Below are 53196 nucleotides of genomic sequence, written 5' to 3' on the forward strand. Positions count from 1 at the left end.
ATAGGTTAGTAGCTGTGCTTTCCGTAGAAGGATTGTAGATTTTTTCAACCCAAACATGATCATTAGTACTGCTTACCCAAGTTACTTGAGGTTGATTTTTACAAGCTGAAAAAGCGACTAAAAGGGTTAAAGCTGAATATTTAAAAACGTTCATAATGTTCTATTTTACTGTTAAAATTTTTCTTAAACGGATATCTTTTGATGAAGCACCAACCATGATTCTAAAATCGCCTGCTTCAACTAATCTTTTCATGTCTTTGTCTAACATAGATAAGGCTTCCGGATCTAATTTAAAGGTTACATTTTGAGATTCTCCAGGGTTTAAAGTGATGCGTTTAAAACCTTTTAATTCTTTAATAGGGCGAGATACTGAAGCTAATTCATCACGGATATAAAGTTGAACCACTTCGTCTCCAGCAACTGTTCCTGCATTTTTAATGGTGCATGAAACTTCTACGCTTTCGTTAGCTGAAATATTATTTTTACTGAATTCAATATCTGAATATTCAAAGGCAGTATAACTTAATCCGTAACCAAAAGGGAATAAAGGTTGCCCAGTTAAGTTGTGGTAATTATCGCCACGACCGGTTGGTTTATTGTTGTAATACAATGGACATTGCGCTTCATCTACCGGAAAAGTAATTGGTAAACGTCCAGCAGGATTTTCGTCACCAAAAAGGATATCGGCAAAACCGTTTCCCCCATTTTCACCAGAATACCATGCCATTAAAACACTATCGACATCGTTAATCCAGTTAGACATAGTAATGGCACTACCACCAACTAAAACAACAACTGTTGGTTTTCCTGTTTTAGCAACGGCTTTAATTAATGCTTCTTGATGACCTGGTAAAGCTAATAACGCACGATCTTGAAATTCACCTTCGTGAATACCAGCAACCACTACCGCAACATCACTTTGTTCTGCAGCTGCAACAGCATCGGCAATTTGTTGTTCCCATTCGTTTTGAATTTCGGCATCCCAAATTAATTTGAATTTTGCATTTCCTGCAGCTTCAAAAAATTCAATTTTAATGTCGTATGTTTTTCCTTCATCAAAAGAAAAAGGTTTTAAAATATTGTTGTATGATTGTTTTTGCCAGTTGTCAATAATTAATTTGCCATCTAAATACATGCGGTACCCATCATTACCTTCAATACCAATATTGAAAACACCTGTTTTTGGCGCTTTTAGTTTTCCTGTCCATCGTACCGAAAACCAATCGTAAGCTAAATCTTCATGTGGTGAAAATAAGGTCCATCCAAACTTAATTTGCTTATCAATACGTTCTACTTTAGGTTGGCCGCTTAATTTAATATTATCAAAATAATCACCTTTTAAACCTGCAACTTGTTTACCTTCTTTGGTAGTGGATAAGTACGAAGAGGCTATTACGTTATAATTTTCTTCAGTTAAAGCTACACCAGGCGCATAGATAATATTGTCTTGTCCTATTTTATCTGATACCCCTTGATACATAGAAATAAGATTATTTCCTGGGCCACTATAACCACCTAATCGCACGGTTTTCACATCGTGACCAATAAGTGCTATTTTTTTAACAGTTTTATCAATTGGTAAAGTTTCATTTTCATTTTTTAATAAAACCATCGCTTTAGAGGCTGCTTTTCTGGCCAACTCACGGTGTGTTTTATGTCCGTTCCAAATTGCTGCTTCTTTAGCATCTACGTATGGGTTTTCAAATAAACCTAATTCGAATTTAGCTTTTAAAATACGGCTAACTGCTTCGTCAATCGCTTTAATATCGACCATTCCATTTTTGTAAGCTTCCCAAAATAAAGGGTAGTGGTTGTAGTTGGTTTGAAACATAACATCTAAACCAGCTTCTACAGCATCTTCTGTAGCTTCGGCATAATCTTTAGCTGTAAAGTGTAATACATTAGCACCACCTGTAGCTCCAGCATCGGAAATTACAAAGCCATCAAAACCCCATTCTTCTTTCAGTTTAGTACGCAATAACCACTCGTTAGACGTACATGGCGTACCGTTTAATGAGTTGTAAGACGTCATTACTGAACGCGCACCTACTTTTTGAAAAACAGCTTTAAAAGCAGGAAAGTAAATTTCCTCTAAAATACGTTCGTTATAACTAATTGGGTAACTATCACGACCACCTGCGCCTACATTAGCAACAAAGTGTTTTGGTGTGGTTATTACACCTTCTTTCTCGAATTCTCCAAGATAAGAAAGCGCCATTTGCGTTGTTAAATATGGATCTTCACCATAAGTTTCTTCGGTACGTCCCCAACGTACATCGCGTGCTATGTTTAATACTGGCGATAATATTTGACGAATTCCTCTTGTTTTTGTCTCCTTTGTTATGGCACCGGCTACTTCGCCAACTAAGTCTGTATCCCAAGTTGCTGCTAATGCAATGGCTTGCGGATACATGGTAGCTCCATCTCGAGCTAAACCGTGAAGCGCTTCGTTAAAAGGAATAATAGGAATTCCTAAACGGGTTTCTTCTAAGAAAAACTTTTGAAGTTCGTTAATTTCTTTAGCCATATTAGCTGCGGTTCCCGTAGAACCATAGTCCATAATTTGCTCGGCGGCATTATCATTTAATCCTTTTGAAGAAATTTGAAAACCAAAAATACCGTGTTTCAATTTGTCTTTTCCAATCTTTAAATCGCCTGGAATCATAAACATTTGCCAGAATTTTTCTTCTAACGTCATTCTGCCTAATAAATCGCTTACACGTTCTTCAACGGGTAACTTCGGGTTTTTATAAGGTGGGTCTTTCTTATTAGAAAAAGCGAAAGCACTTATGATTAGTGCAAAAACACTGACTATTTTTAGGGTATGGAGAATCTTTTTCAAACTGCTATTGTTTTTAATTATATTGATGTTGGTTTGCTTTTAAATCGGCATCGAATTCGGTCATCATTTTCTGTAACTTCTTTACGATTTTAGGGTTTGCCGCTGCTACGTTATTATTTTCAGAAATGTCTTCTTTAAGGTTATAAAGGGCAACACAATCTTTGGTAATACGTAATTTCCAATCGCCTTTTCTAACGGCTTCTAGTGTTGATTCTTTGTAGTAATAGAAACCGTCTTTTTCGTAAGGTGATTTTGCTTTTTCATTTCCGGAAAGTAAAGGCCAAATATTTTTACCATCCATAGGTTTTTCTGATACTTCAGTATCTGTTAAGTATGCTATAGTTGGTAATAAATCTATAGTTGAAGCGACTTTATCGGTAACACTTCCTGCTTTTATTTTACCTTTCCATTGTGCAATCATTGGTACACGCATGCCTCCTTCTAAGGTTTCAAATTTATGACCTCTTAATGGTAAAGCGCTCCCGCCTTCTTTTCCTTTAGTTGTCCAAGGACCATTATCTGAAGTGAAAACCACCAAAGTGTTTTCATCTAAATTTAAAGATTCTAATGTTTTTAAAATTTCGCCCATACTCCAGTCTAATTCCTCAATAACATCGCCATATAAACCTCTTGCACTTTTTCCTTTAAAATTAGGAGAAGCGTAAAGCGGCACGTGTGGCATGCTTTGAGCCACATATAAAAAGAAAGGTTCGTCCTTATTTTCTTTAATAAAACTTACGGCTTCTTCGGTATATCGTTTTGTTAATGTTGATTGATCTACAGGATATTCTATCACTTCGTCTTGTCTCATTAAAGGCACACGTCTTCCTCTCCATTTTTCTTCACGCAAACTATCAATGGTCATACCTTCTCTAAAAAGAATATGTTTTGAAACCTTTGATTTTGGGTTAACTGACATATCATTACTGAAAGGAATACCGTAATACCTATCAAAACCTTGGTTGGTTGGTAAATATTGAGCCTCGTCGCCAAGGTGCCATTTACCAATACATGCTGTATTGTAGCCTTTTGTTTTCAGCATATCAGCAATAGTCAATTCTTGATTGTTTAAACCACCAGGTAAATTTGGCCAAAGTACTTTAGGTACGCCAACCCGTGGAGGATAAGAACCCGTTAACAAAGCTGCTCGTGATGGTGAACATATAGATGAAGCTGCATAAAAATCGGTAAATTTTATACCGTTTGCAGCCATATTATCTAAATTGGGTGTTTTTATTAATGGCGAACCAAAAACGCCAACATCTTGATACCCTTGATCGTCTGTAAAAAAGATAATGACGTTAGGTTTCTCAGTTGTTTTTTGTGCTGAAAGCGCTCCTGTACAACTTAAAAAAACGGTGAGTATGCTGATTACGAATTTCATATTCTAAATTATTTTTTATTTAATGAACCGTCGAACTTATAAGTTTTTCCAGCTTTTGTGTCAAATTCTATCGTGTTTCCGTTGTATCCTAAAACACAAGGTTCCCCTTTTTTAGATGTAATTTCAACGTATTGTAATTTCGAATTTTTCCAAGAGAAAGCCAATTCAAAACCACCTCTAGCAACAATACCTTTTACTTCACCATCGGCTAAAGCATCTGGTAAAGCTGGTAATAATTCAATTTTATCTAAATGACTTTGTATTAACATTTCTAAAATACCTGAAGCACCACCAAAGTTTCCATCAATTTGAAATGGCGGATGCGCATCAAAAAGATTGGGGTAGGAGCCACCTCCAATTTTTCGCTCTTCATGTTCCGCAGGACTTAATAAATTATGCAGTAACTTATAAGATCTGTTGCCATCCTTAAAACGTGACCAAAAATTGATTTTCCATGCTAAACTCCAACCTGTTCCGTTATCACCACGAAATTCTAAAGATTGTTTTGCTGCCTTCATAAATTCGGGAGTATTTTCGTAATTAATTTCACTTCCAGGATATACCGACCATAAGTGTGATACATGTCTGTGATGGTTTTCTGGGTTATCTTTATCTTCTAGCCATTCTTGCAATTGCCCGTGTTTACCTATTTGGTTTGGGGCAATTTTAGGAATCATAGTTGTTAGTTTTTCAGCGAAAGCTTCATCTGTTTTTAAGATTGAAGATGCTTCAACAACACTTTTGAAAAGGGCTCTTATGATTTGATGATCCATCGTTGGCCCAGCCACTAAACCACCAATTTCTGGCGATGTAGATGGTGTACTTATTAGGTTACCTGTTTTTGGGTCTTCAACTAAAAAATCGGTGTAGAAAAGCGCCGCCTCTTTCATGGAAGCATAGTTGTTCTTTAAAAACGTTTCATCTTTTGTAAATAAGTAATGTTCCCAAATATGTGAGCAAAGCCATGCACTACCAGATAACCAAAGCCCGTGATTAGAATGGTTTACTGGTGCGGCACCTCTCCAAATATCAACGTTGTGGTGTACATTCCAACCCTTTGCGCCGTAATGTTCTTTGGCTACGTTTTTTCCGGTTTCAGAAACATCTTTTATAAAATCGAAAAGCGGTTCGTGACATTCACTAAGGTTAGCAATTTCAACGGGCCAATAATTCATTTCTAAATTAATATTGGTGGTGTAACTACTAAACCATGGCGGTGTCAATTTATGGTTCCAAATACCTTGTAATGTTGGTGGTTTCGTTCCTGGACGGCTACTCGCTATCATTAAATAACGGGCATATTGTACGTAAAGTGCAATTAATTGCGGGTCACTTGGGTGTTTCCAGAAATCGAAAATTCGCTTATCGGTGGTGTTTGCCGATTTTCCATTATCACCAAAATCAATATCAAAACGGTTGTATAGTGATTGGTAATCTTTGAGGTGTAGTTTTTTTACTTTTTTATAATTTTCTGAAACAACCTGCGCTAAAGTGTTTTGCGTGATGTTTTCAGGATTTCCCGAAACATCATTGTATTTAACATAGTTTGTTGCTGCTGTTAAATATATGGTTGCTTTTGATGCATTGGAAATTTGAAGTTTCCCGTTTACAGTTTCAATAGTACCATTCGTTTGAATGTTTAAAGTGGCAACGCCTCTTAGTGCACCTTCTTTAACTTGAACCTTTAAGGTTTGTGTGTTTCCAACGGTTTCTACCGTTTTATCTTCGTGAAGCGCATCTAACCATAAATCGAAATTAAGAGCTTTAGATTTACTTGATGTTAAATTAATTGCAATAATTTGCGATGGGTAACTAGAGAATACTTCTCTTTTGAAATCCACACCATCTACAGAATAAGAGACTTTACTAATTGCCTCTTCTATGTTTAGTTCTCTTGTGTAATTTGTATAGTTTTCATGACCTTTAAAAGCGATGTAAATATCACCAAAAGGTTGGTAAGGCTGTTGCTTTAAAGGCGTACTCATAAACTCTTGCATCGCTAAGTTTTGAGCATCTACTTGTTTGCCGTTTGTTAATAACTGGCGAATGGTGTCTAAATACTTGTAAGCGCCTTTATGTGCATAATCATGTGGTTTTCCTGCCCAAAGTGTTTCTTCGTTAAACTGAATATGTTCTTCGGAAACACCACCAAAAATCATAGCGCCCAAACTGCCATTTCCGATAGGTAAAGCTTCTGTCCACTCAACAGCAGGAGACTCATAAGTTAATTTATGAGTCTCCTGTGCTGAAATTGTTGCCATACCTAATAGAATAGACACACAGGAAATAATTGTTTTTTTGTTCAATTTCATAATTGTTTTATTTAGTCTATCTACAGTGTTTACTTTATAAATTAAGCGTTCCAATGACTCTCTATAATCTCATGGATTTCCGGATTATCTGGATCCGTATCTTTTAAAAGGTCTCTTTGTTTTAAGATTTCTGTTTTCATTTCTTTAATAATCTTTTGGTATTCCGGATCATTATAAGCATTATGAGATTCGTTAGGGTCTTTTTCTAAATCGTAAAAGTCCCAGAATTTCTTAGGCTGATTTTCTTTGGTATACCCATTTTCCTTTAATGCATTTCCGTAATAGAAGGCTAGTTTGTAACGTTCTCCTCTAATTCCAAAATGTCCAGGACGGTCTATAGAATGATCCCAATATCTATAATAACCGTATTTTCTCCAATCTTTAGAAGTATTCCCTTTTAAGTTTTCACGGAACGAGTGGCCTTGCATCGTTTCAGGATAATCAACACCTGCATAATCTGCAAATAATGCCGAGAAATCTACATTTTCAACAAGATCAGAATTACGTGTTCCTGCAGGAATTTCTTTTGGATAACGAATTACAAAAGGCATATGAATAGATTCTTCATAGATCAATCGTTTATCGAACCAACCGTGTTCTCCTAAAAAGTAACCTTGGTCTGCAGTATAAATAACGATGGTATTTTCTGCTAATCCAGATTTGTCTAAATAATCTAATAATTTACCAATGTTATCATCAATAGCGGCGCCGCAACGCATGAAGTCTTTTACATATTTTTGATAAGTTTTATACCTTGCTTCATCATTTGTTAAACCATCTACATTTAGTGGTAATTCAGGATACTTCATGTAGCCCGGTACATTTTCAGGGTCTTTGGATGCTAATAAATACCGTTCTTTTAAATTATCTACAGACTGGCCTTTAAAAGATCGACCCGTAGTTTCTGCGCCTTGATCATAAAGTGAACTCGGAACAGGAATATCTTGATCTCTATACAAATGACTAAAACGTTCTGGATAATCAAATGGTTCGTGTGTGGCTTTAAAATGACACATCATCATGAAAGGTTTGTCTTTATCTCTATTGTCGATCCAGTCAATGGTTTTATCTGCAATAACATCTGTACTAAAACCTTCATAAGCTTTACCACCTTCCATATAATCTTTCCAATTTTCTTTGGTTTTTAATATAGGATTCCAATATCTACCTTGTCCTGGTAAAACACTGTAATAATCAAACTCATCAGTAGGTTCTTGTTTTAAATGCCATTTACCTATAATGGATGTTTGGTAACCACCACGTTTTAAAACACCTGCAATGGTAGGATGTGTTGGAGGTAAACCTCCCGCTAGAATTTTAACACCATTTACGTGACTGTATTGCCCCGTAAGAATGGTTGCTCTACTTGGGGAACAGATAGAGTTAGATACCAAACAGTTATCTAACACAAGTCCTTCTGCAGCTAAACGTTCAATATTTGGAGTGTGAACATAATCTTTTAAAATCCCGTCATATATGCTCATTGCTTGAGAAGTATGATCATCTGCCATGATGAATAATATGTTGGGCCTTGTTTGTTCTTTTACTTCTGCTTTGGTTTTGGCATCTGCTTTCCCTTTACAGCTAACAATGCTTAGTGAAATTATTGAAATAAGTATGGTAATAAAATTTTGGATTTTCATCTTGTTCATATTTATTAAAACTGAATATTTTTAAATGTTGCTTTTAGAACTACAGGATCACTTTTCCCATTTACTGCTGGCATAGTTATGGATAAGATCTCGTTAGATTGTTTAAAAGCTATTTTTTGATTGTTGTACAGTTGAACTAGGCTTTTTAATTTGCCAGGGTTTGCACTACGCTCTGTTCCAAAAGATGGAATTGTAAATTCACCTTCTGAAGGATTCATAACAATAATATAGAAATCATCACCTTTAGTTGTGAATCTAACTTCATCGGAAGCTAAGGCAGGTGAAGCCGTCGTTCTTTGATTGAAGTGTTCATTTTTCTTTGTTTTCTCATCAATATCATTTCCAGCATTTCTTATCTCGCTATTATGAGTTGTACCACTTTCGCCTCGAACACTTTTACCATCACCATACACTTTCCATGGTCTAGTTCCGTAAATAGCTTCTCCGTTAATTTTTAGCCAATCTCCTACAGTAATTACAGTCTTTTTTATTTCGCCAGGAATAGTGCCATCTGGTTTTAATTCCATACTTAATAATAAGTTGCCATTTTTACTTACGGCATCAATCAACATTTCTAAAATAGTAGTTGCATTGTGAGTTAAATGACGATCTGTTTTGTAAAACCAATCGGTAAAAGTAATTTCAGATTGCCAAGGATATTCACGAAGGGTGTTACTTCCTCCAGACTCTACTTCGTTTACAGTGCCTTTTTCTTGCCTTTTTAAAAGCATGACAGCTTCTATAGAACCGTTTTCTTTAAGACTATTGTTATATAACTTACGCGTAACTTCTTTGCCATATTCACCATAGGAGAAGTTAAAACCATCGTTATACAGTAAGTCTGGCTTGTATTTTGTAACTAGTTCAATGTGGCGTTTTTGCCAGTTTTTCTTAATGTTTTCAAGAACTTCAGGCGTACGGTTTTCTGGTATGGGGCCATATAAATCTGCTGGATCTAAACCTTCCCACCATTTTCCTTTGCCATCAGCTTTTGTTAAACGGCCGTCATAAGGAACTCCTGCATATTCACCCATTTTATCTGCGCCAAATGCAGGCAACCACCAGTTTAAAAAACGATCGTCATGGCTGGTTACTCCAAATTTTAAACCGGCTTTACGTGTAGCTGATTCAAAAGTACCTATAATGTCTTTTTTTGGGCCTACATTTACGGAATTCCATGGATGATAAGAAGAATCGAATAAATCGAAATGATCATGATGGTTTGCTAATGCCACGATGTATTTTGCACCATTTTCTTTTGAGAAATTTATAAGGGCTTCGGCATCGAAGTTTTCAGCTTTCCAAGTATTGATAACATCTTTAAATCCAAATTCTGAAGGATGACCATAGGTTTGTATATGATACGGATTGGCCATTTTACCGAATTTTTGACGACCAACATCTTTCATATACATATGGCGTGCATACCAACCACCACCTTGTTCTGGCACACTTTGAGGACCCCAATGAAACCAAATCCCGAATTTAGCATCACGAAACCATTCTGGACATTCATATTGATTAGCAAGTTCATCCCAAGAGAGTTCCTTTTCTTGTGCCTGTGCGTATTTAGGCGAACACAGAGAAAGTGAAACCACAAAAAGCGCATTTAAAAAAACACACTTTTTAAAAGGGAATACTAATTTATTTGAATGGTTTAATGTCATTTATTTCTTGTTCTTAAAATCAAAAGCTTCAATGTTATCAAAGAGTCCAAATTCATTTTTATCTAATTGAGCGGGATCACCAGTTTCATCAATCAGAATTTGTAATTCAGCCATTAAATCATCTTTAATAGTTGAGAATCTTTCATCGTGTATTAAATTATTAAGCTCCCAAGAATCTTCTTTTACATTGAATAGTTGATAAGTAAACACCTCATGTTTTGCACTTATAATTAGTTTATAATCGCCTTTACGAACAGCACGGTGTCCGCCAGCAGGATTATGTTTTCTGTTTTTACTTAGTAAATCACCAGGCCAAGAATTATAAGCATAAAGCATACTGTTTCTCACTTCTTTCTTGTCACCTTTTATAACGGGTGTTAAATCTTTTGTTTCAATAGACTCAGGAATGTCTAAACCTGTTAAGCCACATAACGTAGGAAACACATCATGCAAATAGGCTAGGGCGTCGTTTTTTTGATTTTTAGGAATGTTTGGTCCGCAAAAAATTAGCGGTACACCAACACTATGTTCATACACATTTTGTTTCCCTAATAAACCATGTTGGCCTAAAGCTAAACCGTTATCTCCTGCAAATACAATAATGGTGTTTTCGGCTTGTCCAGAAGCTTCTAACGCTTTTAAAATACGTCCAATTTGTGCATCGGTAGCGGTTATCATGGCGTAGTAATCTGATATTTCTTTTTGAATAATAGCTTCTGTTCTTGGGAAAGGCGCTAAAACTTCATCTCTAATTCTATCATCAGCAATTTCAAAAGGATGCTCGGGCATAAAATTTTCTGGTAACTTTATAGTTTCGGGCGGGTACATATCATGAAATTCCTGTGGTGCAGTACGTGGGTCATGGGGTGCGGTAAAAGCAACGTACATTAAAAATGGGTCGTTTTCTTTGTAATTATCTAAAAAACCAACAGCGGCATCTGCAAAAACTTCACTGCTAAATTTTTCTTTGTCTTGGTAAGGCGCAGACCAGCCTGTTTCTGGTGTGTAATCTTTTACTTTTGTTCCAAAATGGGTGGTCATACCACCTAAAAAAGCCGATTTAATATGGTTGAAACCACGTTCTAACCAATCGGTGCCGTTATGTTGTTTTCCTGTGGCAAAGGTGGTATAGCCATGGGATTTAAAATATTCGGGAAAAGTTAACAAATCGCTTTTACCTCTTTCTTCCAGAGGAAAAGCAAATTGCGCATATACATTAGGCTCTATATTGAAATAGTGACGCCCCGTCATCAGCATTGCTCTACTTGGTGAACAAACCGCTGCAGTGGTTGCACCTAAAATGTAGGAGTTTGTGAATGATGTTCCGTTTTGAACCAATTGGTCCATACTTGGTGTTTTTACATCATATTTATGCATGGCTTCGATGGTTCCTGCACGTTGGTCATCAGTAAATAAAAAAAGGATGTTTGGCTTTTTAGCAGCCTTTGCTGCAGGTTTAGTTTCCTTGCATCCAGCAGTAAATAAGGCAATAATTGCACAACTGTAAAGTATGTTTTTAATAGTCATCTTTATTATTCTTTAGCTAGCATTTTACCTACTTTCTTTAAAATCTTGGCAGATTCTTTCGGGACAATACCTTGACCATCTGGACCCACATTTAATAAAAAGTTCCCACCTTTACCATTAATATCTTTTAGTTTTTCATAAACTTCTTCAGCATCTTTCCAATCGGTATCTTTTATTTTATAACCCCAAGAATCGTTCATGGTGTAGCAGGCTTCCCAATAGTGTTGTAGTTTCGATTCTGGATGGAATTGCTCTGGTGTACCAAAGTCCTTTTTAAATTTATCTCTTTTTGAAACACGGTTATTGATAATGATACTAGGTTTTAATTCTCTAATATACTGGTACAAATCGTTACCATCTTCCAAAGTCCACCAATCAACCCAGTCACCATCAAACCAAATAATATTGGTATCGTAATTTTCTATTAACTCTTTAATTTGGTTTTTTAGGTATTGAACATATTCTTCTTTTCTTCCTTCATGCATTTTCATCATTCCCCAACCTTTACCTTCTTCTACGTATTGAGAACCTTGGTGCCAATCGGTTATGCTATAATAAGTTCCAAAAATAATTCCTTCTTTTTTACAAGCATCTGCCAATTCTTGAACAAAATCACGTCCTTTCATGGGCGTACTTGCAATATCAAAATCGGTATATTTAGAATCGTACAAGCAAAAACCTTCATGATGTTTGGTGGTAATTACCAAATACTTCATGCCTGCTTTTTTGGCCAATTTCACAATTTTAGTGGCATTAAAATCTTTAGGGTTCCAAGTGTTAAGTAGTTTTGCATATTCTTCTGAAGGAATATCTTGATTCCCTTGAATCCACTCGGCATAACGGCCTTTATCGTTTCCTTTATAAATTCCACCTAACTGGCTGTACAAACCAAAGTGGATAAACATCCCATATTTAGCATCATTAAACCATTGCATTCTTTTGCTGAAATCGGCCTCAGATTCTTCTAAATAATTTATTTTATCCTGAGCAATTGAAGGTGCTGTTATAAATAATACTATTAAAATTGCTAAAAATTCCTTTTTCATATATAATTTCATTTTAATGGTTGTTCCCTTTTGCTTTTAGGTAGTTTTCTAAATTGGTGGCATTGAGTTCGTCACTATCACCATATTTAGTACGCATGTTTTCTAATTGCTGATGCATATTTTCTTTTACAGAAGTATATGAGGGGTCGTTATAAATATTTTTCATTTCTGAAGGGTCTTTTTCTAGATCATACAATTCCCATTGTTCAATATCATAATAGAAATGAATTAATTTATAGCGATCCGTTCTTACTCCGTAATGACGCTTAACATGATGCTCGCCTGGAAATTCATAATAGGTGTAATAAATAGCATCGCGCCATTCGCTGGCTTCACCACTCACTAATTTTCTAAAAGATTCTCCTTGAATGTCTTTAGGAATTTCAACACCTGCGTAATCTAAAAAAGTAGGGGCGAAGTCTAAATTTTGAACTAAGGCATCAATAACTGTTTCTGGTTTAATTTCTTTTGGGTATTTTACTAAAATGGGGGTTCTAAAAGATTCCTCATACATAAAACGTTTATCAAACCAACCATGTTCACCTAGATAAAACCCTTGATCTGAGGTGTAAACTACAATGGTGTTTTCTTCTAAACCGTTTTCTTTTAAATAATCTAAAACTTCACCAACGCCATCATCAACAGATTGAATGGTGCGTAAATAATCTTGCATGTATCTGTTAAATTTCCAAAGGGCTAATTCTTTTCCTTGTGGGTTTTTAGCTTTAAAATCTGCAATGATAGGGTCGTAATAGGCATCCCAAGCTGTTTTTTGCACATCAGTCATTCTATCATACCTCTTTTGGAAATAGGGTCTGTACTTGGTTTTAATAGTACCGTCTTTATCTAACATTTTTAAATCGTACACCAAATCCATGTCTTTAAAAATGCCCATTTCATGTTGAGCAGCTGCAGGACGCCCCTCATAATCATCAAAGAAATTTGCTGGCGGATCGAAGGTTTTATTGTCAAATAATGTTAAATATTTTTCTTCTGGCATCCAAGTTCTATGTGGTGCTTTTTGATGGTATAATAATAAAAAAGGTTTGTTTTTTTCTCGTTTGTTTTTTAACCAATTAAGTGCAATATCGGTAGTGACATTTGTTACGTAACCTGGAATTTGCTTTTTAACACCATTCTCAATAAAATCGGGTGAATAATATTCACCTTGCCCTGGAAGCACGTTGGAATAATCGAAGCCTTGTGGTAACCCATCCATATGGATTTTTCCAACTAAAGCCGTTTGGTAGCCTGCTTTTTGCAGTGATTTTGCAAAATTATCTTGATCCCAATTAAAAGGGCTAATATTATCAACTTTGCCGTTTACAAAACTGTGCTTTCCTGTAAGCATTACCGCCCTACTAGGTGCACAAATAGAATTGGTTACATAGCCTCTATTAAAAATGGCGCCTTCTTTGGCTATTCTATCAATGTTTGGGGTGTTATTTAATCCATGTCCATAAGCACTAATGGCTTGGTAGGCATGGTCATCACTCATTATGAAAATGATGTTAGGTTTTTGGTTATTAGCTTCACTTACTGCTGTTTTCGATTCTTTACATCCTAAAACTATAAAGGTTGAGAACACAAGTAAGCTAAATCTATTAAAGGCTATTTTCATCTTAAAAATTTTATTTTGCTTTTATTTTTTTGGGTGATTTCCCATTTCTAATTCTAAAACAGCGCCATCGACCAATTCTGAATGAGTCACCCAATAGCGATTTAATGGTTTTCCATTAAGTTTGATAGATTGGATGTATATGTTTTCTTTGGAATTGTTTTTTGTTTGAATTTTCAGGGTTTTCCCTGAATAGTATTTAGAATCTAATTGAATTTCAATAGTATCAAAAACAGGACTTGTAATTTGATACACATTATCTCCAATGGATGCGGGATAAATACCCATCATCGCATATACTAACCAAGCAGACATGGTACCGGTATCATCATTTCCTGGTAATCCAGCAGGTTTGTTTTGAAAATAGCGGTTGGTTAACTCTCTAACCAACTTCTGACTTCTCCATGCTTCACCTTTTACATAGTTAAAAAGAAAAGGGTAGGCAATGTCTGGCTCGTTTGCCATATCAAATTGATTGGTGTCAAAAACTTTTTGTAACTGTTTAACAAAGCTTTTGTCGCCGCCCATTAAATTTATTAGACCTTTAATATCTTGAGGTGCCATGAAAGCGTATTGCCATGCATTGCCTTCAATAAAGCCAATATTCTCTGTGAAATTAGCTCCTGCTAAGGGATCAAAAGGTTTATAAAAAGAGCCATCAGCATTTCGTGGTCTTAATAGTTTATAGTCGCTATCAAATAATTTTCTATATGAAATAGAACGTTTTTTATAGGTTTTGTAATCGTTTTTATGTCCCAATTCTTTTGCTAACATGGCGATAGCAAAGTCTGAAGCATTATATTCTTGTGTGGTTGAAACAGAACCTTTAGTATCGGTTGTTAAATAGCCTTTTTCTAAGTAATTTTTTAACCCCGGACGCAATGGATTATTTTGTGTTTGATTGGCGCTTTTTAGCATGGCGGTGTATGCTTTCTGCACATCAAAATCTTGTATTCCTTTCAAATAAGTGTCAGAAATAACGATGCTCGCAGGGTCGCCAACCATGGTGAAGGTTTCGGTTGAATTTAATTCCCACTTCGGCAACCAACCATTTTCGTCGTACATCGCTAACATGCTTTTTACCATGTCCGATTGTTGCTCAGGATATACTAAAGACATGAGTTGATGCAGGTTTCTATAGGTATCCCACAGTGAAAATACGGTATATCGTGTTCCTGATGTGTTGCCTACCTTTCCTGTTTTAATTTCAGGATAATCACCATTGCTATCATTTAAGGTGTTTGGATGAATTAAAGTGTGGTATAACGCCGTATAAAAATTGATTTTATCTTCGTCTGTTCCTCCTGTTACTTTTACGCGTGAAAGTAGCGTGTTCCATGCGTTAAAAGTTTCCTTATAAATAGCATCAAACGATTTGTTTGAAGTTTCAATTTCCAAATTTTCTCTAGCGTTTTCAATACTGACATAAGAAACTCCTATTTTAACTTCAACCGTTTCTTCTTTATCAAAATGGTATGAAAAGTATGAACCTATACTATCACCAACAACCATTTTGGTCGTTTGTTCCATCAGTCGGGTTTTGCCGTTGTAGGTCATCCATTTAGCCTCTTCACCTGAATAGCTTCTTGGTTTTTTCCATGCACCAAATTCATTTGCAGGTTTAGAAAATTTAGCCACAAAATAAACAGGATAGGCATCTTCAGGACTATTGTAACAAAAAGAACCAACGCTTCGCATCCCTTCAATTTCGGTTGAAGATATAATTTGGACCATGGCGCCTTCTTCATTAGTGAGCCCTAATCCTAAATTTATAAGAATATTAGATTGGCCTTTTGGAAATGTGAATTTGCTAACTCCAACACGTTTGGAGGCTGTAAATTCAGTTTTAATTTGGTACTTATTTAGGGTGTTGCTGTAGTATCCTGCTTTTGCAATTTCATTTGAATAGGTTGTGCCATATTTTAAATGATTAGTTTCAATGTGGCCTGTTGTTGGCATAAGCAAAATAACCCCTAAGTCTGGGCAACCCACACCACTTAAATTTACTTGGCTAAAGCCTGTCAAGAAGGTGTTTTCGTTTACATAAGGGTTAGATAACCAACGACTATCTTTTTCTAATTTATTTTGTTTTCCTGCTACATTAAATGGAGAAATACTCGCCATCCCTCTAGGCGCAATAGGTCCTGGGAATGTAGCACCAAAATTTGAAGTTCCAATAAAAGGGTTTACATACGTAGCGTACTCTTGCGATGCTACGTATGAAACACTTGAACTTACCAAAATTAAACACAAAAAAAACGTTCTATACATTTAGTTATTTTTAGTCATTTTAGAGGCGGCAGGTTCCATTCTATTTCCCTTTTCATTATCGCATACAGCGTAATTAAAACCAGGGCGTATGCTATAACCTGCGTGTTCGCCATTTTTGTTAATTGCTATAAAACCGACTTGTAAGTATGCCATGTCTTTATGGTTTTTATGCTTGTTATAAATACGCTCAACAATTTCTTTACACGCTTCGAAAGGTGATTTCCCTTGTCGCATCAGTTCAACAACCATAGCACTACCAGCGGTTCTGATAACGGCTTCACCTAGGCCTGTTGCTGCTGCGGCACCTACATCATTATCTAAAAAAAGTCCGGCACCAATAATAGGAGAATCACCCACGCGACCATGCATTTTCCAAGCAGCGCCACTGGTGGTGCAACCTCCAGATAAATTACCGTCTTCATCTAACACCAACATGCTTATGGTATCATGATTTTCAATATTAATAACGGGTTTATATTTGGAGTCTTTAAGCCATTTTTTCCAAGCTAACTTTGATTTTTCTGTGAGTAAATTTTCTTCTTTAAAACCCTCTGATAATGCAAATTGCAAAGCGCCTTCACCTGTAAGCATGACATGGGGCGTACTATCCAATACCTTTTTTGCAACAGCAATAGGGTGCTTTATACCTTGTAAAAAAGACACAGCACCACAATCGCTATTTTTATCCATAATGCAGGCATCAAGAGTTACTTTACCTTCTCTATCGGGTAAACCTCCGTAACCTACGCTTCTTACTTCTGGGTCTGCTTCTGGAACACCAACACCTGCTACAATAGCGTCTAAGGCTGGTGTACCATTTTTTAATTGTTTCCAAGTTTCTTCATTCGCAGCCAAACCATGTCGCCATGTAGAAATAACTAATGGTTTTTTTTGAGGTTTTACACTTATAGGAACACCGTCTTTATTTGTTGCAGACACACCACAACTAAAGGCGGTAGTGATTCCTACGGTGCCAATGGCTGCTTTTTTTATAAAACCTCTTCTACTAGACATATTTTATTTTTTTGAAGCTTTTATAATTTCAAATTGTTCCTCGGTCATTGAGTAATCATCAAAAAAAGCAACACCTTGTGCGCCGTTATCTTTTGCTAATTGAATGGCTTCTTTTAAATCTGGGTTACTCAATTTAGGTGTATATAAACCAGTGTGTAATTCGGTTGGTCTGCCTTCAAGGTCATCTATACCTTGCTTTGTGGCATAGCCAATCCAATCTAATTCTTCATTGTAAAAATTGTAATAAATCATAGGTAACACCATGTCTATTTTCCATTTATCCCAACGTTGGCGTACCATATGGTCTGCCATTTCAGGGTAAGGGAACACGGCGGCACTTAATTTTTTATTATGGTTATGAACAATCTCATACGCTTCACCTACTAAGGATTGAATTTCATTTAAACGAAAGTTTTTCCATTCAATGTCTATAGCAGGGTTGCTCATTTTACGAGGGTCTTTATGATGAATCGCCATGAACTTCTCGACACTAGCATCTGAGTAATCAAAATCATAATCTGGTAATTCCTCTTCTTGTTTTAAATCGTATTTTGGCAATAAACCTACAGGCAAATATACATCGGGGTAACGTATGTAATCTAGATGTACACTAGCAACGCCTTCAACCTCTGCTAAACCTTCAACCAAACTTAAAATATGTTTTCTGGCTTCTGGGTGACTAGGGGATAACCACTGGTAGTACCCAACATACGGTCTTTCCTCTTTATTAAAACAAGATTTTCCGTTACGGCTTACCATATACCATTCTGGGTGTTGTAAAGCAATGGAGTCTCCTGGTCTGTTGGTTGTAAACATCCAAGCATGTACTTCCAATCCTGCTTTGTTTGCTATAGGTGTTAGTCTTTTTAATAGTTTAGCATCTGCACCCGTATTAATTAAAACAGCATCGATACCATAGTTTTTTAATTTATTGAAATGTGCAGCGTATGCTGAATCGGATTTTTTATGACCCGCTGTAATCCAGTTCCAGTACTTGAATTTTTCAGTATTTTCAATCTCTGAGTCGTTAGACTCTGTAACGGCATTCGGTTTTGAAGCGTTGTTACATGCTACGACACTTAGTAAAAGACTGAAAAATGCTATTTTTAATTTCATAGAATTATTTTTTTGATATAAATTTTCCGTCTTCTTTAACAAAGAGTGTTTTGTTTGTAAACGGACTTTTAATTGATAGGTTGAACCCTGTACTATGGTTTTCTAATATTGGTTTTACTGTTTTCCCTTCAATAGTAATAGTTGTTTTTGCTAAGCTTTCAATTGAAGTTAAATAGTTGTTGTGTTTTTTAAAATGAGTATTTTGAATGCGATACATTTTATACAACGCCCATTTTATTTTTTCATCTTCCGAAATTTTAAAGCTATGATCTTTTTTTGGCGCTTCAGATGAAAAATAAACATAGCCCCATTTTTCTGGTTCGTGCATATTGACAACCCCCATAGGTGACCAAACCCAATTATATTCATGCAACAGTTTACCTTTAGCATCTTTTTTTCGTTCATAAACACCATTGGTTAATTGAAAATCCCAATTAACTCGAGAGAAATTAACCCTCCAGAAAGAATCGGTTGGTATGTTTTTTTGAAAATAACCGGTTTTATATACCGCCCAAGGAATGGCTATTTCTAACATCCAGCCTTCATCTGTATCGCTAGGATCATTAATGGTTCCATTAACTTTCACTGCCGATTTTAACCCCGTAATATTCCAATCATTCAAGACCACGTTTTCAGTTCTATAAGGTTGTGAAATGAATAGATCCCAAACGGTATTTAGTGCATTAATTTCTAATTCGTAATAATTATGAGTGTCTCCATCTGGTTCTATAAACACTTCAAAATCATTGTTGTAAAAAATAATGGTATCTCTTTTTGTTAAGTTCGCCCACACATGTGGTTCTTCCATTTTTGCAAGAATGTAAAAGTAGGTGTCATCCCATAGCATTTTAACTTGCGTTTTGTATTTTGGAAGCTTTTCACCAACGATATCTTTAAAAGGTTCGGACCATGAAACTTCGTTCCACGCTTCATCAAAATCATTACCATCAATATTAATTTTTTGAGAAGCTTTATAAGCTGTATACGTTTTTGGCACGAGATCATTCTTAACTTGTGCACAAGCAACAGAAGTAGCACCTATTACTACCAACCATATATATAAACTCAAAAATTTCATCTGTTATAAACTATTATTTTTTGTAAAGTTAACCACTTCGCTCAGTTTCCCAAAGGCTAAAGCCACAACTGTGTCGGCAGCACCATAATAAACGGCTAGTTTATCTTCTTTTATATCGTGTAATGCAGCGCATGGAAACACCACATTAGGGACATCACCTACTTGTTCGTAAATTTCGGCTGGTCCTAATAAATAAGGTTGTGTTCTGTATTTTACTTTATCTGGTTGCTTTTCATCTAAAATAGCGGCACCCATAGCATATCTAAACCCATTACAGGTATTAATAACACCATGATATAACATAAGCCATCCTTCATCTGTTAGAATAGGAATGGGGCCTGCGCCTATTTTTGTGCATTGCCATGCACTATCTGGGAAATCTGTAGCTTTCATAACGCAACGGTGTTCACCCCAATATTTCATGTCTGGACTGTAGCTTATGTAGATATCACCAAATGGGGTATGCCCGTTATCACTCGGTCTGCTCAACATCGCATATTTACCGTTTATTTTTTGAGGAAATAGTACACCATTTCTGTTGAATGGTAAAAAAGCATTTTCACATTGGAAAAACTCTTTAAAATCGAACGTATAGCCTATACCTATTGTTGGCCCATTGTAGCCGTTGCACCAAGTAATCCAATAACGGTCTTCTATAAAAACAACACGAGGATCGTATTTATAATCAGATTCAATCATATCCGTGTTACCTGCTTTCATGTGGATGGGTTCGTGCTCAATATCCCAATCGATACCATTTTTACTAAAGCCAGCAAAAATATTCATTTGCACGGCTTTGTTATCGCATCTAAAAACACCTGCAAAACCATCTTCAAAAGGAACAACAGCACTATTAAAAACACTATTTGAGGTTGGTATCGCATACCTATCTATAATAGGGTTCTCAGAATAACGCCACATAACGTCTTTACAATTTTCTGGCTTGTCTTGCCATGGGATATTGTTTGTTTTCATTCTTAATCTTTATATTTTTTTACTTTATCTAACCAAGTGTATTTTAAAATAATAGTTGTTATTAAAAATACGATCAAGGCTATTATTGTTTTTGGATAATCTCTTATCATGAAATAAATAGGCAATAAAATCATACTCGATTGCCATACCACACCGATAATACAATTTAGCATATCCATGCTGAAATTCGTGTTTTTAGTAACGGTATTGTCCTCAAGTTTAAGTGCTTTGTACACCGGTTTCCAAAACCCCCATGGGCGAACATTAAAATAAAAGGCTTTTAATGTGTCCATATTAGTAGCTGGTGTTAAAAGGGTGCCCAAAAAGGAACCTAACAACGATACTATAAAAATAACTGGAAAAATATAAATAGCAGGTATTTGTGCTAAATCATATAAAAAGGAATCCACTTGAAAATTTGCTTTATTTTGGTCTAGCAAAAATTGCAAGGTTGCAATAATTAACCCAGAAGTCATTCCCCAGAAATAGCCCCAACCATTAAAACGCCACCAGATCCATTTTAAGAAATTGGCTGCGACATAACCTCCGTAAAGGGCACTGGTAATCCAAAGTGTAATGGAGTTGATGGAATCTGCAAAAAAGCCCATAATAACACCCAATATAACCACAGCGAAGGAAGCTACATGGCTTACCTTTATGTAATGTTCGTTTGTTTCTGAAGGCTTAAAATATTTTTTATAAATATCATTAACGATGTAAGCTGGACTCGAATTAACAAAAGCTGAAAAAGTAGACATAAACGCGGCTAAAAGACCTGCTAATAGCAATCCTTTTATCCCTACAGGAATATGATTATTAATTACTTTAGGTAAAATAACTTCTAACTCATTTAAATTTACACCACCTGGTTGTAGCATTGTTGGCGCTAAATGTACCAATGCTAATACTACAACACCACCAATTAGTAAATAGCGAGGAATGAATAAAATTAGGTTAGTAAACCCACTCATATAAGCCGCCTCTTTAACGGTACGTGTAGATAAAATACGTTGCATATCATAACTTGGGGTAGGCCCTGCGATACTTGCGAAAAAACCTTTAAAAAGTGACATACCTATGAAGGCACCAAACATTTTGTAGCCTTGCGTGTCAATTAATTCATTAAAAGCTTCATACTTCCCTGTCCAAGACCCTTCAAGTTCCATATCAAATAAAATACTACTCCATTCTGCCGAAATAACAGAGGCTATTTCAACATCTGTAACTGTAATAAACGCATATACGGCTATTAGAATACCAGCGATAACCATGATACCGTATTGTAATACTTCGGTGGCAACCACAGAAAACATGCCTCCCTTAACGGTGTAAATAGTTGTTAATAGAATTATTAATAGGGCATACGTTTGATCGGAGGTTAAAAGAATGCTGTCATTAATAACGAATGCTAAATCCCAAGGAAGAATAACCGTCATAAATTTACCAACGCCTTCAAAGAAATAAGCAATAAAACCTATAGATGCTACAACAGCAAAAATAGCAACAATTAAATGTGATGCTCTCCCTGCTCTATCATCGCCGAAGCGGGTTAAGATCCATTCTGAGCCTGTCATGATATTGGATCGACGAATCCAAGCAGCCAAAAAAATCATGATAAAAATTTGATTCCAGATAGGCCACATCCACATAAACATAAAGCTTTTGGCGCCATATAAAAATAGGATACCCACCATCCAAGCAGTACCAGACACGTCGAACATGCCAGAGCCATTGCTTAGGCCTAAGTAATACCATTTAATGCTTTTGCCTCCTAGGAAGTAATAATCCAGCCCTTTTGATGCTTTTTTAGACACCCAAATGCCCACACCAAGCGTTAATATGATGTATAATGATATTATTAAAACGTCTATAAAATCCATTAATTTTGAGGTTTTTTAGCAACACCCCAATTTTTATTAGGAATTTTTCCCATAACAAAATGAAGTGTACCACCATTTAATATGGTTTTATGAGAAATTGTTGTTTTATTGAATAAAGTGCCGTTCAGGGTAGCAGATTGTATGTATATGTTTTCAGATGAAACAGCTTCTGCTTTTATAGAAAATGTTTTTCCGTTAGCTAGCGTTATAGTTGATTTTTCAAAAATAGGACTTCCAATTTCATATTCAGTTGAAGCAGGATTCATGGCATACAATCCTATAGAACTTAAAACATACCACGCACTCATTTGTCCGCAATCTTCATTTCCACTTAAACCGTTTGGTGTTGTGTTGTATTGCGTATCCAATATTTTTCGAACCCAATATTGTGTACGCCATGGTTTTTCGGCGTGGTTAAACAAATAAGCGATGTGGTGACTAGGTTCGTTACCATGTGCGTACTGCCCAATTAATCCAGAAATATCTGCTGAAACATTACTACCTGTAATTTCAGAGCTTTCTGTGAAAAGTTGCTCTAGTCTGTCTGTAAAAAGGTCGTTATTACCATGTAATTGTATGAAATTCTCAACATTATGAGGTACAAACCAGCTGTGTTGCCATGCGTTACCTTCTGTATAATCGGTATGCTCTCTATGGTTAGAATATTTTGCATCGAATGGTTCATGCCATGAAGTACCATCGGCAGATTTTCCACGCATAAACCCTGTTTTATTATCAAATAAATGTTGGTAGGCTTTGGAGCGGTTTAGGAATAAATTATAATCAGCATCCTTCCCTAAAGCTTTTGCCATTTGTGCGACACACCAATCATTATATGCGTATTCAAGTGTAATGGTAACCGATTCATCTAACAAATTATAAGGAATGTAACCGTATTGTTTATAATATTTTAGCCCGCGTTCGTCTTGCATCATGGTGGTTTTCATAGCCTCATACGCTTCTTCGGCATTAAAACCTTTAATTCCTTTTAAGTAAGCTTCTACAATTACAGGAATGGAATGATAGCCCGTCATGGTATTGGTTTCATTACCATACAGCGTCCAAACAGGTAATATGTTTTTGGTTTTGTAATATTCAAGCATGGTGTTGGTAATATCTGCCACTTTATCTGGAGCCAATAACGTTAACAAAGGGTGTTCTGCTCTAAAAGTGTCCCAAAGGGACAATGTTGAATATGCGGTATAATTTTTAGCGGTTACAATACTGTCATTTTCTTTTCTGTATTGTCCATTTTTATCGCTAAAAGTAACCGGAGCTAATTGCGCATGGTACATAGCGGTATAAAAAATAGTTTTAAGGGAATCAACGGGTGTTTCTACTTGAATTTTAGATAACGCTTCGTTCCAAGTGTTTTCAGATTGCATTTTTACAGCTTCAAAATCAAAACCACCTTCATCTAAATTGTCTTTTGCATTTTCGATACTTACAGATGATAATGCTACTTTCACCAATAAATTATTTCCTTCTTTTTCATTAAAAAAGAATTGTGCCGATGAATTAACCGCATTTTCATCTTGAACAACACTATTTTCAATTATTGGTTTAGAAAATTTCGCGACAAAAAATACTTTTTGATTTTTTGCCCACCCCGTACTAAACCTATGGCCAGTAATGGTATAATCATCTTCAATATTTATAGCTGTATTGGTAGCTTTATCCCAATTGATACCAAAACCTAAGTTGATAATAACCGATTGCTTATCACCTTCCGAATAAGAATATTTATGAAATGCTGTTCGTAGTGAGGTTGTTAACTCCACATTTATATTATGGTCGTTAAGATATACTTGATAGTAGCCAGGACTTGCTTTTTCGTTGGAATGACTGTAGGATGATTTATAAGTTAACGAATCACGAGCGCTTGAGGTTGTAGGTAAATCTACACTCTTATTTACTGGCATAAATAGGATATCGGCTAAATCGCCAATTCCTGTACCGCTTAAACTTAAATGACTAAACCCAACCACAATAGAATCGGAGTAATGATAACCAGAGCACCAATCCCAGCTACTTATGCCATTAACGGGGCTTACTTGAAGCATTCCAAATGGTACGGTGGCTCCAGGATAGGTGTGTCCATGCCCTCCTGTGCCAATAAAAGGATTTGCATAATTTGTTAAAAAAACTTCTTTGGTGTCTTTTTTACTGATATTTTTGCTGCAGCCAGCTGCAAAAGTTACAAGTAAAAGGAATAGTGCTATATTTTTCATAAGATGGTTTAGCATTTTGAAAGTATAAAAATTCATAAATTTAGTTATTATTAAAAGTAATTTAGACGGATAACACCTTAACGTAGCTAAACACCAAAAAAAAATAACAACAACCAATTTTCATAAAATGAAATTCAACTCAAAACAGGGCTATAGCATATCATTTATTCATCACATTGTGTTTTGGTCTATTTATTTTCTCTTTAATGTGTTTAAATGGGGGAGTTATTTTGACGATTATTTATATTCATTTAAAACCAATTTATTTGGGTTTCCCATTCATATGGCATTATGTTATTTTAATATTTACTTTCTAATGCCAAATTTTGTGTTTAAAAAACGATACTTATCCTATGTCGTTTTAATTTTATCAGCCATATTTTTCATGGTATTAGTAAAATTTAATCTTACTTATTATTTGGTTAGTAATAACGTATGGCCAGAAGGGCCAGTACCTACCACGAATCTTACTCTAAATTACACCATAGATATGATGATTGGTGAACTTTACGTTATCACCTTCGTAACCGCCATAAAAATAACTTTAGATTTCTTAAAAGAACATAAACGAGTTGCCGATTTGGAAAAAGCACAATTGGAAACAGAACTTCTGTTTTTAAAGACTCAAATATCACCGCATTTTTTCTTTAACACGCTTAATAATATTTATTCATTAGCTGTTGAGAATTCGAAAAAAACACCTAAAATTATTCTAAAGTTATCAGAATTAATGAGGTATCTTTTGTATGATACAGCAAACAAAAGACAAACTTTAGAAAATGAAATACTCTGTATACAAAACTATATAGACTTAGAGCGTATTCGGCATAACGATGAGTTAGAAGTAAATATGTATATATCGGGCGATATTCAAGATAAAGAAATAGCACCTATATTGTTATTGTCCTTTATAGAAAATGCGTTTAAACACGGGGCGCATAAAAATATTGGGGAAGTAAAAATTGACATTAACTTAGCAATTAGAAAAGATTTCCTTTACTTTACAATCTCAAACCCTATGCCTCTAAAAACGGAACACGAAGAGCGTTTTAACCAATCAAGTGGTATTGGTTTAGAAAATGTAAAAAAGAGGCTTGCTCTAGGATATAGCAAAAACAACTATAAACTTATCATTAAAAATGATGATAATATGTTTGTTGTAAAACTTAAAATAAAGGTAGCATAAACCTTTAGTTCCTATCTACATAGTAAATAACTTCGAGTCCATAAAAAAGTTGAAAAGCAATGAAAATAAAATGTTTGATTATAGATGATGAGCCTTTAGCAATCAATGTTATTAAAAATTACTTGGACCAAATTGAAGATTTCGAAGTAATTAGCACCTTTAGTAACGCTATAGATAGCTTGAATTTTTTAAAAACAAATACGGTTGATGTTATTTTCTTAGATATTAACATGCCTGTTTTAGATGGTATTAGTTTTATAAAAAGTTTAGAAAACCCACCATTGGTTATTATTACAAGTGCTTATGAAGAATTTGCAATAGAAACTTATGAGCTCGATGTGCTAGATTATTTAGTAAAACCTATTGAGTTTCCTCGATTCATGAAAGCCTTAAACAAGGTAAATAGAAGGCTTGAGAACAATAAAGTTCCTTACGAAAGTACCAACGACCGCCCATATCTTTTTGTGAAAATTGACAAAAAGAAAATGAAAAAGATTTTTTTGGATGAAATTCTAATTATTGAATCCCTAAAAGATTACTTAAAAATAAATACTACTACGGGTAAATTTATAATACATAGTACGCTATCAGACTTTACAAATTTACTACCAGCTAGAGATTTTATAAGAATACACCGATCGTACACTATTGCAATTGATAAGATTGATGCAGTTGAAGGGAATAGTATTGAAATTGAGGGTCTTAGATATGTTATAGGAAGGTCTTATATTGAAGAGGTGAAGCAAAAAATACTAAATTCCTCTATATAAGACACTTTCCTAAAACCTGCTATTAATCAATCAGGGTTGAACTGATTAAAATCTTCTAACTTTTTATAGCGAAAAGTAGGGGAGGCCTACTTTTACTAGGGTTTATATATTTATTCTTCTATTGTGATATCTAGACTATGCTTTGCATAATTTAAATTATGGGCATCATATAAGGCCGTTATATGTTGTAATCTTGTTTTAAAGTCATTCCAGTCTCTATCTTCTTTTTTAGACCAGACTACCTCAGATAAGGCTGTTAGCCTTGGTAAAATCATATATTCAACATGTTCAGGTGTTGTTATGTATTCGGTCCAAACATTTGCTTGAGCACCTAAAATATATTTAGCTTCATCTACGGTTAATTCTTTAGGAGTGGGTTCATAACTATATACATCTTCTACAGTTGTTTTTCCTCCAATGGCAAGCGGCTCATTTTCTCTGTTTTTTGTTTGATAAAAATCGAAATAACAAAATTGAGTAGGGGTCATCACAACATTATGGTTTAATTTTGCTGCTTCAATACCACCTTTTTCTCCTCGCCAAGACATCACTGTAGCGTTAGGGGCTAAGCCACCTTCTAAAATTTCATCCCAGCCTATAATTTGTCTTCCTTTAGAGTTTAAAAATGTCTCAATACGTTTTATAAAATAACTCTGTAATTCATGTTCATCTTTTAAGCCTTCTCTTTTAATAACTTCTTGTGCGAACTTGCTATTTTCCCATTGCACTTTTGGAGCTTCATCACCTCCTATGTGAATTAATTTACTAGGGAATAACGCTACAACTTCAGTTAAAACATCTTCTAAAAATTTAAAAGTTTGTTCACTTGGTGCGTATATTTCTGGAAAAACACCCCATCTGGTACCAACTTCATATTGTTCGCCTGTATTACCTAATTCAGGGTATGCGGTAATAGCAGCTAGTGAATGGCCTGGTAATTCAATTTCAGGAATTACTGTTATATGTCTTTCTGTGGCATAGGCTACAATTTCTTTAATTTCTTCTTGGGTATAAAAACCGCCATATGGTTTCCCGTCGTATTGGGCTTCGTTTTTATTCCAAGTGTTTCCGTGGCCTACAATGGTTTCTTTTCTAAAAGCACCAATAGATGTAAGTTTTGGATATTTTTTAATTTCGATTCTCCAACCTTGATCTTCCGTTAAATGCCAATGAAATGTGTTCATTTTATGCATAGCCAATATGTCTATATATTTTTTAACAAATTCAGTTGAAAAAAAATGGCGAGCAACATCTAAATGCATTCCACGGTATACATATCTTGGACTGTCTTTTATTTGAGTTGCAGGGATGGTTAATTCTGATGACGTTTTTCCAATTGGAATTAGCTGGCTTAGTGTTTGTATGCCATAAAATATTCCTGTGGCTGTTTTGCCTGAAATGATTATTTCATTGTAATTAACAACTAAGTTATAACCTTCTTGATTAGTAATACTCGGGTCTATTTGTAGTGAAATGTTCCCTTTTTTAGAACCATCATTTTGAAAAACTATGTTTTTTTTGGTGATATTACTAAGTAAATTTGATAGGTATTCGGCTTCGTTTTCTAATTCTGAAACAGCAATCACCTTTGTGTTACCATCTAGTAAAAACTTACCAGTTTTCATCTGTAAACTTGTAGGTTTAGGGATAATTTGGTAATCTTTCTCCGAATTAATTACTGTTGCATACTTACTTGAACATGAGCTAAGTAGTATGAAAATTGAAAGAGTTAATAATATCTGTTTCATTCTGTTTTAGTTTTTTTTATATTAAAATATGACTATTTCATCTATCAAAATTCGGGAAGGTTTTCCTGCTTCGTGATGGTTGTCCGGGATTGGATTAAGATGTTTTGCTTTTATTTTTAGCGCCTTTACTGTTGTTTTATCAAAGTTGATAGTTGTTTTTACTTTGTTTCTTCCTTGGGTATGGCTTGCTTCTTTTAATTCAACTTCGGTTAATTTCGTAAAAGATACGCCGTCTTGAGATCCAAAAATCTCATAATTTTCAGGAACATAAATGCCTCCTATGGTAAACCTAAGGCTTGTAATATCGATAGTTTGTATTTCTTTAGGCTCAGGAAACAGGATATCCACATCTAGATCGTCATTAAATGTATTCCAGTTTTTATCACCTCTATTTAATTTACCATAATTTAAATCGACCAAACCAGATAATGAGGTGTTGTTTTCAATGTTTGGAGAATGATAGACAATTTCTGCTCCAATACCTTTGTGTACAGGGAAATACCTTTCTGATATGTTGCCTATTTGTTCTTTTTTTATAAAAGAAGTCGCTTTTAAGGTTGAAGTCTTATCTATTTTAAAGGGTTTCGTGTATTTTATAGACTGGATATTCGGGGAGGTGCTATCTAAAGTGTAATAAATATCTAAACCATCTACTTCTGTTTTAAGAGATATTTCTATAGTGCCCTCTGGCTGTCCTTTATGATCGATTCTAACATTATAGGCGCTTGTAGCATAACGTTCTCCTTTGGCATCTAGGCGTTTAAACTGACTTAGCAGGCGTGTTGTAAAGCTATTCCAATCTTTCGATTTTTGATTTGTCCATCCGTTTTCTGCAACGGCATATAATCTTGGAAAGGTCATATAAGTTAATTGGCCCCAATTTGTTATAGATTCTGTCCATAAATTACCTTGTAACCCTAGAACATGTTTGCCTTGTTCGGTTGTTAAACTATCAGATATTATTTTATAGTTATAGGTGTCTTTAAGAAAGGTATAGGCGTATCCTAGATTTGGTTCTATATCATCATCACCTTGTTTTAAATCTAAATAACAGTACATAGAAGGTGTCATAATAACATCATGACCTTGTCTGGCAGCAGCAATGCCTCCTTTTTCACCTCTCCATGACATTACTGTCGCATTTGGTGCTAAACCGCCTTCAAGAATTTCATCCCAACCAATCATGTTTTTATGGCGAGCATTTACAATTTTCTCAACTCTCTTAACAAAATAGCTTTGTAATTCATGCGTGTCTGCAAGGTTTTCTTCCTTCATGCGTTGTTGGCAATGAGGGTCTACTTCCCAAGCTTCTTTATTACACTCATCACCACCAATATGCATGTATTCATAAGGAAATAAGTCCATGACCTCTCCTAATACGCCTTCTACAAATTCGAAAGTCACTTCTTTCCCTGGACAATAAGTGTTGTTCCTTTTTACACCACCTGTACCTACATAAAAGGGGCCTTTAGAACATGATATTTCAGGATATGCTGCTATGGCTGCCAATGAATGCCCTGGCATATCAATTTCGGGTATAATTTCTATATAGCGTTCTTTAGCATAAGCAACTATTTCTTTAATGTCTTCTTGCGTGTAAAACCCGCCATAAGTAGGTTTGTCGCCTTCGTTTTGCCTTGGCCTTCCCCACCAATTCGAGGTGTTTTCGTCTTTAGCATTTTGGTTAATACGCCATGCACCAACTTCAGTTAGTTTTGGATATTTTTTTATTTCTATACGCCAACCATTATCGTCTGATAGATGCCAGTGAAAACGGTTTAGCTTCATTTCTGCCATAAAATCTATAACCTCTTTCACTTCTTCTTTATTAAAAAAGTGCCTGGAAACATCCAACATATAACCGCGCCATCCAAAAGCGGGTTTATCTTTAATAGTTACAATAGGAATACCCCAATTGGTTTTTGGTTGTTTTTTCTGTGAATAAAAAGTTGGAGGTAATAATTGCCCTAGACTTTGCATGGCATAGAAAAAGCCAGCACCAGAAGCTGATTTTATATGTATGCTTTCTTTCGTTACTGTTAGCTCGTAGGCTTCGTCTTCTAAGGAATCATCAGTAAGGAATATAATAGTTGCATTCGCTTTTTTTATACCTATTTTAGGAATCCAACCCGATGTGTTATTAAATTTTTCAAAAAATCGAGTTGCTATTTTGAGTTGTTCTTCATTCGATACCGAAACTGTAGTGCGGGAATTAATTAGAAAATGACTTGGGGCCGTTGTTAACTCTAATGGTAAAGGAATAATGTTAACTTGACCTACTTTTAAGTTTCTTTGAGCGCATGAAGCTAGAATTAATGATAAACAAAGTAAAAGGGATACATGTTTCTTTTTTATACATCTGAAGTGAATTATCATTTTTTAGTGAAATTTAAGTATAGTTAAGTGAACTTATATCTGTTATAAAAATATATTTATCTTTTTCCTACATATTAAAATTTCGACCAACAACCTCTGGTTATAGATAAAAGAAATATTTCTGTTAAATCGAGAATGTTTTGAAAGCTGTAATTTACAGATGAACCCTGTGAAATTTAAACGGATTAATTTGGTAAAAAATTATTTTTAAATACTTTGGCCATACGACTTTAATATTATTAATATTCTGTTTTTTTGTCGAAGAGCAGAAGTTGTTCGTCGAAATTATAATTTTTTTAGAATGAAAAATATTTACGTTTATTTCATAATTTTTTATTAGTATTATAATTATCTATTTTTTAGAAAAATAGGAGTCAATTCCTGCTAAATAATATGTAAAATAAATCTGTAATAATTAGTTAGGTTAAATTTTAATAAAGTAATAATAGCATATGACATAAAAAACTATCAAGTACTGATTAAAAATCGGTAAATACAATAAAAGTTTTATAACTTTTATTAATTATTAATACGAACTAATTAACTCTCAATTTTTATGAAAATTAAATCACACAGTACTTTTTTCTGCTCCAGAAAAAAACTACTATTAACCATTTTAAATTCTTTTATTTTACTGTGCTTCACAAGTGTTTCTGGTTTACCTACAAACACTAAAGATTCTGAAAATAAAATAAATGAAATCACACAGCAACTCCAATTAACAGGTGTTGTAACAGATAGTAACGGCCAGCCACTTCCGGGAGCTAATATCCTTGAAAAAGGAACTTCCAATGGAGTTCAAGCAGATTTTGATGGTAACTTTTCAATTAAAGTGTCTAGTCAAAAATCAATACTAGTAGTTTCTTATATGGGTTTTACTAGCAAAGAAATTTCTATAAATAATCAAAAAAGTCTAACTATCACTTTAGAAGAAAGTATATCCACTCTTGATGAAGTGGTTGTAGTTGGATTTGGTACCCAAAAAGCAAGTACAGTAGTAAGTGCTGTGTCTCAGGTTACTGGTGAACAGTTAAATGTAGAAAAAAGACCAGTAACAAATGGTTATTCTGCTTTAATAGGTGCTGTTCCAGGTCTTGTATTAAGCAATAATAATGGTTCTCCGGGAGCATTACCTAGCATCTCTGTTAGAGGAACTAGTTCTCTTAACGATAATGGTATGTTGGTTATTATAGACAACTTCGAAGGCTCGTTAGCAGATATTGATCCACAAACTATAGAAAGCGTATCCGTTTTAAAAGACGCCTCTGCAGTAGCTATTTATGGTGCTCGAGGTGCAAATGGGGTGTTGTTAGTAACCACAAAGAGAACTGGTAAAGACAAAAAGTCTTCTATAAGTTATAATTTTAATTCATCAATACAAACTAAACCCGAGTTACCTACCACTTTAAATTCCTTAGAATATATGGAATTTCAAAACAAAATAGTTCCTGGAACTTGGGATCAATCGGCTTTAGACTTAGCAAATAGTGGGTTTTATCCAGATACAAATTGGGCAGACGAACTTTACGAAAATTTTGCTTTGCAACAATCACATAATTTAACATTTACTGGAGGTTCTGAAAACACAGGCTATTTAATGTCTGCAAGTTATTTAACTCAAGATGGTTTAGCTATTGGAGATGATAAATATGAAAGATTGAATTTACGTTTAAAAATAGATACAGATATTACTAAATGGTTATCTACAGGAGTTAATGCATTAATTAGTAATACAGCAGATACGAATGTTAATTCAATTGGAAGTGTTGCAGTTAGAGGTTTACCGTTTTTTCCTGTTAAAACAGTAGATGGATTATGGGTAGATAATGGCACAAGTAACTCAGAAACCAACCATGTAGCAAATGCGGCTTCTGGAAGTTTTAACAAATCTGATACCGATAGAATTAATTTACAATTATATGCTAAACTTAATCCTGTTAAAGGATTAAGCCTAGAAGAAAGGGTTTCTATAATTAAAACAAACTCAAACGCCAGAAACTGGTACAATACGTACGATAGAGTTGCATTAGACCCTTTAGATCCTGACTCGTATACTAATCCTGATTCTGTTAATAGAACTTATTTTGATGGAAGTACAGAAGCTAGATCGTTAACTTTAACATCGTTTACATCTAAAACCATACGTTCACTAACTTCTTTAACATACGAACTTGGAAAAGGTAAGCATAATGCAAAAGCTTTTTTAGCTATGCAAACCGAAACAGGTGAAAATCAAACCTTGCAAACAGGAAGAGAAAGTTTTCTTTTCGATAATATTATAGCTTTAGGTCAAGGGCAAATTATAAATACGTCTATTGGTGGTCTTGGGAATTCTGAGACTAGAGCAGGTAATGCTTCCACACTATCTTATTTTGGAAGGTTTAATTATAGTTTTGATAATAAATATTTAATTGAAGCCTCTTTTAGAAGAGATGGATCTTCTTATTTTACAAAAAATAATCAATTTGCATTTTTTCCATCTGTAGCTGTTGGTTGGGTTGCTTCAAAAGAAAAGTTTTTAAGCAACGTAGATTTTATCCAACAATTAAAATTTAGAGCGTCTTATGGTACAGCAGGTTCTGATGGAGGTCTTGGTTCTGTAACACAACAACTTGTTAGTTTCGATGCCACAGGTTATCCTATAGGAGGTGAAACTGCTCCAAGAATTTTTGTTTCAAATTTTGTTAATCCTAATTTAGTTTGGGAAACATCAACAATCTTTAATATTGGTGTAGACGCTTCTTTATTTAAAGGTAAACTACAGTTTGAAGCAGACTACTTTAATAATAAACGTTCAGATATTCTAGCTTTAATTCAGGGCACTGCATATGAGTATGGCTTTGGTGACGCACAAGGAAACCCTTACGATGTTGAAAGCTGGGGCTGGGAACTAAATGCAACACACAAAAACAAAATAGGAAACTTATCTTATAAGGTTTCAGGTAATATATCTAATTACGATAACAAAATAACCCGTATCACAGAAGATGCTTTAAACCCAAACTTTCAAGTTGGACAAAGTGTTAATGACCGATATGGACTTGTAACAGATGGTTTCTTTGACAGTCAAGATGAACTAGATTCTTATGTTGCCACTGATGGTGTTACAGCCATTAACCAAAGTGGTGTTGGAGGTTCTTACATTGGAGGTTATAAATATGTAGACCAATTAACTATTGATACAGACGGAGATGGCATCATGGATGCTGCCGATGGCATAATCAACGGTGACGACCGCATTATTATTGATAAAAACAGTGATACAAACTTAAATTTTGGTTTTAATATAGGTGTTTCCTACAAAAACCTTTCATTATCTGCTCGTTTTTATGGCACATTCGATAATAACCAATATTGGAATGATAATTCTGTTACTCAACCATTCTTAGGTAATTCTGTTCCTTATTCATATCAACTAGATTATTGGTCGCCTACAAACACAAACGCTATTTTTCCCGTTCCTTTAGATTTAAGTAACCAAACGTATTCAACGAGTATAGATCGTATGATTATTGATGCTGAATATATCAAACTTCAAAACGTTACACTAAATTATGATTTTGATCAGAAAATTCTAAGTAAGCTTTCATTTATCAAAAGCATGAATATTTATTTGTCTATGGAAAATTTAGGGGTTGTATGGACAAACAGTCCAGTTTTTGATGAAGGTTGGGATCCAGAGCTTGGGGTAAGTAATGTTGATTATCCACTACCGTTTACTACTGCTATTGGTTTAAATGTTAAATTTTAAGATTATGAGCACTATTAAAAAACAACGGAAATCTTTTTATTTTATTAAAACATTAAATATGAAATACATAAAAACATATAAACGAACTCTCCTGTTGGCATTACTAGTAACTTTTGTTTCTTGTAATGACTTTTTGGAGGTTGAAGATCTTGATCAATTAGACCTGTCTACAGTTTACCAAACAGAAGAGGACTTAAAATTAGCGTTAAATAATTTATATTTTACGTTACCAATCCTAGATCTAGAAGATAACTTGAATAATGAGGAGCCGGATCAAGCTTATCTTGTGCCATATTTTTGGACAGACGATGCAGTACACAGAAACATTAACGGTGCAGGTACAAATGCTTCAGAATTTATTTGGGCAGCAAGTACAAGAGCTTTAAGGTCTTTTTATCGTTATCCAGACATTGCATCTATAAATTTCTTTCTAGAGGCGCTTCCTGGAGCAGAGTTTGAAACAGAATCAAATAGAACCAGATTTGCAGCAGAAGCCAGATTTTTTAGAGCTTGGATATATGAATCTATGCTATTTGCTTATGGTGATGTTCCTTTATTAACTAATACAATTACGCCAACAGACGCACCTTCTAGAACACCAAGACAAGAGGTTTTTAATTTTGTTATAAGTGAATTAGATGCTATTGATAAAGAATTACCAGAGTCTTATGATAGTGAAAACATGGGGCGTATTACCAAGGGAGCTGTACTAGCTTTAAAAGCAAGAGCTTATTTAAATGCTATTGGTTGGAGCAGTGATAAAAACGCTATGTATGGGGGTGCTGAAGCTGCTTGTGAAGAAATTATTAATAGCGGTGTGTATAGTTTAGTAAATGGAATTGCTGGGTTTGAAGCACAATTTACAAGTGCAAGTGATTTAGTTTCTCCAGAAACAATTCTAGCTAATATCTATACACCATTAATAAAAACACATAGGTATGCTCGACAAATTGGACTTCAAGGAACTTGGCGTGGTTCTGCTGGTACGCTAACAAACCAAAGAAGACCAGGATATACATCAGATTTTATAGAAGAGGTACAAACCATAAATGGCTTATTTCCTAAAGACGATCCGACTTATAACCCAGCCGACCCTTGGAGCAATAGAGATCCTAGACTTAGAGTTTCCGTAGTTTTACCGGGTGATCAATTACCAGGAACTTCTTCAGGTAGTGTTTTCACGTTTCAGCCTCATCCAAACATTGCTCCAACAACCGACGATATTGGAGGTGTAAATAATCCAACAGGATATGGTTTTAAAAAATACCTAGACTATACTTTAAGCATATTGAATGAGGGAGATGTTGATCTTAAGTTAATTAGATATTCTGAGGTTCTATTAATGTATGCTGAAGCATTAGCTGGACAGGGAAGGGACTCTGAAGCTCTACCGTATCTAGATGCAGTTCGTGAACGTGTTGGTATGCCGGAATACGGAACCATTGGTCTTCCAACAGTAACTAGAGGTACTACTGGTAACCAATTGATTGACGCGATACTTTTAGAAAGACGTTATGAGTTTGCAGGTGAAGGACCACAAAGATGGTTTGATATATGGAGGTATAAATTAGGAGATCAAGTTATTAAACCTGTTTATGGTATACCTGAAAGTATTCCTCTTCCTGGAGATCTAGTTGGACCAAAATATAACGCAGCGCGTAGTACACTTTTTGAAAGAGAATGGAATGAAAGAAATTACTTACTTCCTATATGGCAAAATTATTTGGATGCAAATCCGAATCTAAGCCCAAATAACCCAGACTGGTAGACCCTTAGATTAATTTATTCAATAAAGCCCTTATAATTTATAATTATAAGGGCTTTATGTTTTACTATAAAACTTAAAAAAACATCCTTAAATTCAAACAGATTACCTATTTAGGTTATGGTAACTTATATGTTTTGAATGAGTTGTGTGAAATTTAAACTTTCAATAAAACAAAACTTCAGTTTTATTTTTAAGCGTTTATGTTTCGAATAGGTTAGAGGGGGTAATAAAACAATTTATTATCATTACAAAAACTTTAACATGTTTTTAAATTTGTATTCCATTTTTTGTCGAAGAGCAGAAGTTGTTCGTCGAAATAATTGATTTATTAGATGAGAAAATAATTAAGTTTATTTCATAATTTATTTAGAGTAAGATAAAAGCAGATTTTAAATTCAAATAGATCAGAATCGTTTTTTACTAATTTGGTTACAAATCATATTATAATATTAATAGTGTAAAAAAAAATATATGGCATAAAACAACTCTCAAATACTGATGAAATATTGGTGAAAAAAATTAAAAACTTTAGTAATACTAACTAATTAACCCGCATTTTTATGAAAATTAAATTACAACGTACTTTTTTCTTCTTTAGAAAAAAACTACTACTAACTATTTTAAATTCTTTTATTTTGTTGTGCTTTACAAGTGTTTTCGGTGCTCCCGTAACAACTACGGCACCTGAAAAAATAATTGAAAGCACACAGCAACTTCAAATATCTGGTGTTGTAACAGATGGTAACGGACAGCCACTGTCTGGTGCAAATATCCTTGAAAAAGGGACGTCTAATGGAGTTCAAGCAGATTTTGATGGTAACTTTTCAATTAAAGTATCGAATCAAAAATCTATACTAGTAGTTTCCTACCTTGGTTTTATTACAAAGGAAGTTGCTGTGAATAATCAAACAAATATGACTATTGTATTGGGTGAAGACGTATCTGCACTTGATGAAGTCGTTGTAGTTGGTTATGGTACCCGAACTAAAACTACTGTAACATCGGCTGTTTCGCAAATTGATTCTGAAACTTTTGAAAACAGAGCAATTGCAAGTGTTTCTAATGGTTTACAAGGAGCTGTACCGGGGCTTCAAATAACAAACTCGTCAAGTGGAGGTGAGCCAGGAGCAACCCAAAACATAAATATTAGAGGTTTAATGACTGGTACTGTTAATAACAATGGAACTACTGGTATTGCGAATGCTGGGCCTTTAGTACTTGTAGACGGAGCAGTGATGGATATGAATGACATTAATCCAGAAGATATTGAAACGGTTTCTGTTTTAAAAGATGCCGCTGCAGCTTCTATTTATGGTTCTAGAGCTGCTGCTGGTGCTATTTTAATAACCACCAAAAGTGGTAAAAACATGAATGGAGGAATGAAAGTTAGCTATTCTAATAACTTTTCTTTTTCTACTTTTACTCAATGGCCTGATCAAACAGATGCGTTAACTTATACAACTGTAATGAATGAGGCTGGTTTAAATAACACAGGACGTAATAATGTCTTTTTTAGTGAAGACGCTATAGATCGAATTAAGCAAAATATAGCGAACCCAGGTAGTGCACCAACACTAGTTACTAAAAATAATGGTTTAGATTGGGATGTAAGTAGTGGAGGTCTTTATGGTAGTGGAAATACAGATTGGAAAGATTTCCTTTTTAGTGATTTTGCTGTAAAAACGAAACACAATCTAAGTTTTAGAGGTGGTGATGAAAAATTGAATTACTACATATCTGCAGGTGCTTATTCAGAAGAAGGTTTATTTAAAGTTGCAGAAAATAATTTTAATAGATATAACATCGATGCAAAAATAGCTGCGAAACCAACGAAATGGTTATCCTTTCAATTGTTAACTAAATTACAAAGAAGTGATGCGGAATTCCCTTGGGATCCTAACTTTGGTAGAGGTCGAGTATTTGATCAATTATCAAAACTAAAACCAACTATGCCTACTGTAGATCCCACCTATGGAGAACCGCTAGCAGGCGCTTATTATCCTTCTTGGCAACACTCAAGTGAAGTTAATGGAAAAAATCAGCTGGTGGTATTACCAAGAATTGTTATAGAGCCAATTAAAGATTGGAGAATTAATTTAGAATATAATTACAGGACAAACAATAATAAAACGGTTTTCTCTACTTCAGAATACGAAACTATACGTCCTAATGGAGATACACAAGTTATAATTTCAAGAGATCAAACTCGTGTTTCACCTCAATTGGCAACCAATGATTATTGGTCTCCAAATTTATATACTAGTTACAATAAAACAATTGGTGGACATAATTTTGATGCTACCGTTGGGTATCAAAGTGAACGTTATAATGTGTACAATTTAAGTGCAAATGCATATGGCTTACTATCAGATAATATTACTGCAATATCAGCAGCTGTAGGAGATCAAACGGTTTCCGATAATATAACGCATTGGTCAACAGAGAGTATGTTTGGCCGTTTTGGATATAATTATAAAGGGAAATATTTAGCTAGAGTTACTTACCGTAGAGATGGGTCTTCTAAGTTTGAACCTGGAAATAGATGGGAAGGTTTTCCTTCTTTCGAGTTGGGCTATAATATAGCAAAAGAAGATTTTTGGCCAATTGAAGAGATTAGTATGTTTAAGCTTCGTGCTAGTAGTGGTTCTCTTGGAAATCTAAATGCACCTAACTATTCATACTTTGCAACAATTCCAGTCGCTAATGGATTTTATCTATTTAATGGAGAAAGAGAATATACTGCTAACGTACCAGATTTAAATAGTATAAACCTGAGTTGGGAAACTGTTAAAACAAAAGATATTGGTATCGATATTTTAGCATTGAATAATAAATTAGGTTTTTCTTTTGATTGGTATCGTTCTGATATCGAAAATATGGCAACAACAGGAGCATCTTTACCTGCAACGCTTGGAACAAATTCTCCTTTAATAAACGGAGGTGTTTCACGAACTCAAGGGTGGGAAGCTGAAGTGAACTGGCAACAAGCATTAGGTGATTTTAAGTATAATATTAGAGCAACACTATCCGATTACAAACAAACAATCGTAGAGTTTCCTAATAAAACAAATTTATTATCTGACTTATACACAGGAAGAGACCTTGGAGACGTATGGGGGTTAACCTGGGAAGGTTGGTTTGCTAGTAATCAAGAAGCTTTAGACCGTGAGTCTGTTGTAAATCAAAGATGGGTGCATAATAGTCAATTTGGCGAAGGAGATACTAAGTATGTTGATGTAAATGGTGATGGTGTTATTAACAATGGAACTAATACAGTGGATGATCATGGAGATTTAACTGTAATAGCTAATACAACTCCTAGATATCAATATGGGCTTACACTTGGTGCTAGTTATAAAAATTTCGATTTTAATATGTTTGTACAAGGAGTGGGTAAAAGAGATGTAGCACCACTAACGGGCTCTTTACAGAAACAATTTTTAGGTCCAAATCAAGGCCCATTTCACTCCAACGTATATGCAGAGCATTTAGATTATTACAGACCTGCTGATACCGAAAGCACATTAGGGGCAAATACAGAATCTTATTTTGCAAGACCTTATGCGCAAAACGGAGGTAAAAATAATAGAAACTACAGATATCAAGTAGATCGTTATATTCAAAATGGCGCATATGCTAGATTAAAAACAATACAACTTGGATATACAATTCCTAAAGTAGTAACCGATAAATATAAAATTGATAGATTTAGAATATTTGTTACAGGTGAAAACTTGTTAACAGTTTCCAATCTGTTATTTTATGATCCAGAATCGGTTGCTGGTGAGTTTAGTGGAGGTTCATCTTATCCTTTATCAAAAACTTTTTCAGTAGGGGTTAATCTTTCATTTTAAAACTTAATTTATAATAATTATGAAAAAAATATTTTATTTTCTAACAATGTGCTCAACACTTATATTAGTGTCATGTAGCAATGATATTTTAGATAGAACACCTTTGGATGAAATATCTGAACCAGAATTCTGGAAAACAACAAGTGATTTAGAATTGTATGCCAACTCTTTTTATAATAAATTACCAGGATGGTCTGGTGTAGGTTTTGGTAGTGCGCAAATGCCAGATGTAGGTACCGATTTAGGATTAGGTACCGGAGTATCTTCTCGATTAGATGGGTCTCAAGGTATCCCTAATTCTAATAGTAACTCACTTTGGAGTTGGGATGAAGTAAGACAAGCTAATTACTTCGTATCAAATATGGATAAAGCGGTAGGTTTAGAAGTAGAGGTTAATCAATATAAAGGTGAAGGTTATTTTTTTAGAGCGTATTTTTATTACGATTTATTTAAAAAATATGGCGATTTACCTATTTATGACGCATATTTTGATAATTTGAATACCGATGAATTGTACAAGGCGAGATCGCCTCGTAACGAGGTCGCAGATTTTATACTCGCAGATCTAGATAAGGCTATTGCATTGCTTAAACCAAAAGGTGACCTTGCCATGCCTCGTATAAATAAAGAAGCGGCTCAATTATTTAAGGCAACTATTGCACTTTATGAAGGGACTTGGGAGAAATATCACAATGGAACAGCCTTTGGTGTAGCTGGCTCAGATGGAACGGTTTATTTACAACAAGCTGCCGATGCGGCTAAAGCGCTTATTGATGGAGGTACAAGGGCATTAAACCCTTCGTATGGAGGTATGTTTAATCAAACCAATCTAAGTACGAATAGCGAAATTATTCTTTGGAAAGAATATGATTTTGCTAGTTTAGGAAATTCTTTTGGTAACGACGCTCAGGTTACATGGCCAAACAACTTTTCTTATTCATTAGAAAGTATACGTAGTTATTTAGCGCTAGACGGTTTACCTACAGCAGTAAGTACTCTTACGACAGATGATAAGGAGTTAGCTAATATTGAAACAAATCGAGATCCTCGACTTGCAGAAACGCTTATGGTTCCTGGAGATGTAACTGTAATTAATGTTGATGGTTCAATGTTGTTTTGGGAAGAGCCTACAGTAGGACAAAGTGTAGGAGCGTATGAGTCTCAAAAATATAGAATCACAACATTAGACCCTTCTACTAATAATTATAGTAGAAATACAGCAAAAATTATTATGAGATATGGTGAAGCATTACTTATTTATGCTGAAGCTAAGGCGGAATTGGGAACTATTACTCAAGCCGATTTAGATATTTCAATTAACAAATTACGTGAAAGAGCAGGTTTTGATTTTGTTGCAAATCCAACAGCAAAACTTACATTAGCTCCTGTTACAGATCCTAATTGGCCAGATTATGGACATAATATATCATCTGTTCTTCAAGAAATAAGAAGAGAAAGAGCTGTCGAATTAATGAATGAAGGCTTTAGACTAGACGATTTAATGCGTTGGGGAGCACATAAATTATTTGTTGCCAAAAGACCAAAAGGTGCTTATTACGAAACTTTGATAGTTGATGTTGCACCTAATTTAGATTCTGATGCAGATGGTTACCTTGATCCTTATGCTATAGAATTAGCAGATGGTTATGGTTTTAATCCAGATCGCGATTATTTACTAGCAATACCAGCAGAAGAATTGGTACTTAACCCTAACTTAGAACCACAAAACCCAGGTTGGTAATAAATAATATTAATTTTAGTAAATATTAAATTATTGAGTTTAGTGTTATAAATTGCTCAAAAACAGGATGTATATGTATCTTAATTGAGAACAAAACACCTGGTTTTGGGCAATTTTTTTTAACTATTATTTTTATAACAAAGTATAGTTAATCGAGATTTAATCAAAAGCCAAAATAATCATTCAAAAATCATCATATAGACCTACTATGAAACAATCACAAAACGTAACATCACCAAAGAATAATTTAGTTCCCATAATAATCATTGCGGGTTTATTCTTCATATTTGGTTTTGTTACTTGGATAAACGGCGCATTGATTCCGTTCATGAAAACAATTAATGAGTTAACCGATGCTCAGTCTTATTTGGTAGCATCTGCTTCCTATATTTCATTTGTAGTGATGGCATTACCTGCTTCTTATATTTTAAATAAGATAGGATATAGAAAAGGGATGTCATTAGGCCTTATCATTATGGCCATTGGAGCCTTGGTTTTTATACCTGCGGCCGAAGCAAGAACGTATTGGGTGTTTTTAACAGGTATTTTTATTCAAGGTACAGGAATGACTTTGTTGCAAACAGCAGCAAATCCATATATAACTATATTAGGTCCCATAGAAAGTGGAGCTAAGCGTATTGCTATTATGGGAATCGCTAACAAAACGGCGGGAGCTTTGGGCTCTTTAATATTTGGAGCATTATTACTCTCTGGTATAGATGATGTCAAAGATCAATTAGGCAGTGCTACTGCAGAAGAAAAGGGAGTGCTTTTGGATACCATGGCAGATAGTGTTTTTATACCATATCTTGTAATGGCAATTGTGTTATTTATTTTAGGAATTTTAATTAGAAAAGCAGCACTGCCAAATGTAGAAGCTCCTGAAATAGATGAAACAACAGAAGGTTCTGGAACAAAAACAAGCATTTTCCAATTTCCACATTTATGGTTGGGCGTACTAACGCTATTTGTTTATGTTGGAGCAGAGGTAATAGCTGGAGATACTATTATAGCCTATGGAATGTCATTAGGTTTTCCTGCAACCGATGCTAAGTTTTTTACAACCTTAACATTATTGGCAATGGTTTGTACCTATGCCGTAGGGGTCATTTTAATACCTAAATATTTAAACCAAGGAACAGCACTTAAAATTAGTGCCGTTTTAGGTATCGTCTTTAGTTGTTGCATTTTGTTTACAACGGGGTTTACATCTGTATTATTTGTTGCCGCTTTAGGTATCGCTAATGCTTTGGTTTGGCCTGCAGTGTGGCCTTTAACCCTAGAAGGTTTGGGGAAATACACCAAAACAGCTTCGGCTTTATTGATAATGGCTATTTCTGGGGGAGCAATTATTCCACCATTATATGGAAGAATGGTCGATGCTAATAAACAGGAACTTATTAGTAATGGCATAAATGAAGTAGATGCTTTATCAAATGCAGCTACTGATAGTTATTGGATACTTATACCATGCTATGTCTTGATTTTGTTTTTTGCACTATGGGGGCATAAATACAAAAGTTGGTCAAAAAAATAAGTTATTAAAAAAGAATATATACAATTTAGAAATATACAAAATACCATGTTACAAAGTAATATAGATAAATCGACAGATTTTGAAAAAAGGTTTGAAAGCGTAGATACTATCGTTTTCGAAAACTCCACGAATGCTTCTAAAGCAGTGGCTAAAGAAATTGCAGATTTAATACGAGTTAAACAAGCGCAAAAACAGCCCTGTATATTAGGTTTAGCTACAGGTTCATCACCCAAAGGTTTGTATGCGGAATTGGTGCGTTTACATAAAGAAGAAGGGTTGAGTTTTAAAAATGTTATATCTTTCAATTTAGATGAATACTATCCTATGGAGCCAGATTCTATAAATAGTTATGTACGATTCATGAAAGGGTTACTATTTAACCACGTAGATATATTACCTGAAAACTACCACATTCCAGATGGTACTTTATCAAAAGAAGCTATTGCCGATTATTGCAGTAGTTATGAAGCAAAAATAGAAGCGTTAGGTGGTATCGATTTACAGATATTAGGTATTGGTGGTAATGGGCATATCGGTTTTAACGAATCAGGTTCATTACAAAATTCGAAAACCAGATTAGTAGCACTAGACCATATTACAAGAGTTGCAGCCAGTGGCGATTTTTCGGGGTTGAATAATACACCAAGAACAGCCATTACTTTAGGTGTTAAAAAAATTATGGAAGCAAAAAGAGTCATACTTATGGCTTGGGGTGAAGGGAAATCTAATATCATAAAAGCATCGGTTGAAGGTTCTGTAACAAATCAAGTACCCGCTTCATTTTTACAAGAACACAATAACGCTATTTTTGTGCTAGATAAGGAAGCCGGTTCTAAACTAACGCGTACAAATACACCATGGTTAGTTGAAAAGATTAATTGGACAGATAAGCTTATCAGGAAAGCTGTACTGGGTTTAGCCCTTCATTTGAAAAAACCTATTTTAATGCTTACTGATGCAGATTATATCGAAAACGGTATGAGTGATTTGTTAGCAGATTCTGGGCCAGCTTATGATATTAATATTAAAATTTTCAACAAGTTACAAAATACCATTACGGGTTGGCCAGGAGGTAAACCAAACTCTGATGATAGTAAACGACCAGAGCGTGCTGAACCTACTAAAAAGCGTGTGCTTATATTTAGTCCGCATCCAGATGATGATATCATTAGTATGGGTGGCACTTTTAAACGTTTGCATGAACAAGGTCACGAGGTGCATATTGGGTACCAAACTTCGGGGAATATTGCGGTAGCTGATGATGAAGCTCTGCGTTTTGCTAGTTTTGTCTGCGATTACAATGATAAATTTGGTATTAAAAGCGTAGAAGCTGAAAACATCTATAAAAAGGCTGAAACCTTTCTTCAGAATAAAAAAAACAGTGAAATTGATATCCCAGAGGTTCGATACATTAAGGGCTTAATTAGAAAGGGAGAAGCTCAGTCTACATCCTATTTTATTGGTATTCCAGATGCTCAAATTCATTTTATGGAACTTCCCTTTTATGAAACTGGAGCTATAGAGAAAAAACCTTTAGGTGAAGAAGATATCCAAATAACGATGGATCTTATTGAAAAAATAAAACCACATCAAATATATGCTGCTGGTGATTTGGCAGACCCGCATGGTACTCACAAAGTGTGTTTAGATGCTATTTTTGAGGCCGTAAAACAATTAAAACCTAAGAAGTTTATGAAAGATTGCTGGGTTTGGTTGTACAGAGGTGCATGGCAAGAGTGGGGCATTGACGAAATTGAAATGGCCATTCCTATGGGACCCGATCAAGTTTTGGAAAAACGAAAAGGTATTTTCAAACATCAATCTCAAAAAGATGGCGTGGTGTTTCAAGGAAGTGATAGTCGAGAATTTTGGCAACGTGCTGAAGACAGAAACAGAGAAACAGCCGATTTATACCATCAATTAGGGCTTTCTCATTATGCAGCCATGGAAGCTTTTGTAAGGTGGCATTACTAACATTTTAAACCCAATACAAAATGGATTCATTGAAAAATAAGTTGGTAAATAATATAGAAATTTTTAATAATCAAGTAATCCCTTTCCATCTTAAAAAAGTAGAAGCCATTAAAAATAATGGAGTATATAATAAGATGATTAATTGGGTTATTGGTGAATTTGATTTGTACCTTAAAAATGAGTCTGAAAATTTAAAAGTCTATTTCCCAAATGGATGGTTTAGTATTAGATGTATTAAGAGTGAAAACAATAAGGATCTTTTAGAAATCAATGTGGAAGGGAAATCAAGAATAGCATGCGAAAGGATAATGTTTCGATTAGATAGTATTTATAATCACGTTGTTCGTTTTAATGAAGTGAGAATGGTTGAGTTTGCTTAATTAGAGTTTATTAATTAATTTCCGATGCAATTAAACTTGAGCCTATATAGATAAGAGGGTTTAAAACTTTACCTAAACAAAAAGCGACTAATTATTTTTAAACTGATAATTAGTCGCTTTTTCATTATATAATTCTAGGCATACTTTAGGGATGCAGTAATGATATTAAAATGGGGGTGCAATAGGTATCAATGAATGTTTTATATTTTTTTTATAGATGCGATTTTGTTTTAGCAAAACAAAGAAAGTCACTAATAAAATTCCTTACTTTTCTAATGCTTACAAGTAGCGAGATGCGTCACGATTCCTCGACCTCCGAGTTACAAACACGTTTACAGGGATTACCAAGTCTTTAAAACTTCAAATAATCTAAGGACACAATAAATTAGAATTGTATGGCTTCACTATGGCTTATAGATATGCTTTCTTTTAAAATTGCGTAATTTAAGTTATGTACGATAAATTAGATAATTTATTGTATATTTATAATTCTTCCTACAGAATATTGATTCAGCTGATCAATTAATTGGAATACAATAAATGTTGTATGCCCAAGTGTTATTTAATATTCTAACAAATTTTCAAGTTTCTTAAACCTGAAAAAGCTATTATTTTTTCCATATGAAAAACAAAATACAAGCGTTGTATTTGCTTATTTTGATATTAGGATTTGTGTCTTGCAAAAAATCAAATAAAACAGCAGATAAACCAGCTGAAGTAGAAAACGAATTAATTGTTGAAAAAACATCAAATCCAAGTGGTATTGACGGTAATTGCGTGGCTCCACTAGATTGGTTTAATGGAAGTGTTCCAGAGCCAAAACCAAAAGATTTCCCGCCAGATAGTTTGAAATTATCCAATTGTGATTTTCATTTAGTATCGTGGCAATATTTTTTGTGGCTTACAGAAGAGGTTAATGGAAAACTTCGATTTGAGTCTTATTTTACTAACAAAGCGATTCATCCAGAATCCAAAAACGATCAATATCATGTTTTAGATATTGTAGAACAAGCACTTTCAAAAGGTTTGTTGGTAGATCAAAATAATAGGGCATTATACAGTAATATATTGATTAACGATATTTATCGTGATTGGGTACTTGATAATAAGTTGTATGACCCAGAAGTGTATGCTAATTTTGATCCCACTCGTAATTTCCCAGTAGGCTCTGTGTCTCTTAAAACGAGTTGGAAAATAGTGCAACCTGGTGAAGATGTTAGTAAATTACATACAAGTTCTTATGATATAGAGCTTCTCTCTAATGTTAAAGGAGTTCCAAGAATTGATAAAAATAATCCAAAGATTCAAAAAAATGTAAATGTAGCTCTAGTTGGGCTGCATATTGCTGTTGTAGTAAAGGGGCATCCTGAATTTATATGGGCATCCTTTGAATTTGATGGTAATGCTCCTGATTTTGGAGACCAACAAGACCCAAATAAGTCCGTTTCAGATAAAGATTGGTTACTTTATAAGGCCAATACCACAGCGAGACAAAGTAATGCAAATAACGCTAGGACCTTATCATTTATCAATGAGAATGACCAAACATTAAAACCAGTTACCCAAGTTGCTAGACAATTTGCTCAAGGTGGTGGTAGTGAAACGAACATTGGTAATATCAAACATTTAAATACGAATGTGAAAGAGCAATTATCCGCTAATTCGAAATGGAGGAATTACTTTGAAGTAGGAGCGGTATGGTTTAATACAGATAAAGGCGTTTTAAAGCCGAAATGGGATCCAAATATTGATAATACTATGGTAACAGGATCGATAAAATTATCTAATTCAACAATTGAAACGTTTACCCAAAATATAAGATCGGAAAACCAATGTTTTAGTTGTCATAATTCAATGGGGTTAACAGATGTACCTCAAGGGAGACCAATGCTTGCAGGAAAGAATATAAATACAAGTCATATTCTTTTAAGAAACTATAATGATGGCAGAGAAATACCAATTTCTAATTAATCCAACTAAATAAAGAAAAACATGGGTAATACAAGTTTAAGAATACATCCTGCTATAGGGATGGCCAGAGTAGGAAATAGTCCAGATTATTATCTTGGGCCAGAAACCATGGCTGCTTCTCCTCAAGAAGGAACAGAAATAACAGGAGGGCTTCCTATTAAAAAAGGTACAGAATCGACAACCATAAATAGTAGTGATTTGAGAGATGCTCAAGGTCAATTAAAAAAGCAGGCGGCTCGTTTTAAAATATTTCAATATCCTAATTCAGAAGCGTCCGTAGGCTACCCTGCAAAAGGAGGTGATGAAGTAATTATAGGGTCGATTGTAGATAATAAGAAAGTAGTCGATATAATTTGGACAGTACATCTTGCTAATAAAAAGGCCAATTGTTGGGAAATTGATGAAGTTGCCAATAAAGGTGTTAAACTCTATGAAAATGGACATTTTCCGCCATTAAGGAATTTAAATTTTAAATCAGCGTCTTCAAATCCTTCTGATCCAACACGTCTCAAAAAGCTGGTTATTGATGCAGGACCTCGAGCTATCCAAGCGAGTAAAGGAACAATTCCTGTGAAATTTAATTCCAATACGAAAGCTAATTATTATGATATAAATTCGGGAGGAATTGTTGAACAGCCAAACTACCCCATTCAGTTTCCTGCTTCACAAGGGAGTTCTTTAAACGGTAGCGCACCAATTGATTATTTAGGGGAAATTTTGACAGAAACGAATGGTCGCTTATTGGTGCTTGGTGGTTTCGGTTTGGCATGCGCATTTGACAATGATGGAAATTACGACCCAAATCAAAATTTATGTAAGGATGTTGATAATGATAATTGGTTAGATGATACTTCCGATGGCGTCGTAAACGCAGTTTTGGTTTTTGAGGATGGCACAAAACATGCTCTTGAAGGTAGTGCTTGGGTTGTTGTAACAGATCCCGCTTATGCGCCTCAAACACTAAATGTGGTTTCACTTTGGGATGATGTGTATAATACTTGGTTAGAGAAATTCAATTTGAGACCAGAAGTGTTTTCTAATGGAAAGTATAATGTTGATTATAAACCTTTTTTCTTGGACGATGTATATCCTACTTTAAATGCAGCACATATGCAAATGTGGAATACAAATTTGCCGAGTAGAGCTATTGACGCACATTATAGAATGATGCAACTTACCGAGAATAAACCTTCAATAGATATTATGCAATTTATTAGAAATCCTGATGGTTCTCAAGATGATAAAGGAGCACCACTAATGCCACTTTCATTAGGAGATTCTGATAAGGGGTTTCTGTCGTTGTCTCGTCAGCAATATTTTTTCATGCAACAATGGAATAATGGATTAAGTCCTGGGGCTACCCCAATTCAATTAGGTGAAGGTGAACAGTTAGATAAAACAATCTTGGTTAATTGTTTAGGTGGAAGATTTAGTCCGGGAATAGATATGACTTTTATTGCTCGTGATCCTAATTTATATAATCAGGATTGGAAGAACCCGTCTATTGGGACATTTCGTATTAATGCTAAAGGATTAGATTATAGTCAAGTAAATGTTAATACACCCTTTTTAGGAATAGGGTATATTCCATTGCGACCTGATCAAGTAGAGCCTGGAGATCTATGTAAGTTTATGTCTATACCTTGGCATACTGATTATAATTCGTGCGCAACTCATACACCTGCCCCAAACCCTGGAGGTACAGTAAATAAGGAAAATCTATATTCAGGGGATGTTAATACAACACTTTTCTGGTCTTGGCCAGCGCAGAGGCCAGTTGCTGTTTATACCTTTGAAGACCTTATGGCAAACACATCAAATAATGGTGCGTTGCCAGAGCAACGATTTTCCCTTCGAGGAAAGGGGACAGCTGCTGTTGAAAATTTGACACCTCCTGGTTGCCCAGTTTCGGGTGATTTTGATATGAAAGCAATGAACGTTGGGCGTTATCAAAACCGTAGAGATTTTTTAACGGAATGGGTAAATGTTGGAACCATTATACAGGGACCTGCAATTGATGATTATCCAGAAGGCTTCGATAAAAAGTATTATTTAGAAGTGGCAAGTAATTTTAAAGAAGACGATAGCAATGAAGTTGTTTTTTGGCCAAACGTAGTCGATGATGAAGTATATCCACCTAAGGCATAAATTTGAAAATATTTTTTAATAAGAAAATTGTTATTATAGGCGCAGGACCCGCTGGGTGTTCTTGCGCCATTGCTTTATTAAATGCGGGAGCTATTAATGTGACACTTATTACCAATTCTAAAACGGGTAAATTTCATATAGGAGAAAGTATACCTCCTGAAATGAATTCATTAATGAGGCGTTTAGGGATATATGATTCTTTTATAGCTCAAAACCATGAGCAATGTTACGGAAGCTGTTCTTATTGGGGCAGTGAACGAAGAGGTTATAACGATAGTGTGCTAAGTCCATTTGGACACGGATGGCATTTAGATAGAAGAAAATTTAATCAATTTATGCTTCAGCAAGCAATAAAACGCGGAGCAAAAGTTATTCAAAATTGCAACTATAAAAGTGCTACAAAAAATAAATCCAAGTATCAATTAACGCTCAACGGAAATTCAGGTTATAGTGAACAAATTGAAGCCGAATTTGTGATTGATGCCACTGGTTCAAAAAGTGTATTTACCAGTGATCAAGGAAGCCGAAAAATTCAAAATACTTCTTTAGTTTGTTTAGGACTCAGGTTTCAGAACGGTAGTGAAGATTCCGTATCTAAACTTACTCATTTGGAAGCTGTAGAACATGGGTGGTGGTATGCAGCTAGAATACCTAACAACCAATTATTGGTTACATTTTACACGATACCAGAAATCACCAAAGAATATGAGTTACACAATATAGAAAAATGGAAAGATTATTTAAAAAAAGCAGTTAATACTTATAAATGGGTGTCAAATATGAAATCTATAGATGATAAAATTATGGGGTTTCATGCACCTTCTTTTATACAAGATCATATAGTTGGTGAAAACTGGTTCGCTATAGGAGATTCGGCGACATGTTATGATCCCATCACTTCACAGGGAATTATTAAATCTGTTTCACATGGTATGCTTGCAGCTAGGGTGTTAGAAGATTATTATAAGGGAGATAAAACAACTCTAATTCATTATGAAAATCACTTACAGAGTGAATATAAACAATACGAAGAGGCACGCACTTATTTTTATAGTCTTGAGCAACGTTGGCCAAAAAGTTTATTTTGGAAATACATGCACAATTTAAAAATGAATATCCAAGTTTAATGTTTTTTCTAATTCAAACTTGCTGAGTTTCACAACTACCTTAAAATAAGTTTATTTATAAATATCCACGTAGATAGGCGTATCTAGCCCAAGATAGTTACAGGTTTAAGTTCTCTATCTCACAATGTTTTACTCTATTAGCCTGCGTGAATAACATTTTGATTTTACGCGTTAAACATCTCCTTTTTTATATAATGGATTGAAGTGTAGTAATAAGCTTATTGTTATCTCGTGTTTTATATTTAAACGTCTTAAAATGAGTGTTATCTACCTGTTTTTCTGGATATTTTTCATGATCTAACTCTTGATTAATATGTAAAAACATTCTACTTTTTATATAAGTGTTTTCCTTTCCTACGAATAGATTTATTTTTAATAATTAAATAAATAACACGAGAAAAAAAGCGTAACGTTGTATATTAAATTTAGACATAAATGAAAACCATCTTTCTCGCTGAAGACGACCCTGATGATCGCGAATTTTTTGAGGATGCACTGAAAAGAGTATCTATCCCTACGGTATTAACACTTTCAAATGATGGTGTTGAGCTGATGGGCAACCTCAAAATTTTAACCCAACACCCACCGCCTCATCTTATTTTCCTAGACCTCAATATGCCTAAAATGGACGGCTTTCAATGTTTGCAGGAAATAAGAAATACACCAAAGTACAAAGAAATTCCTATAGTTATATTTTCAACTACAAATAGTGATGAGGCAGTAAACAAAACATACGATCTTGGCGCAAATTTTTTTATACGCAAACCACCATCGTTTGCACTTTTAATAAAAGCAATTGAAAAAATGCTAACTACAGAAATGTGGGAAGTACCAAACCGGTCAAAAGAATTTTTTTTTATAACTATAGAATAAATGCCAAAAAACAAATTAATTTCTGTTGCGAAAGAACTTGCTTTTCAAATGAAAGAAAAGGGAAAACGAGCAGCGGAGTTAATTATAGCAAATAAAGAGCTTGTTTATCAAAATGAAGAAAAGGAAAAACGAGCAGCAGAGTTGATTATAGCAAATAAAGAGCTTGTTTATCAAAATGAAGAAAAAGATAAGCGAGCAGCAGAGTTAATTATAGCAAACAAAGAACTTGTCTATCAAAATGAAGAAAAAGAAAAGCGTGCTGAAGAGTTAAGCGTTGTTATTAAAGAATTAGAATCATTTACTTATATATCTAGTCATGATTTGCAAGAGCCATTGCGAAAAATACAAACGTTCGCTTCGCGACTCATGGGTGAGGAGTTAGAAAACCTAACAGACAAGGGCAAAAGCTATGTAATAAGAATGCAAGATGCAGCCGACAGAATGCAAACACTAATTAATGATTTGCTTAGTTACTCTCGCACAACTAGTTCAGATAGAATATTTGAAACTATTAATTTCATCACTGTAATTGAATCAGTAAAAAGAGATTTATCAGAAAGCATTGCTGAAAAAAATGCAACCATTCAGATAAATGAAATGTGTGAGGTTAGTATTATCCCTTTTCAGTTCAGTCAGCTCATGCAAAACCTCATTAGTAACGCCCTTAAATTTTCTAAACCTGATTTACCTTCGCACATTATTATAGCGAGCAAGATTATAAAAGGTAATAAACTAATTAATCCAAAACTATTATTAGAACAGGAATACTGTCATATTACTATTTCAGACAATGGTATTGGGTTTGAAGAGCAGTATAAGGATCACATTTTTGAATTATTTAAACGCCTTCACGACCAAGAAAAAATTATAGGCACAGGAGTCGGGCTTGCCATTGTAAAAAAAATTGTAGAAAACCACAACGGTTTTATTACAGCAACAAGTGAATTAAATAAAGGTGCAACCTTTGATATTTATATTCCCTCAAGTTTACATAATAGCTCTCAATTATAGCGCATCAAAGCAGAATGACTACAGAATTGATAATCTGCTATCAATAAGCGAAAACTAAATTCCGAAAAAAACTCACAAAGCCAAAAAAAAACATTAGAAACTTCAAAACTGATGACATTGTAGCCTAGAATTAATAACAAACATCTTTCAACACGTTAGCGAAAATTAATATATTTTCACGTGTTTTTCACCAAATTTGTTTTGAGATTTAATCGTTTTAAATTTAAGGAAAGTTAATTATAAAACAATGATTACTGTTAATAGAGTCAAGGCAGTATGATTTATTTTAGCGACACTATCCTAAAATCTGTGTAAGTTCAAAATTTCAGGGTTAGATTATTTATAGTTTAATCCTGTTTTCAAATATA

General features: G+C 34.6%; 33 protein-coding genes (1 of these 33 running past the window's edge). 14 read left to right on the forward strand and 19 right to left on the reverse strand.

The genetic code is table 11. The annotated features are described in order from the left end of the window. The 16 genes in view from Q5N74_RS10600 to Q5N74_RS10675 are tightly spaced (at most 41 nt apart) and all read right to left on the reverse strand, a layout consistent with a single transcriptional unit that may run on beyond the window. Positions 1-154: the beginning of a hypothetical protein gene (locus tag Q5N74_RS10600; protein ID WP_304388769.1), read on the reverse strand. It extends 1277 nt beyond the left edge of the window; 154 of the gene's 1431 nt are visible here — the first part of the coding sequence; its start codon is at positions 152-154; its stop codon lies off the left edge, out of view. A 6-nt stretch (positions 155-160) separates the two neighbouring features. Then, the gene (locus Q5N74_RS10605; RefSeq protein ID WP_304388770.1) at positions 161-2842 is read right to left on the reverse strand and encodes a glycoside hydrolase family 3 protein; all 2682 of its coding nucleotides are present in this window, start codon (positions 2840-2842) and stop codon (positions 161-163) included. 13 nt (positions 2843-2855) lie between these two features. Then, positions 2856-4226, reverse strand: a complete 1371-nt coding sequence (locus tag Q5N74_RS10610; RefSeq protein ID WP_304388771.1) for a sulfatase — start codon at positions 4224-4226, stop codon at positions 2856-2858. A gap of 8 nt (positions 4227-4234) precedes the next feature. Beyond that, the gene (locus Q5N74_RS10615; RefSeq protein WP_304388772.1) at positions 4235-6538 is read right to left on the reverse strand and encodes a glycoside hydrolase family 95 protein; all 2304 of its coding nucleotides are present in this window, start codon (positions 6536-6538) and stop codon (positions 4235-4237) included. Between the two features lie 41 nt (positions 6539-6579). After that, positions 6580-8181 (reverse strand): sulfatase, encoded by a 1602-nt coding sequence (locus Q5N74_RS10620; protein WP_304388773.1) that lies wholly within the window; start codon positions 8179-8181, stop codon positions 6580-6582. Between the two features lie 14 nt (positions 8182-8195). After that, on the reverse strand, positions 8196-9857 hold the full coding sequence (locus Q5N74_RS10625) for an alpha-L-fucosidase (protein WP_304388774.1): 1662 nt from the start codon (positions 9855-9857) through the stop codon (positions 8196-8198). Continuing rightward, positions 9858-11384, reverse strand: a complete 1527-nt coding sequence (locus Q5N74_RS10630) for a sulfatase-like hydrolase/transferase (RefSeq protein WP_304388776.1) — start codon at positions 11382-11384, stop codon at positions 9858-9860. A 5-nt stretch (positions 11385-11389) separates the two neighbouring features. Continuing rightward, positions 11390-12430, reverse strand: a complete 1041-nt coding sequence (locus Q5N74_RS10635) for an alpha-L-fucosidase (protein WP_304388778.1) — start codon at positions 12428-12430, stop codon at positions 11390-11392. A gap of 13 nt (positions 12431-12443) precedes the next feature. After that, positions 12444-14051, reverse strand: coding sequence for a sulfatase (locus Q5N74_RS10640; protein ID WP_304388779.1), 1608 nt, complete (start codon positions 14049-14051; stop codon positions 12444-12446). Between the two features lie 21 nt (positions 14052-14072). Continuing rightward, the gene (locus Q5N74_RS10645) at positions 14073-16319 is read right to left on the reverse strand and encodes a GH92 family glycosyl hydrolase (RefSeq protein ID WP_304388781.1); all 2247 of its coding nucleotides are present in this window, start codon (positions 16317-16319) and stop codon (positions 14073-14075) included. After that, on the reverse strand, positions 16320-17333 hold the full coding sequence (locus Q5N74_RS10650; protein ID WP_304388782.1) for a N(4)-(beta-N-acetylglucosaminyl)-L-asparaginase: 1014 nt from the start codon (positions 17331-17333) through the stop codon (positions 16320-16322). Positions 17334-17336: 3 nt separating this feature from the next. Continuing rightward, complete coding sequence (locus Q5N74_RS10655; protein ID WP_304388783.1) at positions 17337-18449, reverse strand: family 10 glycosylhydrolase; 1113 nt, start codon at positions 18447-18449, stop codon at positions 17337-17339. Between the two features lie 4 nt (positions 18450-18453). Further along, positions 18454-19527, reverse strand: a complete 1074-nt coding sequence (locus tag Q5N74_RS10660) for a carbohydrate-binding family 9-like protein (RefSeq protein WP_304388784.1) — start codon at positions 19525-19527, stop codon at positions 18454-18456. A 3-nt stretch (positions 19528-19530) separates the two neighbouring features. Further along, positions 19531-20502: a glycoside hydrolase family 130 protein gene (locus Q5N74_RS10665; RefSeq protein ID WP_304388785.1), complete on the reverse strand. Its 972-nt coding sequence runs from the start codon at positions 20500-20502 to the stop codon at positions 19531-19533. A gap of 2 nt (positions 20503-20504) precedes the next feature. Then, complete coding sequence (locus Q5N74_RS10670) at positions 20505-22382, reverse strand: sodium:solute symporter family protein (RefSeq protein WP_304388786.1); 1878 nt, start codon at positions 22380-22382, stop codon at positions 20505-20507. Then, a complete protein-coding gene (locus tag Q5N74_RS10675) occupies positions 22382-24613 on the reverse strand; it encodes a GH92 family glycosyl hydrolase (RefSeq protein WP_304388787.1) in 2232 nt (743 codons plus the stop codon). The genes Q5N74_RS10670 and Q5N74_RS10675 overlap by 1 nt, the downstream gene beginning before the upstream one ends. Positions 24614-24740: 127 nt before the next feature. On the opposite strand from Q5N74_RS10675, the gene Q5N74_RS10680 reads away from it, so the two are divergent. Both Q5N74_RS10680 and Q5N74_RS10685 read left to right on the forward strand, forming a co-directional pair. Next, positions 24741-25799, forward strand: coding sequence for a sensor histidine kinase (locus tag Q5N74_RS10680; RefSeq protein ID WP_304388788.1), 1059 nt, complete (start codon positions 24741-24743; stop codon positions 25797-25799). Between the two features lie 59 nt (positions 25800-25858). Next, the gene (locus tag Q5N74_RS10685) at positions 25859-26569 is read left to right on the forward strand and encodes a LytTR family DNA-binding domain-containing protein (RefSeq protein ID WP_304388789.1); all 711 of its coding nucleotides are present in this window, start codon (positions 25859-25861) and stop codon (positions 26567-26569) included. Positions 26570-26679: 110 nt separating this feature from the next. Here the strand turns inward: Q5N74_RS10685 and Q5N74_RS10690 are convergent, their stop codons facing one another. Further along, on the reverse strand, positions 26680-28317 hold the full coding sequence (locus Q5N74_RS10690) for a beta-N-acetylhexosaminidase (protein WP_304388790.1): 1638 nt from the start codon (positions 28315-28317) through the stop codon (positions 26680-26682). A 21-nt stretch (positions 28318-28338) separates the two neighbouring features. Beyond that, positions 28339-30693, reverse strand: coding sequence for a beta-N-acetylhexosaminidase (locus Q5N74_RS10695; RefSeq protein WP_304388791.1), 2355 nt, complete (start codon positions 30691-30693; stop codon positions 28339-28341). A 556-nt stretch (positions 30694-31249) separates the two neighbouring features. Here Q5N74_RS10695 and Q5N74_RS10700 point away from each other — a divergent pair. The 10 genes from Q5N74_RS10700 to Q5N74_RS10745 all read left to right on the forward strand — a co-directional run bounded on the left by Q5N74_RS10700 (position 31250) and on the right by Q5N74_RS10745 (position 50944). After that, the gene (locus Q5N74_RS10700; protein WP_304388792.1) at positions 31250-34444 is read left to right on the forward strand and encodes a TonB-dependent receptor; all 3195 of its coding nucleotides are present in this window, start codon (positions 31250-31252) and stop codon (positions 34442-34444) included. 58 nt (positions 34445-34502) lie between these two features. Next, on the forward strand, positions 34503-36212 hold the full coding sequence (locus Q5N74_RS10705) for a RagB/SusD family nutrient uptake outer membrane protein (protein WP_304388794.1): 1710 nt from the start codon (positions 34503-34505) through the stop codon (positions 36210-36212). A gap of 560 nt (positions 36213-36772) precedes the next feature. Beyond that, positions 36773-40066: a TonB-dependent receptor gene (locus Q5N74_RS10710; protein WP_304388795.1), complete on the forward strand. Its 3294-nt coding sequence runs from the start codon at positions 36773-36775 to the stop codon at positions 40064-40066. A 19-nt stretch (positions 40067-40085) separates the two neighbouring features. After that, positions 40086-41807, forward strand: coding sequence for a RagB/SusD family nutrient uptake outer membrane protein (locus Q5N74_RS10715; RefSeq protein ID WP_304388796.1), 1722 nt, complete (start codon positions 40086-40088; stop codon positions 41805-41807). A 208-nt stretch (positions 41808-42015) separates the two neighbouring features. Then, the gene (locus Q5N74_RS10720) at positions 42016-43344 is read left to right on the forward strand and encodes a sugar MFS transporter (RefSeq protein WP_304388797.1); all 1329 of its coding nucleotides are present in this window, start codon (positions 42016-42018) and stop codon (positions 43342-43344) included. 45 nt (positions 43345-43389) lie between these two features. Next, positions 43390-45318 carry a glucosamine-6-phosphate deaminase gene (gene nagB / locus Q5N74_RS10725; protein WP_304388798.1) on the forward strand — a complete coding sequence of 643 codons (1929 nt, stop codon included), beginning with the start codon at positions 43390-43392 and terminating at the stop codon, positions 45316-45318. Positions 45319-45338: 20 nt separating this feature from the next. Beyond that, on the forward strand, positions 45339-45698 hold the full coding sequence (locus Q5N74_RS10730; RefSeq protein WP_304388799.1) for a hypothetical protein: 360 nt from the start codon (positions 45339-45341) through the stop codon (positions 45696-45698). Between the two features lie 621 nt (positions 45699-46319). After that, complete coding sequence (locus Q5N74_RS10735; protein WP_304388800.1) at positions 46320-47669, forward strand: hypothetical protein; 1350 nt, start codon at positions 46320-46322, stop codon at positions 47667-47669. Positions 47670-47690: 21 nt separating this feature from the next. Continuing rightward, positions 47691-49817 (forward strand): LodA/GoxA family CTQ-dependent oxidase, encoded by a 2127-nt coding sequence (locus Q5N74_RS10740; protein ID WP_304388801.1) that lies wholly within the window; start codon positions 47691-47693, stop codon positions 49815-49817. A 2-nt stretch (positions 49818-49819) separates the two neighbouring features. Then, a complete protein-coding gene (locus tag Q5N74_RS10745) occupies positions 49820-50944 on the forward strand; it encodes a tryptophan 7-halogenase (RefSeq protein WP_304388802.1) in 1125 nt (374 codons plus the stop codon). A gap of 187 nt (positions 50945-51131) precedes the next feature. On the opposite strand, the gene Q5N74_RS10750 is transcribed toward Q5N74_RS10745, so the two are convergent. Then, positions 51132-51269 carry a hypothetical protein gene (locus Q5N74_RS10750; protein WP_304388803.1) on the reverse strand — a complete coding sequence of 46 codons (138 nt, stop codon included), beginning with the start codon at positions 51267-51269 and terminating at the stop codon, positions 51132-51134. Positions 51270-51379: 110 nt separating this feature from the next. On the opposite strand from Q5N74_RS10750, the gene Q5N74_RS10755 reads away from it, so the two are divergent. Both Q5N74_RS10755 and Q5N74_RS10760 read left to right on the forward strand, forming a co-directional pair. After that, entirely contained in the window at positions 51380-51817 is a 438-nt protein-coding gene (locus Q5N74_RS10755) for a response regulator (RefSeq protein ID WP_304388804.1), read from the forward strand. Further along, positions 51818-52828, forward strand: coding sequence for an ATP-binding protein (locus Q5N74_RS10760; protein ID WP_304388805.1), 1011 nt, complete (start codon positions 51818-51820; stop codon positions 52826-52828). Positions 52829-53196: the final 368 nt, after the last annotated feature.

The organism is Mariniflexile sp. AS56, from assembly GCF_030552475.1.
Taxonomy (GTDB): Bacteria; Bacteroidota; Bacteroidia; order Flavobacteriales; family Flavobacteriaceae; genus Mariniflexile.

Bases quoted from the DNA above. Each gene is read 5' to 3' on its own strand.
- Q5N74_RS10620 (WP_304388773.1), bottom strand. From the start codon at position 8,181: ATGAAAATCCAAAATTTTATTACCATACTTATTTCAATAATTTCACTA.
- Q5N74_RS10675 (WP_304388787.1), bottom strand. From the start codon at position 24,613: ATGAAAAATATAGCACTATTCCTTTTACTTGTAACTTTTGCAGCTGGC.
- Q5N74_RS10655 (WP_304388783.1), bottom strand. From the start codon at position 18,449: ATGAAATTAAAAATAGCATTTTTCAGTCTTTTACTAAGTGTCGTAGCA.
- Q5N74_RS10700 (WP_304388792.1), top strand. From the start codon at position 31,250: ATGAAAATTAAATCACACAGTACTTTTTTCTGCTCCAGAAAAAAACTA.
- Q5N74_RS10665 (WP_304388785.1), bottom strand. From the start codon at position 20,502: ATGAAAACAAACAATATCCCATGGCAAGACAAGCCAGAAAATTGTAAA.
- Q5N74_RS10705 (WP_304388794.1), top strand. From the start codon at position 34,503: ATGAAATACATAAAAACATATAAACGAACTCTCCTGTTGGCATTACTA.
- Q5N74_RS10615 (WP_304388772.1), bottom strand. From the start codon at position 6,538: ATGAAATTGAACAAAAAAACAATTATTTCCTGTGTGTCTATTCTATTA.
- Q5N74_RS10740 (WP_304388801.1), top strand. From the start codon at position 47,691: ATGGGTAATACAAGTTTAAGAATACATCCTGCTATAGGGATGGCCAGA.
- Q5N74_RS10670 (WP_304388786.1), bottom strand. From the start codon at position 22,382: ATGGATTTTATAGACGTTTTAATAATATCATTATACATCATATTAACG.
- Q5N74_RS10750 (WP_304388803.1), bottom strand. From the start codon at position 51,269: ATGTTTTTACATATTAATCAAGAGTTAGATCATGAAAAATATCCAGAA.
- Q5N74_RS10610 (WP_304388771.1), bottom strand. From the start codon at position 4,226: ATGAAATTCGTAATCAGCATACTCACCGTTTTTTTAAGTTGTACAGGA.
- Q5N74_RS10690 (WP_304388790.1), bottom strand. From the start codon at position 28,317: ATGAAACAGATATTATTAACTCTTTCAATTTTCATACTACTTAGCTCA.
- Q5N74_RS10735 (WP_304388800.1), top strand. From the start codon at position 46,320: ATGAAAAACAAAATACAAGCGTTGTATTTGCTTATTTTGATATTAGGA.
- Q5N74_RS10715 (WP_304388796.1), top strand. From the start codon at position 40,086: ATGAAAAAAATATTTTATTTTCTAACAATGTGCTCAACACTTATATTA.
- Q5N74_RS10640 (WP_304388779.1), bottom strand. From the start codon at position 14,051: ATGAAAATAGCCTTTAATAGATTTAGCTTACTTGTGTTCTCAACCTTT.
- Q5N74_RS10755 (WP_304388804.1), top strand. From the start codon at position 51,380: ATGAAAACCATCTTTCTCGCTGAAGACGACCCTGATGATCGCGAATTT.
- Q5N74_RS10720 (WP_304388797.1), top strand. From the start codon at position 42,016: ATGAAACAATCACAAAACGTAACATCACCAAAGAATAATTTAGTTCCC.
- Q5N74_RS10635 (WP_304388778.1), bottom strand. From the start codon at position 12,430: ATGAAAAAGGAATTTTTAGCAATTTTAATAGTATTATTTATAACAGCA.
- Q5N74_RS10760 (WP_304388805.1), top strand. From the start codon at position 51,818: ATGCCAAAAAACAAATTAATTTCTGTTGCGAAAGAACTTGCTTTTCAA.
- nagB (WP_304388798.1), top strand. From the start codon at position 43,390: ATGTTACAAAGTAATATAGATAAATCGACAGATTTTGAAAAAAGGTTT.
- Q5N74_RS10645 (WP_304388781.1), bottom strand. From the start codon at position 16,319: ATGTATAGAACGTTTTTTTTGTGTTTAATTTTGGTAAGTTCAAGTGTT.
- Q5N74_RS10730 (WP_304388799.1), top strand. From the start codon at position 45,339: ATGGATTCATTGAAAAATAAGTTGGTAAATAATATAGAAATTTTTAAT.
- Q5N74_RS10685 (WP_304388789.1), top strand. From the start codon at position 25,859: ATGAAAATAAAATGTTTGATTATAGATGATGAGCCTTTAGCAATCAAT.
- Q5N74_RS10625 (WP_304388774.1), bottom strand. From the start codon at position 9,857: ATGACATTAAACCATTCAAATAAATTAGTATTCCCTTTTAAAAAGTGT.
- Q5N74_RS10695 (WP_304388791.1), bottom strand. From the start codon at position 30,693: ATGATAATTCACTTCAGATGTATAAAAAAGAAACATGTATCCCTTTTA.
- Q5N74_RS10630 (WP_304388776.1), bottom strand. From the start codon at position 11,384: ATGACTATTAAAAACATACTTTACAGTTGTGCAATTATTGCCTTATTT.
- Q5N74_RS10660 (WP_304388784.1), bottom strand. From the start codon at position 19,527: ATGAAATTTTTGAGTTTATATATATGGTTGGTAGTAATAGGTGCTACT.
- Q5N74_RS10650 (WP_304388782.1), bottom strand. From the start codon at position 17,333: ATGTCTAGTAGAAGAGGTTTTATAAAAAAAGCAGCCATTGGCACCGTA.
- Q5N74_RS10680 (WP_304388788.1), top strand. From the start codon at position 24,741: ATGAAATTCAACTCAAAACAGGGCTATAGCATATCATTTATTCATCAC.
- Q5N74_RS10710 (WP_304388795.1), top strand. From the start codon at position 36,773: ATGAAAATTAAATTACAACGTACTTTTTTCTTCTTTAGAAAAAAACTA.